Origin of the sequence: Bacillus sp. ILBB4 (assembly GCF_035064545.1) — a bacterium.
In the GTDB taxonomy this organism is placed as follows: Bacteria; Bacillota; Bacilli; order Bacillales; family Bacillaceae_H; genus Priestia.
In genome coordinates this window covers 230,687-288,357 of sequence record NZ_JAIQVD010000002.1, presented here as the reverse complement: position 1 = coordinate 288,357, position 57,671 = coordinate 230,687, and the positions used below count along the sequence as shown (strand labels likewise).

Annotated in this window: 57 protein-coding genes, 1 other RNA gene and 1 riboswitch (1 of these 59 cut by a window edge); of the genes, 45 read left to right on the top strand and 13 right to left on the bottom strand. The window is 38.0% G+C overall.

Annotated elements, in window-relative coordinates; translation table 11 throughout:
• Window positions 1-4: 4 nt before the first annotated feature.
• The 8 genes from rnpB to LAV82_RS07655 all read left to right on the top strand — a co-directional run bounded on the left by rnpB (window position 5) and on the right by LAV82_RS07655 (window position 7,331).
• Window positions 5-393: RNase P RNA component class B (gene rnpB / locus LAV82_RS07690), an RNA gene on the top strand.
• 247 nt (window positions 394-640) lie between these two features.
• The gene (locus LAV82_RS07685; protein ID WP_013056141.1) at window positions 641-985 is read left to right on the top strand and encodes a lmo0954 family membrane protein; all 345 of its coding nucleotides are present in this window, start codon (window positions 641-643) and stop codon (window positions 983-985) included.
• A 36-nt stretch (window positions 986-1,021) separates the two neighbouring features.
• Window positions 1,022-1,648 carry a PspA/IM30 family protein gene (locus LAV82_RS07680; RefSeq protein ID WP_013056142.1) on the top strand — a complete coding sequence of 209 codons (627 nt, stop codon included), beginning with the start codon at window positions 1,022-1,024 and terminating at the stop codon, window positions 1,646-1,648.
• Between the two features lie 137 nt (window positions 1,649-1,785).
• A complete protein-coding gene (liaF, locus tag LAV82_RS07675; RefSeq protein WP_013056143.1) occupies window positions 1,786-2,514 on the top strand; it encodes a cell wall-active antibiotics response protein LiaF in 729 nt (242 codons plus the stop codon).
• Window positions 2,511-3,557 carry a sensor histidine kinase gene (locus tag LAV82_RS07670; protein ID WP_013056144.1) on the top strand — a complete coding sequence of 349 codons (1,047 nt, stop codon included), beginning with the start codon at window positions 2,511-2,513 and terminating at the stop codon, window positions 3,555-3,557. The genes liaF and LAV82_RS07670 overlap by 4 nt, the downstream gene beginning before the upstream one ends.
• Window positions 3,550-4,176, top strand: a complete 627-nt coding sequence (locus LAV82_RS07665; protein ID WP_029325141.1) for a response regulator — start codon at window positions 3,550-3,552, stop codon at window positions 4,174-4,176. The genes LAV82_RS07670 and LAV82_RS07665 overlap by 8 nt, the downstream gene beginning before the upstream one ends.
• Before the next feature lie 132 nt (window positions 4,177-4,308).
• On the top strand, window positions 4,309-5,976 hold the full coding sequence (locus LAV82_RS07660) for a glycoside hydrolase family 13 protein (RefSeq protein ID WP_499715838.1): 1,668 nt from the start codon (window positions 4,309-4,311) through the stop codon (window positions 5,974-5,976).
• 209 nt (window positions 5,977-6,185) lie between these two features.
• Complete coding sequence (locus LAV82_RS07655) at window positions 6,186-7,331, top strand: THUMP domain-containing class I SAM-dependent RNA methyltransferase (protein ID WP_013056147.1); 1,146 nt, start codon at window positions 6,186-6,188, stop codon at window positions 7,329-7,331.
• 44 nt (window positions 7,332-7,375) lie between these two features.
• Here the strand turns inward: LAV82_RS07655 and LAV82_RS07650 are convergent, their stop codons facing one another.
• Window positions 7,376-7,504 carry a hypothetical protein gene (locus LAV82_RS07650; protein WP_013056148.1) on the bottom strand — a complete coding sequence of 43 codons (129 nt, stop codon included), beginning with the start codon at window positions 7,502-7,504 and terminating at the stop codon, window positions 7,376-7,378.
• 158 nt (window positions 7,505-7,662) lie between these two features.
• On the opposite strand from LAV82_RS07650, the gene LAV82_RS07645 reads away from it, so the two are divergent.
• On the top strand, window positions 7,663-8,157 hold the full coding sequence (locus tag LAV82_RS07645; RefSeq protein ID WP_029325143.1) for a hypothetical protein: 495 nt from the start codon (window positions 7,663-7,665) through the stop codon (window positions 8,155-8,157).
• A 34-nt stretch (window positions 8,158-8,191) separates the two neighbouring features.
• Here the strand turns inward: LAV82_RS07645 and LAV82_RS07640 are convergent, their stop codons facing one another.
• The 4 genes from LAV82_RS07640 to LAV82_RS07625 are packed head-to-tail and all read right to left on the bottom strand — an operon-like array spanning window position 8,192 to window position 12,331.
• The gene (locus tag LAV82_RS07640; protein ID WP_013056150.1) at window positions 8,192-9,004 is read right to left on the bottom strand and encodes a carbohydrate ABC transporter permease; all 813 of its coding nucleotides are present in this window, start codon (window positions 9,002-9,004) and stop codon (window positions 8,192-8,194) included.
• A 14-nt stretch (window positions 9,005-9,018) separates the two neighbouring features.
• Window positions 9,019-9,972, bottom strand: a complete 954-nt coding sequence (locus LAV82_RS07635; RefSeq protein ID WP_499715837.1) for a carbohydrate ABC transporter permease — start codon at window positions 9,970-9,972, stop codon at window positions 9,019-9,021.
• The gene (locus tag LAV82_RS07630; protein ID WP_499715836.1) at window positions 9,956-11,203 is read right to left on the bottom strand and encodes an ABC transporter substrate-binding protein; all 1,248 of its coding nucleotides are present in this window, start codon (window positions 11,201-11,203) and stop codon (window positions 9,956-9,958) included. Before LAV82_RS07630 ends, LAV82_RS07635 begins: the two co-directional genes overlap by 17 nt.
• A gap of 36 nt (window positions 11,204-11,239) precedes the next feature.
• The gene (locus LAV82_RS07625) at window positions 11,240-12,331 is read right to left on the bottom strand and encodes an ABC transporter ATP-binding protein (protein ID WP_211078128.1); all 1,092 of its coding nucleotides are present in this window, start codon (window positions 12,329-12,331) and stop codon (window positions 11,240-11,242) included.
• A gap of 333 nt (window positions 12,332-12,664) precedes the next feature.
• On the opposite strand from LAV82_RS07625, the gene LAV82_RS07620 reads away from it, so the two are divergent.
• The 5 genes from LAV82_RS07620 to LAV82_RS07600 all read left to right on the top strand — a co-directional run bounded on the left by LAV82_RS07620 (window position 12,665) and on the right by LAV82_RS07600 (window position 18,856).
• Window positions 12,665-12,844: a hypothetical protein gene (locus LAV82_RS07620; protein ID WP_013056154.1), complete on the top strand. Its 180-nt coding sequence runs from the start codon at window positions 12,665-12,667 to the stop codon at window positions 12,842-12,844.
• A gap of 224 nt (window positions 12,845-13,068) precedes the next feature.
• Window positions 13,069-15,006: an ATP-dependent DNA helicase gene (locus LAV82_RS07615; protein WP_013056155.1), complete on the top strand. Its 1,938-nt coding sequence runs from the start codon at window positions 13,069-13,071 to the stop codon at window positions 15,004-15,006.
• 124 nt (window positions 15,007-15,130) lie between these two features.
• The gene (locus LAV82_RS07610) at window positions 15,131-16,648 is read left to right on the top strand and encodes a carboxypeptidase M32 (RefSeq protein ID WP_211078126.1); all 1,518 of its coding nucleotides are present in this window, start codon (window positions 15,131-15,133) and stop codon (window positions 16,646-16,648) included.
• A gap of 97 nt (window positions 16,649-16,745) precedes the next feature.
• Window positions 16,746-16,847: riboswitch (purine riboswitch) on the top strand.
• A 103-nt stretch (window positions 16,848-16,950) separates the two neighbouring features.
• Window positions 16,951-17,544, top strand: coding sequence for a xanthine phosphoribosyltransferase (locus tag LAV82_RS07605; RefSeq protein ID WP_013056157.1), 594 nt, complete (start codon window positions 16,951-16,953; stop codon window positions 17,542-17,544).
• A gap of 1 nt (window position 17,545) precedes the next feature.
• Window positions 17,546-18,856, top strand: coding sequence for a nucleobase:cation symporter-2 family protein (locus LAV82_RS07600; protein ID WP_013056158.1), 1,311 nt, complete (start codon window positions 17,546-17,548; stop codon window positions 18,854-18,856).
• Between the two features lie 127 nt (window positions 18,857-18,983).
• Here LAV82_RS07600 and LAV82_RS07595 read toward each other — a convergent pair whose 3' ends face one another.
• The gene (locus LAV82_RS07595) at window positions 18,984-19,844 is read right to left on the bottom strand and encodes a LysR family transcriptional regulator (RefSeq protein ID WP_055988981.1); all 861 of its coding nucleotides are present in this window, start codon (window positions 19,842-19,844) and stop codon (window positions 18,984-18,986) included.
• Window positions 19,845-19,974: 130 nt separating this feature from the next.
• Between LAV82_RS07595 and LAV82_RS07590 the strand changes: the two genes are divergently transcribed.
• The 10 genes from LAV82_RS07590 (at window position 19,975) to LAV82_RS07545 (ending at window position 30,595) form a co-directional block, all read left to right on the top strand.
• Complete coding sequence (locus tag LAV82_RS07590; protein WP_499715835.1) at window positions 19,975-21,399, top strand: NAD-dependent succinate-semialdehyde dehydrogenase; 1,425 nt, start codon at window positions 19,975-19,977, stop codon at window positions 21,397-21,399.
• 396 nt (window positions 21,400-21,795) lie between these two features.
• A complete protein-coding gene (locus LAV82_RS07585) occupies window positions 21,796-22,338 on the top strand; it encodes a GNAT family N-acetyltransferase (protein ID WP_013056162.1) in 543 nt (180 codons plus the stop codon).
• A gap of 224 nt (window positions 22,339-22,562) precedes the next feature.
• A complete protein-coding gene (locus tag LAV82_RS07580; RefSeq protein ID WP_013056163.1) occupies window positions 22,563-23,648 on the top strand; it encodes a type III polyketide synthase in 1,086 nt (361 codons plus the stop codon).
• Window positions 23,649-23,653: 5 nt separating this feature from the next.
• On the top strand, window positions 23,654-24,211 hold the full coding sequence (locus LAV82_RS07575) for an isoprenylcysteine carboxyl methyltransferase family protein (protein WP_013056164.1): 558 nt from the start codon (window positions 23,654-23,656) through the stop codon (window positions 24,209-24,211).
• A gap of 384 nt (window positions 24,212-24,595) precedes the next feature.
• Window positions 24,596-28,213, top strand: a complete 3,618-nt coding sequence (locus LAV82_RS07570; RefSeq protein WP_499715834.1) for a dynamin family protein — start codon at window positions 24,596-24,598, stop codon at window positions 28,211-28,213.
• Window positions 28,214-28,218: 5 nt separating this feature from the next.
• Window positions 28,219-28,992 carry a nucleotidyltransferase domain-containing protein gene (locus LAV82_RS07565; RefSeq protein ID WP_211078123.1) on the top strand — a complete coding sequence of 258 codons (774 nt, stop codon included), beginning with the start codon at window positions 28,219-28,221 and terminating at the stop codon, window positions 28,990-28,992.
• Complete coding sequence (locus tag LAV82_RS07560) at window positions 28,989-29,246, top strand: DUF2533 family protein (RefSeq protein ID WP_013056167.1); 258 nt, start codon at window positions 28,989-28,991, stop codon at window positions 29,244-29,246. The genes LAV82_RS07565 and LAV82_RS07560 overlap by 4 nt, the downstream gene beginning before the upstream one ends.
• 105 nt (window positions 29,247-29,351) lie before the next feature.
• On the top strand, window positions 29,352-29,666 hold the full coding sequence (locus LAV82_RS07555) for a hypothetical protein (RefSeq protein WP_013056168.1): 315 nt from the start codon (window positions 29,352-29,354) through the stop codon (window positions 29,664-29,666).
• Between the two features lie 130 nt (window positions 29,667-29,796).
• A complete protein-coding gene (locus LAV82_RS07550) occupies window positions 29,797-30,258 on the top strand; it encodes a divergent PAP2 family protein (RefSeq protein WP_013056169.1) in 462 nt (153 codons plus the stop codon).
• 61 nt (window positions 30,259-30,319) lie between these two features.
• Complete coding sequence (locus tag LAV82_RS07545; protein ID WP_211078122.1) at window positions 30,320-30,595, top strand: DUF6123 family protein; 276 nt, start codon at window positions 30,320-30,322, stop codon at window positions 30,593-30,595.
• A gap of 6 nt (window positions 30,596-30,601) precedes the next feature.
• Here the strand turns inward: LAV82_RS07545 and LAV82_RS07540 are convergent, their stop codons facing one another.
• Window positions 30,602-31,000, bottom strand: a complete 399-nt coding sequence (locus LAV82_RS07540) for a reverse transcriptase-like protein (RefSeq protein WP_013056171.1) — start codon at window positions 30,998-31,000, stop codon at window positions 30,602-30,604.
• A 219-nt stretch (window positions 31,001-31,219) separates the two neighbouring features.
• Here LAV82_RS07540 and LAV82_RS07535 point away from each other — a divergent pair, with 219 nt between their 5' ends.
• From LAV82_RS07535 to LAV82_RS07525, 3 genes are read left to right on the top strand one after another with little or no spacing between them, the layout of a single operon-like run.
• Window positions 31,220-31,873 (top strand): ribonuclease H family protein, encoded by a 654-nt coding sequence (locus tag LAV82_RS07535; RefSeq protein WP_041816515.1) that lies wholly within the window; start codon window positions 31,220-31,222, stop codon window positions 31,871-31,873.
• Window positions 31,874-31,902: 29 nt separating this feature from the next.
• Entirely contained in the window at window positions 31,903-32,085 is a 183-nt protein-coding gene (locus tag LAV82_RS07530) for a zinc-finger domain-containing protein (RefSeq protein WP_013056173.1), read from the top strand.
• Window positions 32,086-32,141: 56 nt separating this feature from the next.
• Window positions 32,142-32,414 carry a DUF2564 family protein gene (locus LAV82_RS07525; RefSeq protein ID WP_029324153.1) on the top strand — a complete coding sequence of 91 codons (273 nt, stop codon included), beginning with the start codon at window positions 32,142-32,144 and terminating at the stop codon, window positions 32,412-32,414.
• Window positions 32,415-32,473: 59 nt separating this feature from the next.
• Here the strand turns inward: LAV82_RS07525 and cspD are convergent, their stop codons facing one another.
• Window positions 32,474-32,677, bottom strand: a complete 204-nt coding sequence (gene cspD / locus LAV82_RS07520) for a cold-shock protein CspD (protein ID WP_013056175.1) — start codon at window positions 32,675-32,677, stop codon at window positions 32,474-32,476.
• Between the two features lie 277 nt (window positions 32,678-32,954).
• On the opposite strand from cspD, the gene LAV82_RS07515 reads away from it, so the two are divergent.
• The 3 genes from LAV82_RS07515 to LAV82_RS07505 all read left to right on the top strand — a co-directional run bounded on the left by LAV82_RS07515 (window position 32,955) and on the right by LAV82_RS07505 (window position 39,159).
• Window positions 32,955-33,242, top strand: coding sequence for a hypothetical protein (locus LAV82_RS07515; RefSeq protein WP_013056176.1), 288 nt, complete (start codon window positions 32,955-32,957; stop codon window positions 33,240-33,242).
• Between the two features lie 302 nt (window positions 33,243-33,544).
• On the top strand, window positions 33,545-34,786 hold the full coding sequence (gene bcbE, locus LAV82_RS07510; RefSeq protein ID WP_013056177.1) for a bacillibactin exporter BcbE: 1,242 nt from the start codon (window positions 33,545-33,547) through the stop codon (window positions 34,784-34,786).
• Between the two features lie 167 nt (window positions 34,787-34,953).
• Window positions 34,954-39,159 carry a tetratricopeptide repeat protein gene (locus LAV82_RS07505; RefSeq protein WP_499715832.1) on the top strand — a complete coding sequence of 1,402 codons (4,206 nt, stop codon included), beginning with the start codon at window positions 34,954-34,956 and terminating at the stop codon, window positions 39,157-39,159.
• A 30-nt stretch (window positions 39,160-39,189) separates the two neighbouring features.
• On the opposite strand, the gene LAV82_RS07500 is transcribed toward LAV82_RS07505, so the two are convergent.
• Window positions 39,190-40,485, bottom strand: coding sequence for a purine/pyrimidine permease (locus tag LAV82_RS07500; protein WP_499715831.1), 1,296 nt, complete (start codon window positions 40,483-40,485; stop codon window positions 39,190-39,192).
• A 252-nt stretch (window positions 40,486-40,737) separates the two neighbouring features.
• On the opposite strand from LAV82_RS07500, the gene dppA reads away from it, so the two are divergent.
• The 12 genes from dppA to LAV82_RS07440 all read left to right on the top strand — a co-directional run bounded on the left by dppA (window position 40,738) and on the right by LAV82_RS07440 (window position 54,278).
• Window positions 40,738-41,562 (top strand): D-aminopeptidase DppA, encoded by an 825-nt coding sequence (gene dppA / locus LAV82_RS07495; RefSeq protein ID WP_029324155.1) that lies wholly within the window; start codon window positions 40,738-40,740, stop codon window positions 41,560-41,562.
• Between the two features lie 14 nt (window positions 41,563-41,576).
• Window positions 41,577-42,506 (top strand): ABC transporter permease, encoded by a 930-nt coding sequence (locus tag LAV82_RS07490; protein WP_499715830.1) that lies wholly within the window; start codon window positions 41,577-41,579, stop codon window positions 42,504-42,506.
• Between the two features lies 1 nt (window position 42,507).
• Complete coding sequence (locus tag LAV82_RS07485; RefSeq protein ID WP_013056183.1) at window positions 42,508-43,446, top strand: ABC transporter permease; 939 nt, start codon at window positions 42,508-42,510, stop codon at window positions 43,444-43,446.
• Between the two features lie 4 nt (window positions 43,447-43,450).
• Entirely contained in the window at window positions 43,451-44,449 is a 999-nt protein-coding gene (locus tag LAV82_RS07480; RefSeq protein ID WP_499715829.1) for an ABC transporter ATP-binding protein, read from the top strand.
• 23 nt (window positions 44,450-44,472) lie between these two features.
• The gene (locus LAV82_RS07475) at window positions 44,473-46,116 is read left to right on the top strand and encodes a peptide ABC transporter substrate-binding protein (RefSeq protein WP_499716129.1); all 1,644 of its coding nucleotides are present in this window, start codon (window positions 44,473-44,475) and stop codon (window positions 46,114-46,116) included.
• Window positions 46,117-46,204: 88 nt separating this feature from the next.
• Complete coding sequence (locus LAV82_RS07470; RefSeq protein WP_013056186.1) at window positions 46,205-47,149, top strand: S66 peptidase family protein; 945 nt, start codon at window positions 46,205-46,207, stop codon at window positions 47,147-47,149.
• Between the two features lie 31 nt (window positions 47,150-47,180).
• A complete protein-coding gene (locus LAV82_RS07465; RefSeq protein WP_013056187.1) occupies window positions 47,181-48,086 on the top strand; it encodes a C40 family peptidase in 906 nt (301 codons plus the stop codon).
• A gap of 12 nt (window positions 48,087-48,098) precedes the next feature.
• Entirely contained in the window at window positions 48,099-49,106 is a 1,008-nt protein-coding gene (locus LAV82_RS07460; protein WP_211078116.1) for an ABC transporter ATP-binding protein, read from the top strand.
• Window positions 49,107-49,120: 14 nt separating this feature from the next.
• Window positions 49,121-49,882 (top strand): serine hydrolase, encoded by a 762-nt coding sequence (locus LAV82_RS07455; protein ID WP_499715828.1) that lies wholly within the window; start codon window positions 49,121-49,123, stop codon window positions 49,880-49,882.
• A gap of 341 nt (window positions 49,883-50,223) precedes the next feature.
• Window positions 50,224-50,775, top strand: a complete 552-nt coding sequence (locus LAV82_RS07450) for a hypothetical protein (RefSeq protein WP_013056190.1) — start codon at window positions 50,224-50,226, stop codon at window positions 50,773-50,775.
• A 109-nt stretch (window positions 50,776-50,884) separates the two neighbouring features.
• The gene (locus LAV82_RS07445) at window positions 50,885-51,412 is read left to right on the top strand and encodes a GNAT family N-acetyltransferase (protein WP_013056191.1); all 528 of its coding nucleotides are present in this window, start codon (window positions 50,885-50,887) and stop codon (window positions 51,410-51,412) included.
• 97 nt (window positions 51,413-51,509) lie between these two features.
• Window positions 51,510-54,278 carry a bifunctional diguanylate cyclase/phosphodiesterase gene (locus LAV82_RS07440; protein ID WP_055988974.1) on the top strand — a complete coding sequence of 923 codons (2,769 nt, stop codon included), beginning with the start codon at window positions 51,510-51,512 and terminating at the stop codon, window positions 54,276-54,278.
• A gap of 15 nt (window positions 54,279-54,293) precedes the next feature.
• On the opposite strand, the gene LAV82_RS07435 is transcribed toward LAV82_RS07440, so the two are convergent.
• Entirely contained in the window at window positions 54,294-54,596 is a 303-nt protein-coding gene (locus tag LAV82_RS07435) for a hypothetical protein (RefSeq protein WP_029324163.1), read from the bottom strand.
• Between the two features lie 88 nt (window positions 54,597-54,684).
• A complete protein-coding gene (locus tag LAV82_RS07430) occupies window positions 54,685-55,236 on the bottom strand; it encodes a TVP38/TMEM64 family protein (protein WP_211078111.1) in 552 nt (183 codons plus the stop codon).
• Between the two features lie 494 nt (window positions 55,237-55,730).
• Here LAV82_RS07430 and LAV82_RS07425 point away from each other — a divergent pair, with 494 nt between their 5' ends.
• The 3 genes from LAV82_RS07425 (at window position 55,731) to LAV82_RS07415 (ending at window position 56,912) form a co-directional block, all read left to right on the top strand.
• Complete coding sequence (locus LAV82_RS07425) at window positions 55,731-56,048, top strand: hypothetical protein (RefSeq protein WP_013056195.1); 318 nt, start codon at window positions 55,731-55,733, stop codon at window positions 56,046-56,048.
• Window positions 56,049-56,077: 29 nt separating this feature from the next.
• On the top strand, window positions 56,078-56,260 hold the full coding sequence (locus LAV82_RS07420) for a hypothetical protein (protein WP_029324165.1): 183 nt from the start codon (window positions 56,078-56,080) through the stop codon (window positions 56,258-56,260).
• Window positions 56,261-56,387: 127 nt separating this feature from the next.
• Entirely contained in the window at window positions 56,388-56,912 is a 525-nt protein-coding gene (locus tag LAV82_RS07415) for a cupin domain-containing protein (RefSeq protein ID WP_013056196.1), read from the top strand.
• A 33-nt stretch (window positions 56,913-56,945) separates the two neighbouring features.
• On the opposite strand, the gene LAV82_RS07410 is transcribed toward LAV82_RS07415, so the two are convergent.
• Both LAV82_RS07410 and LAV82_RS07405 read right to left on the bottom strand, forming a co-directional pair.
• On the bottom strand, window positions 56,946-57,548 hold the full coding sequence (locus LAV82_RS07410; protein WP_013056197.1) for a response regulator transcription factor: 603 nt from the start codon (window positions 57,546-57,548) through the stop codon (window positions 56,946-56,948).
• Window positions 57,545-57,671: the 3' end of a sensor histidine kinase gene (locus LAV82_RS07405; protein ID WP_013056198.1), read on the bottom strand. It continues 1,016 nt past the right edge of the window; 127 of the gene's 1,143 nt are visible here — the last part of the coding sequence; the start codon falls outside the window, past its right edge; its stop codon occupies window positions 57,545-57,547. The genes LAV82_RS07410 and LAV82_RS07405 overlap by 4 nt, the downstream gene beginning before the upstream one ends.

The following is a 57,671-nucleotide window of genomic DNA, read 5'->3' as shown; positions in this document are numbered from 1 at the left end:
AATAACGTTCGGGTAATTGCTGCATCACATATGAGGATGTAGAGGAAAGTCCATGCTCGCACAGACTGCGATGTCTGTAGTGTTCGTGCCTAGCGAAGTCATAAGCTAGGGTAGCTGTTAAAAGCTAACGGCGGGGAAAAAGCCTAAGTCTTTTTAAGATATGGCTTGACTACTCTGAAAGTGCCACAGTGACGAAGTCTTATCAGAAATGGTAAGAGTGGAACGAGGTAAACCCCTCGAGCGAGAAACCCAAATAATGGTAGGGGAACTTTCTGGAAGGAACTGAACGGAAGGAAGGACAAAATGGTTACATTTTGTAGATAGATAATTGCCACCGGAGTACGAGGTAGCTAGCCGCTTGCAGTACAATGGTACAAAACATGGCTTACAGAACGTTATTGAAAAGCAATCGACACTTGTTGTTATACACTATATTTTAATCCAACCCAGCTCTTCGTATAACGGAAGAGCTTTTTTTATGTCAAAATGACAGCTTATCATAAGCTGTCATTTTTTTGTACAATCAGACTGAGCTTGTTGTCAGCCTCAGGTCTTAGGAGAAAATAAAGCTCTAGCTCGTTTTGAAAAAACGTCATAATCCTTAAACTAAGTATATAGATAAGCGAAAGGAGGAGACAAAATGAAAAAAGTTGGTTTGTTTTTGATTGGAGCGGTAGCTGCTATCGTTCTTCTTGCAAATGCTGGTCCGATGGTAGGACTTGCACTTGGCTTGGTTATTTTGTACGTAGCATTTAAAGGGTTTGTTAAAGCAGAGGCCCCCTTTAAAAAATGGCTCTGGGGGTTTATTGGTGTTGTCGTACTCTTAACAACTGTTTCAAACCTCCCGGCCCTTGCTGGTATCATCGCAGCAGTAGTACTTTACATTGTATATAAAAAGTGGAACAGCAGCAGCCCTATAAAAACGGAAAAAGAAGATCCGTTTAAGCATTTTGAACGTCAGTGGGCTGACTTAAATCAAAAATAATAAAAGTTTACTTTATTATCTAAGGAGATGAACAAAATGAGAAACTTATTTACTCGAATGAAAGAAACGATTTCTGCAGACCTTCATCAATTGCTTGATCACAAAGAACAAAAAAATCCAATTGCTGCACTAAACCACTATTTGCGTCAATGCGAGCAGGAGACCGAAAAGGTAAGGCAGCTTGTTGAGCGACAGCACACGTTAAAAGAACAGTTTAATCGCGAATACCATCTGGCCCTTGACATGATGAAAAAACGTCATGAGCAAGCACAAGTAGCACAAGCAGCTGAAGAAGCGGAATTACATGAATTTATTTTAAAAGAACATGCTCACTACGAAGAGAGAGCAAAGCGTGTAAAAGAATCTTATGAAGATGCATCGAAGCAGTTAGAAGAGCTTGAACAAAAGTATGAAGAAATGAAGCATAAGGTAAAAGATATGCATATTCGCCGTATGGAACTAATGGGGCGCGAAAATATTGCTCGTGCGCATCATCGTATGAATTCAGTAATGAAAACAGAAGCATCTTATACGTCCTACAGCCAGTTTGACGAAATGGAAACCTATATTGACCAGCTTGAAAATCAAATTAATACAAATTACTATAGACAAACGGTAGACAGCAAAATTGCTGAATTAGAAAAAAGAGTAAAATCATCGTAAAAAATCAGTGTTTCTGCATAAAACATGGTATTCTAAAAAAGGCGTAGGTTTCTGCGTCTTTTTAAGGTGAGAGAATAGATACCTGCAGAGCATCCAAAGAACGCTATGTCATCTACGAGGAGAAAGGAGAGAGAGCTGTGCAAAGCGTAAACAAAACAGAATCTCTTATGTTCATTTTTATTTGCAGTTTATTTGTCCTGTTTATTGAAATTATGTTTTTTCACAGCGGCTTGATCTTTTCTGTATTAATTGCCGGTGCGTTCATGTATATTGGGCGAAAAAAAATGAGAAGAAAACTAGGGCGCATTTTATTTTGGATTGGCGTTATTGGGCTTGTATTGAATATATTTAATACGGTTGCCTTTAAGTTTTTAGTTATTGCTCTTTTTCTGTATTTTTTACTTAGATTTATTCAATCAAGAAAGCATCCCGTTGAATTCAGACCGACTGACGAATTTACCCAGCAGCCAAACCAAAGTTTGGTGCAGGTCCGGCCGGTTTTGACGAATAAACTTCTTGGTAGTCAAAGAACCGAAGACTCCGTATACGAATGGGATGATATTAATATTCAAAGCGTATGGGGAGACATTGTGGTTGATTTAAGCAATACCGTTCTGCCAAAAGGCGATGCGGTTATTTTTATTCGTCAAGCGTTTGGAAATATTAAAGTGCTCATTCCTTACGAAACGGAAGTATCTGTGAATCATTCTAAACTAGCAGGAAACGTAACGGTTTTTGGACATCAGCGCGGCTTTTCGTTCAATGAAAATTTGTCTATCAAAACAGAGGAATTTGATCAATCTGCTCATAGGGTGAAGATTGTTACAACTGTTGTGATTGGAGATTTAGAGGTGCAAAGGATATGAGTATTCTTCAACGGCAGTTATTATGGGGGATTTTCTTAAGTTTTTTTGTATTTGTATCCGTGCTCCTTACCGTGTTTTTTGCATATCCTGTTTTTCAACTTAGCGACTTATGGAAAACAAGCGTATTTGGCATGCCTTTTGTGCTGTTTTCCTTCAGTTTAAGCCTTACGATTGGAAGCGTGATTGGAGGAATCATGGGGTTTATGTGGAGACAGCAGTGGACATATGTTGAAAACCGATTATATGAAATAGAAAATGGCCACCGGCATATGTCGGCAAATGAACCGCTTATTCAAGAAACGTCTCGAATTATAAGCCGTTTAAATAAAGTAGATCATAAAATGATTCTTCAAGCACAGCAATCTCAAAAGATGGCAACGGAAAAAGTGGAAAATCAGCAAAAGCAAGTGCAAGAAATTGTTTCTCAGGAACGAAATCGGCTTGCTAGAGAACTGCATGACTCCGTTAGTCAGCAGCTATTTGCCGCTTCGATGCTTATGTCTGCTATTACGGAATCCAATCTTACGCTACAAGACTCTGAAGCTAAGCAATTAAAGATGGTTGAAAAAATGATTAATCAATCACAGCTTGAAATGAGGGCTTTGCTTCTTCATCTTCGTCCTGCAGCATTAAAAGGAAAATCGCTACAGGCTGGAATGAAAGAACTGATGAATGAGCTTGCTCAAAAAGTACCGCTTGAATTAAATTGGAAAATAGAAGGATTTGAACTTGATAAAGGCATTGAAGACCACTTGTTTAGAATTTTGCAAGAATCCGTATCAAATACGCTGCGTCATGCCAATGCAACAGCTTTAGATGTGCTGCTGATTAAACGTGACTTTTCCATTATTTTACGTATTGTTGATAACGGAGTTGGTTTTGATGTAGAAAAGGAAAAAGTCGGATCGTACGGCCTGCAAAATATGTACGAACGCGCAGTTGAAATTGGAGGCCTATTAAAAATTATTAGCTTGCCCGACAAAGGAACAAAGCTAGAAGTGAAAGTACCGTTAGTAGAAAGAGAGGAGAAGCAAAATGATTAATGTACTGTTAGTAGATGATCATGAAATGGTTCGTATTGGCGTAGGAGCGTATTTGTCGGCTCAAGCAGATATTCATGTGATAGCTGAAGCAGCAAATGGCCAACAGGCCGTTGAATTAGGGCTTCAGCTGCGCCCGGATATTATTTTAATGGATTTAGTCATGGAAGAAATGGACGGGATTGAAGCAACGAAACAACTGATTAAGCAGTGGCCAGAAGCGAAAGTGATCATTGTCACTAGCTTTCTAGATGATGAAAAAGTATATCCCGCTCTAGAGGCAGGGGCAACAAGCTATTTATTAAAAACGTCTAAAGCAGGAGAAATTGCAGCTGCTATTCGCCGTACATATGAGGGGCAATCTGTATTAGAGCCCGAAGTAACCGGTAAAATGATGTCTAAAATGAGAAAACCGTCTTTACCTCATGAAGAACTGACAGCTCGTGAAATGGAAATTTTATTGCTAATGACGCAAGGCAAAACAAATCAAGAGATTGCAGACGAATTATTTATTGCGCTAAAGACTGTAAAAACACATGTGAGCAATTTATTAAGTAAGCTGGATGTACAGGACCGGACTCAAGCAGTCATCTATGCCTTTAAACACAAATTAGTGCAGTGAGAATCGTTATTCAAAAGAGAATAACGATTTTTTTTGTGAAAAACCTATTTTTTTGCATGTATTCATTATAAAATAGCGATATGCGTAAAGGCGAACGCTTACGTAAAAGCACTATTTTGAGGGGTTGAGCACATGGAAAAGAAATGGTGGAAAGAAGCTGTTGCGTATCAAATCTACCCGCGAAGCTTTATGGATTCAAACGGCGACGGAATTGGTGACATTCAAGGGGTTATTTCAAAATTAGACTACTTATCTGATCTTGGAATTGATGTCATTTGGATTTGCCCGATTTATCAGTCTCCTAACGACGATAATGGCTACGATATCAGTGATTATAAAGATATTATGAAAGATTTCGGAACAATGGAAGACTTTGATGAGCTGCTAGATGAAGTTCACCATCGCGGAATGAAGCTGATTATGGATTTAGTTATTAATCATACTTCAGATGAACACCCTTGGTTTTTAGAATCCAGGTCTTCTAAAGAGAATCCATATCGTGATTATTATATTTGGCACGAAGGTAAAGATGGAAAAGAGCCAAACAACTGGGAATCTATTTTTAGCGGATCAGCTTGGGAGTTCGACGAAAAGACAAAAGAATATTACATGCACGTATTTTCTAAAAAACAGCCTGATTTAAACTGGGAAAACGAAAAAGTACGTCATGAGCTTTATGAAATGGTTAACTGGTGGTTAGATAAAGGAATTGACGGCTTTCGTGTAGATGCTATTTCGCATATTAAGAAAGTGGCCGGCTTCCCAGATCTACCGAACCCTGAAAAGCTAGATTATGTGCCATCGTTTGAAGGGCATATGAATCGACCGGGAATTCAAGAACATTTAAAAGAGCTAAAAGAAAATACGTTTGCCAAATATGATATTATGACGGTTGGAGAGGCAAATGGTGTAACATCGGACAGCGCAGATGAGTGGGTAGCTGAAGATGGGGGAAACTTCAATATGATTTTTCAGTTCGAGCATATGGGACTGTGGGATAAAGGAGAAGAAAAACCGCTTGATTTAATCGAGTTAAAAACGATTTTAACTAATTGGCAAAATGGTTTAGAAAAAATTAACGGCTGGAATGCTTTATATTTAGAAAATCATGACCAAATTCGTTCTGTAAATAAATTCGGCAGCTTAGCTTACCGAGTGGAAAGTGCAAAGTGCTTAGCTGCACTATACTTTTTAATGAAAGGAACACCGTTTATTTATCAAGGACAAGAACTTGGAATGACCAATGTTAAGTTTGATTCTATTGACGATTATGATGATGTTGGTATGATTAACTACTACCGTATTCAGCGTGAAAAAGGCGATACACATGACGAGATTATGAAAGTGATTTGGGAAACAGGCCGCGATAATTCAAGAACGCCAATGCAGTGGAATACAGAAAGAAATGCAGGATTTTCTACTGGTATCCCTTGGATGAAGGTGAATCCAAATTACGTAGATATTAACGTAGAAGAGCAGAAAAGTGATAAAAATTCGGTACTGAATTTTTACAAACAGCTCATTAAAATTAGAAAACAGCATGATGTGCTGGTGTATGGAACTTATAAGCTATTGGCAGAAGAAGATTCCGCTATTTACGCGTATACGCGAACATTAGAAGGTAAAACCGCTGTTGTTATTTGTAATGTGTCACCGAAAAATCAAACGTTCGAGTTTCCTTCAGAGAGCTCATTTGTAAACAGAGAAGTGCTGATTCATAATTATCCGTTGGATAAAAACGAAACGCTTGAAAAATGTACGCTGCATCCATATGAAACACGTGTATACTTACTTTCATAAACAAATTGAGCAACCGATTGCGCAATTTTAAAGTGGAAAGCTTTTAAAAACACATTTATATGCGACATAGGTGAAGAAACTGCTGGCTCTATCAAGAGCGAGCAGTTTTTGCATTTTAATAAAAAGACGGAGAAAGCTTTGACTACGGCGCATGTATATGGTACTTTTACACTTAGTGTAGATAATTAGAAACAAAATGAGGTTGAAAAATGGCGAAATATAAAATTATTGCAACAGCAGCAATGGGAATTGAAGCACTGGTCGCTAAAGAAGTGCGTGCTTTAGGATATGACTGTGAAGTAGATAATGGCAAGGTTATCTTTGAAGGAGACGAGCTCGCAATTGCTCGCTGCAATTTATGGCTTCGTACAGCAGATCGAATTAAAGTGCAGGTTGGACAGTTCAAAGCTCGTACGTTTGATGAGCTTTTTGAACAAACAAAAGCATTAAATTGGGGAGATTATTTGCCCGTAGATGCACAGTTTCCTGTATCGGGAAAATCAGTTAAATCTAAATTGTTCAGCGTATCAGATTGTCAAAGCATTGTGAAAAAAGCAATTGTTGACAGCATGAAAAAACATTATAACAAAACAACAGGCTGGCTCGAAGAAACAGGGTCAACGTTTAAAATTGAAGTAGCGCTATTAAAAGATGTTGCTACATTAACAATTGACGCAAGCGGTGCAGGACTTCATAAGCGCGGTTACCGCGTCGGACAAGGAGAAGCTCCTTTAAAAGAAACGCTGGCAGCGGCTCTAATTATGCTAACGCCGTGGAATGCGAATCGTCCGTTTGTCGATGTTTTTTGCGGCTCTGGTACAATTGCTATCGAAGCAGCGCTTATCGGTCAAAATATTGCACCAGGATTTAACCGTGACTTCTTATCAGAAGAATGGCCATGGATGTCAGCAAGCATTTGGGACAAAGCGCGCGAAGAAGCAGAAGACTTAGCGAACTACGACCAAGTGCTAGATATTGCTGGTCATGATATTGATCATCGTATGGTAAAAGTAGCGGAGCAAAATGCATTTGAAGCTGGACTTGGAGATTTAATTCAATTTAAGCAAATGCAAGTGCGCGATTTTACGACGCCGAAAGAATATGGAATCATTATTGGTAACCCTCCGTACGGCGAACGTTTAAGCGATCGTCCTTCTGTTGAAAAAATGTACGCTGAAATGGGCGAAGCGTTTTCTAAGCTTGATACGTGGTCGATTTATATGCTGACATCTCATGAACAATTTGAACAATACTACGGTAAAAAAGCAACGAAAAAACGCAAATTGTTTAACGGGTTTATTAAGACAGACTACTATCAATACTGGGGACCTCGTCCTCCACGCAACGATCAATAAATACAAAAGCCAAGCGGTGTAAAAACCAGCTTGGCTTTTGTACGTTATTTTTTTTTCAAACCTCGATAAGCTAGCATTCCAAACATGCCTATACCGAGCACGACAATTAATAAAATAAACCAAAATGTAGCATTAAGCAGGTATTTATATAGTCCGTCATAATAATCATGCATATACTCACCCCATTATGTTTTTTATAGTATGGGCGAGTAGCAGGGCAATATATGTATTCATTTCTTTTCAATAGCAGGCTTAAAACGAGAAATGATTAGCTTATTTCTAACATATTTACGAAAGGGAAATCTCATACTAAAACCTAAGAGGTGATAAAATGAGAAAAAACCGATCAGCACGGATTTTTGGGGGGATGATGCTTCTTTCATGGTTAACCATCCCTTTTATAGGACGACAGCATATTAAGCGCTATTTATCATCTACTATGTTTATTTCCTTTTTAATTATGGTTGAAAGCTATATTGCTGAAAAAAAGAAGTGGTGGATATTCCCTAATCCTCCTCATCCATATCTAACAGGTGAAGCTGCTTTACTTTTAGGTCCATTTTTAGCAGGTTCTTTATGGATTAAAAAGTTCACATACGGCCATTTTGGAAGGTATATGTTATTAAATGCAATCGTAGATACATTTTTTGTTTATCCTTTTCAACGAGCTATGAGCCGTGCAAAGCTTTTTAGCGTAGGCACATTTAAAGAGTACCATTTGCTAGGTATCTTTCTGTTGAAAGCTGCTTTAATGTACGTTTACCAACATCTAGTAGTAGAGAAACCGAAACCTCAGCGTGCTTTAAAAAATAATCCTATAGAATAAAGGGGCAGGCAGGGAAGCTTGATTTTCTTGCCTGCTATTTTAATGCCCCAGATGTCATTCCTGAAATGAAATGCTTTTGCAAAAACACGTACGCAATCAATAGTGGGATAGAAGAAAGAACGACTGCTGAAAACAGCATAGGATAATTAGTCAGAAATTCCCCTTGAAAGTCCAATAGTGCAATAGGCAGCGTTTTTACTTCTTTAGATTTTAACAATAGCAAAGGGAATAACAGATCATTCCACACAATCACAAACGAAAAAATTCCCACTGTAGCCATTGATGGTATTGAGAGTCGAAGAGCGATTTTTGAATATATTTTCCACTCTGACGCTCCGTCCATGCGAGCAGCTTCGAATAGTTCCCTTGGCAAAGTTTTCATAAACCCCGTGATAATAAACACACCGATGGGAAGCAAAAAGCTTATGGAGACGATAATGACGCCTGTTAGCGTATTGACGAGCCCAAGCTTATTCATCAGCAAAAAGACAGGAATCATATTGACTTGAGTAGGGACAATCATTCCGCAAACAAAAAAGCCGTATACAATCCATCCAAGCTTTTGAGGTAGCTGAATAATAGCATAAGCAATCATGCTTGAAAACCATAGAATAAAAAACGTGCTAAAGACGGTAACAATCACGCTGTTTTTAATATAGCCAAAGATGGGTTCATTGACGAGCAGCTGTTTATAATTTTCAATATTCCAGCCTGCTGGTAATCCGATTGGGTTGCTGTAAAGTTCAGGCGTTGTTTTAAAGGTTGTTAATAAAACCAAGCTTAAGGGCAACAGAATGATTAAACCGTATATCCCTAAAATCAGTTGTCTGAATGGGTTTTGTTTCATAAAAGAATCTCCTTTTACATTTTGGTCAAGCGAAGTACGCGAAATTGAAGAAACGTTAAAAGAGCAATCACAATCATAAATACAACTGAAATGGCAGAGGCATAGCCGAAACGAAAATTAATAAAAGCTTCGTGATAAAGAAGCGTCGAAAGAATTTCAGTTGAATTGGAGGGACCTCCATTTGTCATTGCAATGATTAAATCAAATGCTTTAAAACTTTGTATGGTCGTATAAGCTACAACTATTGTCGTAGCTGGAGCTAAAAGAGGCCACGTAATGCGCTTGAATTTTTGCCATCTTGTTGCTCCATCAATACTAGCAGCTTCATATAACTCACTGGGAATAGCATGAATTCCAGCTACAAAAATAATAAGCATTTGACCAGTATGTGCCCAAAATTGTACAAAAGCCAAGCTGTAAATTGCGATATGCCCATTTCCAATCCAAGACTGGGTCCAATGCTCAAGGCCTATTTTACTTAAAAATAGGTTAACTCCTCCAATGTTGGGGTCATACATAAAGTTCCACGTGAAAGCAATCGACACAGACGAAATAATCGTCGGTACAAAAAAGAGTGAGCGATAAAATGTATTCCATGCAGAATTTTTATAAAGTAAGAGTGCAAAGCCTAAGCTCAATAACGTTTGAAAGATCAGCACGTCAATTGTGAACTTTAAGTTGTTTGTAAGAGACTGTGTAAAAATAGCATCGTTTGTTAAAATTTCTTTGAAGTTTTGAAACCCTACAAATGAGAACTGAGAAGATAATCCATTCCAATCAGTTGTGCTTAAAAATAAAGCAAAAAGCGTTGGCAATGCAAAGAAAACAGTATATATGACAAAACCGGGAAGTAAAAACAACCATAGATGTCTGCTTTTAGAGATACTTTTAAATGAAAAGAGAGGAAAAGAGAACGAAGGGGTTCTCTTTTCTTCTTCTTGAATAGACGTATTAGTTTTTAGCGACACGTTCTACCTCTCCTTGTGCTTTTTCAGCAGCTTTTTTCGCTGACATACCGGATAGTACGTCCTGTACAGATGTTTCAACAGCTTTTGATACGCGCTCATTTAAAATTGTAAATCGAGGTTGGAAGACCGTTTTTTTGTCTTTCCATTTTGCGCTTTCTTTGAGTTCAGGTGAATCATATTTCACGCCTTTGACCGTTAATAACTGGCCAGTAGCATTCGCATACTCAGAAGAAATCTTTGGATCTGCAAGGAAAGTTAAAAATTTCTTAGCAGCTTCTTTGTGTTTTGATTTTTCAGCAACACCTAATAAGAATGTCGTGGTATGAACACCTTCGTATTTTGCTTTATCTTGATCCACTGTAATCGGTGCAAGCAAACCTTGATCAATCTTCGGATTTTGCTGTTTGACTGTAGCCATCATATAAGAACCTTGAGCAAGCATTGCGCCTTTTTCCTGAGCAAAAAGTGCTGCAGCACTTTCTTTTTTCGTACCAAGAGCATCTTTTTGGAAGTAACCTTTGTCATTTAATTCTTTAATTTGAGATAGGGTTTTGATAAACCATTCATCAGTTAGCTTGCGCTTGCCCGTTTCTACTTCGTGAAGGGCGTTGTTTGTAGGTTCGTTATTCATAATCATTGGATTAATAAATTGAGAAGGACTTACGTCTACTGAAAATAAAATCGGCGTGTATCCATTTTTCTTTAATGTTTCAGATGTTTTTAAAAAGCTATTCCAATCTTTAGGAATATCTAAATTTAGTTTTTCAAAAATGCCTTTGTTATAGACAGGGATGTTATAGACTAGCTGATAAGGAAGAGCATATTGCGTATTATCCGATTTACCCGCTTGGATTAGCTTTTCGTCAAATTTGCTGAGTAAGTTTTGGTCGTCCAGCTTTGCAAAACCATTTGCTTTGCGAATCGTTTCAAATTGACTTCCTGGAAAACTAGCAAATACATCGATACCTTCTCCAGATAGTAGAGATCCTTGAATTTGTGATTGATATGAATCAGAAGGAAAGACGGTCATTTCTACATGAATATTTGGATTTTTCTTTTCAAATTGCTCAATGATAGAATCAAAAGCTTTCGAATCTTCTCCTCGCCAATGCGTAAAGTTAATGGTTACTTTTTTAGAAGAGTCGCTGCTGTCGCCGCTTGTTGAACTGTTTTTGCCGCAGCCCGCGATGATCACGGTGAGCATTGCTAACAGAATTAATAATTTTTTCATTTTAGTTCCCTCACTTATAGAATTCTTTTTAGATAGTTATTGGTCAATTTTGATACGGTTGGTAGATGCTTGGTCAAAGAAATGAGCATGATTCATTTGAAAATGAAATGGAAAGTACTGATGAACTTGAATATGTTCATCCCCAGGGATTTTAGCCACAAAGAGCTGGTCTCCTAAACTACTGTATAGTATGTACTCGGCTCCTAATAACTCAGACACATCTACCAGTAATGAAATATGAGGAGCATCAGAAGAGGCGCGCGTAACATGCTCAGGTCGAATTCCTACAGTAATAAACTGATTGTTGTAGCCTTTTTCATGTAACAAATGCATTTGATTTTCTGTCAGTTGAAACTCATGTTCACTGATGTGCAGTTTGCTGTTCACTACTTTTCCTGTGAAAAAGTTCATTCCCGGTGATCCTATAAAACTGGCTACAAACGTATTCTCTGGAGCATTATACACTTGCATAGGTGAACCTATTTGCTGAATTTTTCCGTCTTTCATAACTACGATTCTGCTTGCCATCGTCATCGCTTCTGTTTGATCGTGGGTTACATAAATAATGGTCGTCTGCAGCCTCTGATGAAGCTTACTGATTTCAGCACGCATTTGTACGCGAAGCTTCGCATCAAGATTAGATAAAGGCTCATCCATTAAAAAAATTTGGGCATTCCGTACAATGGCTCTTCCTAAAGCCACCCGCTGACGCTGCCCTCCTGATAACGCTTTTGGCTTGCGTTTTAAATAGGGTTCTAGGTCCAAAATACGAGCCGCTTCACGAACGCGCTCATCAATTTCTTGTTTTGGGACTTTGCGGAGCTGCAAGCCAAATGCCATGTTGTCGTAAACTGTTAAATGAGGGTAAAGCGCGTAGTTTTGAAACACCATTGCAATATCTCGGTCCTTAGAAGGCAAATCGTTTGCACGATCTCCATTAATAAGCAATTCTCCTTCTGTTATCGATTCAAGGCCGGCGATCATTCGAAGGGTAGTGGATTTGCCGCACCCTGAAGGTCCTACAAATACAATAAATTCTTTGTCTTGAATATGAAGATTGAAATTATCAACTGCAAGACTATCTTTTCCGTATTTTTTATACACATGCTGTAACTGCAGTTCTGCCATTTTTTCTCCTTTCAGCAGGCTTTTTAAAAAATAAAAGCCTCTAATTGCACAGACGGATTGTACGTGTATCTGGCAATTAGAGGCTATCGGTTGACCGGTAAGCCTGTATTATGTAGTTTTGAGTGTATTGAATATGTAAGTAATTTTAAAATATATTATTCCTATAAGTCAAGTGAGAATTAAAATATTTTAATAAATTAGATTATTTTTTTAAATGAAAGAATCCATTTATTAAGCCAGAGATGCTGGTTTTGAGAATAAAATAAACAGCTGGTGTATAGAATGATAGTATTCACTTTTATAGTAAGCATTACAGAGAGAGGATGTTTATAAATGGATAGAAACACGCAGTTCACTATGATTCGTCAAGCGTTGGAAAACAGCTATCATTTAATGCAGCAGGGAATAGAAGTGAGCGGAGAGACGCTTACTCAGCTGGAACAAGCAAAAGCCGAGTATGAAGCGGCCTTTTTATTGTCTCAGTCCACAGACTCAAAATTCCGCTGTAATTAATTTTTTAATAGCACTTATTCCGTTTGCGTTCTATACACTCAGCTTTTATATAAAAAGGTTCTGTCCTTACAGGCAGAACTTTTTTATGTTCAGCTCTTTTTATTGACATTTTAGATAAAGTAGTCAATAATTAAGTTTTGCTTACATGAGAAATTTACTAGATAAAAAGAAGTGAAGCTAATTTTTATTGATAGATATTTACATAAATAAAGGAGTCAGTATCGATGATGAGAGAGCGGTTGCCTTTTACAATTGAGCGGGATGAAAACTTTTTTGACAAATTAAATGAATGGATAGGTGATGTTTTTTATGATCATCTTCCAGACGCAGGGTTAGAACTTCGGGATGAACAAATTTTTATGGCTTTTCAAATCGAACGAGCTTTTAAAGAAAAAAATGTAATATTTGCAGAAGCAGGTGTAGGAACAGGGAAAACCATTGTGTATTTGCTGTACGCTATTTGTTATGCAAGGTATATTGGCAAGCCAGCTATTATTGCCTGTGCGGATGAAACATTAATTGAACAGTTAGTAAAAGCCGAAGGAGACATTGCAAAGCTCTCTGGTATTTTAGATATTAACATGGATGTTCGCCTAGCAAAATCTCAAGATCAGTATCTGTGTTTAAAGAAATTAGATGCTGTGACAGCACGAACAGATAATGAAAACATTGAAGAAATTTACGATACGCTTCCTGATTTTGTTCATGATCATAGCGGTATGCAGTCGTTCTATCACTACGGAGACCGTAAAGAATATCCTCATTTAACGGATGAGGAATGGAATCAAATTAACTGGGATACGTTTCAAGACTGCTCTTCCTGTGAGCAGCGTCATAGATGCGGCTTAACGCTTTCACGTGAGCACTATAGAAAAGCACATGACTTAATTATTTGCTCTCACGATTTTTACATGGAGCACATTTGGACATATGAAGCCCGCAAGCGTGAAGGACAGCTTCCCCTTCTTCCTGAAAGCAGCTGTGTTGTATTTGATGAAGGTCACCTGCTGGAATTTGCTGCACAAAAGGCTTTAACATATCGCATTCAAGAAGATACGTTAGAAAACTTGTTAACGCGTCTATTAGAAAATGACGTGCGAGAAGAATTTGCTGTGAAGATCGAGCACGCTATCGATGTATATGCAATGTTCTTTGACCGTTTAAGTGAAGCAAGCACAGAAATCGTTGGTTCTAGCCGTAAAGAAGTAGCCCGCACAAACGGATTACAAAGTGTAGGAAAAGAACTTTTATCGCTGCTTGAGCATATCGGAAACGAGCTTGTGTTTGAGAGTGAGACCTATACAGTAGACGAATATACGCTGCGAATTGTAGATGAGTACCTAGATCAAATTGATTATTCGCTGCGCTTATTTATGGACAACGAAAATGCCATCTACTGGGTAGAAGAAAATAACTGGCAGCTGACGTTGGTTATTATGCCGCAAGCAGTAAAAGACGTCTTAAAAGAACGAGTATTTGCGAAGAAAATACCATATATTTTCACTTCTGCGACTCTTTCAGATAACCAATCGTTCGATTATTTAGCATATAGCTTAGGAATTGCAAAGCCGCTTTCTTTTTCTGTTGAATCGCCATTTGATTATGATGAGCAAATGAAAATTGCGGTAAAAAATGTTTCGGATGATCAAGAAGAAGCGTTTGCTGAAAAATTCGCCTTTGCTGTTGCTCAGCTCGAAAAAACGAACGGACGAGCACTTTTATTGTTTAATAGCAAAGAAGAACTAGAGATGTTCAAAGAAGTTTCCAAAGAGTTAAATCAGTACACATTTTTATTTGAAGGCGATCAAGAAATCAGTAAATTAGTATCTCAGTTCCAAAGGGAAGAAGAAACGATTTTATGCGCTGTTCATTTGTGGGAAGGATTGGATATTCCTGGACCTTCGCTATCTAATGTAATTATTTGGTCTCTGCCCTATCCGCCAAATGATCCGGTCTTTGAAGCAAAGCGCAATCAAGTAGTCGATCCATTTTGGGATGCAGATATGCCGTATATGCTTCTTCGCTTAAAGCAAGGAGTTGGAAGACTGATTCGCTCTCATAACGATAAGGGTCTAATCACGATCTTTATGCCAAAAAGCACAGATTCAAAAGTGCGTTCAATCATTGAACAAAATGTCCCAACAAAAATAGAAAACGTATAAAAAAGCGCGGTTGTAGCCGCGCTTTTTTATATGCATAATAGATTGAATATTCAGTTATATACACACCGTTACTATTATGATAAAATAATTTATGGTGAAATAAGGAAAGTAAGGAGGAAAAACAATGAGAGAAGACATACAGAAAATTGAGAAACAGTTTTATGAATACATGAATAAAATCAAAAGTTATCACGAGGCAATCGGAGTGATGTACTGGGATTTGAGGACGGGTGCTCCAAAAAAAGGGGCGGATCAGCGTTCTGAAGTTATTGGCATGATGTCATCAGAAGCGTTCAATCTTTCTGTTTCTGATGAAATGGCAGGTTTTATTGAGAAATTAACGACCCCTGAGTCACAGCCTTACATAAACGATATTACGAAAAAAGCAGTGGAAGAATGTAAAAAAGAATATGACTTAAATAAAAAGATTCCTCCGCATGAATATAAAGAATACGTTACATTAACTTCAAAAGCTGAGTCGGTTTGGGAAGACGCAAAAGAAAAAGCAGATTTTGCTTTATTTCAACCGTACCTCGAAAAAATTGTAGCTTTCAATCAGAAGTTTGTGGAGTATTGGGGGTATGAAGGAAACAAATATAACCGTTTATTAGACCTTTTTGAACCGGGGATGACGGTTGAAATCTTAGACGAGGTATTTGGAAAGCTACGGGAGCATATTGTGCCTCTTGTTCAGCGAATCGCCGGGTCGAATACAAAGCCAAATACGGAATTTTTATTCCGTACTTTCCCAAAAGAAGCGCAAAAGCAATTTAGTCTAGACGTGTTAAAAACGCTTGGCTACGATTTTGAAGCGGGGCGACTTGATGAAACAGTCCATCCTTTTGCTACTGGCTTAAACCCGGGAGATGTGCGCATCACGACTAAGTATGCTGAAAACGATTTCCGAACGGCTATTTTTGGAACGATTCACGAATGCGGCCATGCTTTATATGAGCAGAATATTTCAAAGGATCTTGTCGGTACGGTTCTATGTGAAGGTACTTCAATGGGAATTCATGAATCACAGTCGCTGTTTTTTGAGCAGTTTGTCGGGAAAAATAAAGCATTTTGGCAGCATCATTACGACGTACTAAAAAAGCATGCGCCGGGACAATTTGACGATGTAGATTTAGAAGATTTTTACCGAGGAGTAAATGAGGCGAAACCGTCGCTTATTCGTATTGAAGCAGATGAGTTAACGTATCCTCTTCATATTATGATTCGCTATGAGATTGAAAAAGGATTAATAAACGGAGAATATAAAGTTGCAGATTTACCGGAAATTTGGAATGAGAAATACGAAGAATATTTAGGAGTTCGTCCAAGTCACGATGGAGAAGGCGTGCTTCAGGATGTACACTGGGCCGGAGGAAGCTTTGGGTACTTCCCTTCCTACGCTCTTGGCTATATGTACGCAGCGCAGTTTAAGCATACCATGTTAAAAGACTTGCCCAATTATGATGAACTCCTCGAAAAAGGAGAAATTTCGCCGATCACAAATTGGCTAACAGAACATATTCATCAATACGGAAAAATGAAAAAGCCTCTTGAAATTTTAAACGATGTAACGGGAGAAGGCTTAAATGTAGATTATTTAATTCAGTATCTAGAAAAGAAATATGGAGAAATTTATCACGTATAAAAGGCGCTATAAACGAATATTATGTTTTGTATCACAAGTAAATGTTCGAAAATATCGTTTTTAGATATTTTCAAATAAAAGATTTGCTGATATAATACAATTAACTCAATAACGCACTCATATAATGACGAGAATAAGGCTCGTAAGTATCTACCAAACTACCGTAAATAGTTTGACTATGGGTGAGCGATGAAGTTTGTTTTTCACTTTTGTGCGTAAAAGCTCAAAGACATTGCTCTACTCATATACGAGTGCAGCTATGTTTTTGAGCTTTTTTAATACAAACGTTGGAGGAACGAACTATGAAAGCTTTGCAAAACAAAATTTTAACAGATGGTATCGTATTATCGGACACGGTTTTAAAAGTAGACACATTTTTAAACCACCAAATGGATCCTGTATTAATGAAAGAAATTGGAGAAGAATTCGCTTCGCGTTTTGAAGATGCAGGAATTACGAAGATTTTAACGATTGAATCATCAGGAATTGCTCCAGCGATTATGACCGCATTGAAGCTAAATGTTGAGATGGTGTTTGCTAGAAAAAGAAAATCTTTAACACTTCAAGACGGACTCATTACATCAAAAGTATACTCATTTACAAAAAAAGAAGAAAATGAAATTTCAGTTGCTGATAAATTTATTCAAGAAGATGACGTGATTTTAATTATTGATGACTTTTTAGCAAACGGCCAAGCTGCATTCGGCTTGATGGATATCGTGCAAAAAGCAGGTGCTAAAGTAGGCGGCATTGGTATTGTTATTGAAAAAGCGTTCCAAGATGGAGGAAAACAAATTCGTCAATCAGGCGTTAAAGTAGAATCATTAGCACGCATTCAGTCTTTATCAAATGGTAAAGTGACATTTGTTGAAGATAAACCAACAGTGGAGGTTTAATATGAATAAAGGAAAAGTCTTTTCACTTGGTTTACAGCATGTTTTAGCTATGTACGGAGGTGCGATTGTTGTTCCGCTTATTGTTGGAGGAGCCATTGGCTTGACTCAGCAGCAGCTTACGTATTTAGTGGCGATTGACTTATTTATGTGCGGTGTGGCAACGCTACTGCAAGTATGGAAAAATCGTTTTTTTGGAATTGGTCTTCCAGTTGTATTAGGGTGTACGTTTACTGCCGTAGGACCTATGATTTCAATTGGAGGTTCTTACGGCGTTTCCTCCATATATGGTTCTATTATCGTCGCTGGTTTACTCATCGTCCTTCTTTCTGCTTTTTTAGGTAAATTAGTTAAGTTTTTCCCTCCTTTAGTTACAGGTTCGGTTGTAACGATTATTGGAATTACGTTAATTCCCGTAGCGATAAAAGATTTAGCCGGAGGAGAAGGAAGTAAAGATTTTGGGAGCTTGAGCAATTTAGGTTTAGGTTTTGGCGTTTTACTATTGATTATTGTTCTGTATCGATTTACAAAAGGGTTTATGCGATCGGTCTCTGTCTTATTAGGATTAGTTGTTGGAACAATTGCTGCGTCTTTTATGGGGAAAGTTGATTTTTCCGGCGTAAAAGAAGAAGCGTGGGTTCATATGCCACATGTGCTGTACTTTGGGATGCCAACTTTTAATATTATGGCCATTCTGACAATGTTCCTTGTTTTACTTGTTGGCATTGTCGAGTCAACAGGCGTTTATTTTGCCGTTAGTGATATTTGTAAAAAAGAAGTGGATGAAAAAGATTTATCTAAAGGCTATCGTGCAGAAGGATTGGCGATTTTATTAGGCGGATTTTTTAACGCATTTCCTTATACAGCGTATTCTCAAAATGTAGGCCTTTTACAGTTGTCAGGTGTTCGCACAAGAAATGTTGTATTTGCAGCGAGTGGAATTTTAATCATTTTGGGTTTCCTACCTAAAATCGCAGCCGTGACGACAGTTATCCCGAGCTCTGTACTTGGAGGAGCAATGGTAGCTATGTTTGGAATGGTAATCTCTTCAGGTATTAAAATCCTTAGTCAAGTTGATTTAGCAAAACAAGAAAACCTTCTTGTGATTGCATGTTCGGTTGGTATGGGTCTAGGGGTGACGGTTGTACCTGAACTCTTCAAAAACTTACCAGAGAGTCTTCAAGTTCTTACTGGAAGCGGTATTGTAATGGGGAGTTTTACAGCAATCTTTTTAAACATTGTCTTTAATATGATGAAATCACCACGTACGCAAGTTGCAGAAACAAAGTTAACAAATGAAGTAGTATCGAAATAAAAAGAGGCTAAAACAAAAGTATTTTAGTTGAAAAGATCCGAACGATTAATCGTTCGGATCTTTTCATTGTCATGGTGCAACAAGCGATCCATAGTAGATCATTCATCTAATTTGTTTCTCTTTCCTATTAAGATCGTGTTTTGAAAAACAGCGTATAAAGCATTTTTCCCACGTCAGGGTTTTTTGCCACTAATGAAATTTCTCTTTTGAATTTGAAGTCTGTGATGGGTAAAGCTTTAATGTTTGAGCTTTGTAAATGGCGCATAAAAATTTCAGGTAGAATTGAAATACCTAAATTAGCTGAAATAAATCCCATAATGCTTTGAGCAAATTCAATTTCATTGGCAATGGGAATCTTTAAGTTATGACGATTGTACGCTTTTTCTACTAGTGTCCGAACATCGCACCCTGGGGGGAGAACTACAATGGGTTCTTCTTTGAAATCTTCAAATGATACGCTTTCTTTTTCGGCTAACGGGTGCTGATCATTCACAAATAAATAAAAGTCTTCTTTGAACAATAGTTTTGACCAGTAAGTATGTTGAATCTCTCGATCATCAAATAAAGCCCCGTCAATTTTATTGCTTTCTAACTGCTCTAACAAATCATAATAGTGATGCGAGGTTTTTATATCAATATGGCGATTGTGGTCTTCAGCAGAAGCCAGCTGATAAGGTAAGTAAAAAGCAGCCATACTCTGCCACGTTCCGATAGTTAAATCACAAGCTTCTTGCGTAGACACTAATTTTTTTTGAAGAGCATGAACGCTTGATAGTATGGATTCACCTTCCTGTAAAAGAATTTCACCTGCTGAGGTTAATTCTACTCCTGTAGCGGAGCGAATAAATAATGTTACTCCTAAATCTTCTTCTAGTTTTCTCATTTGCTTACTAAGTGCAGGCTGCGTCATATGCAGCTGTTCGCTTGCTTTGCTTAAGCTTTTTGTTTTGGCTGTTTCAATAAAAGACTTAAGCCATTCTGTTTTCATATTTATCACCTATAACCTTTTGTTATACCCATAGTATAGAAGGGAAGTTCTCATAAATCAATGAAGATGCTAGTGTATATAGTGTAGTTAACACAGCACAAAGAAATTCACACAACTAGGAGGATGAATGATGTATCCAAACAAACTATATATTAACGGTGAATGGACAACAACTGAAGAGAAAATTGATGTGATTAATCCAGCAACAAAAGAAGTTATAGGACAAATTCCAAAGGCAGGCGCAAAGGAAGCAGCACTTGCCGCTGATGCAGCGGCTGCAGCTTTTAAAACATGGTCGAAAAGAACCGCTCAAGAGCGCAGTGCTATTTTAATGAGATGGCATCAACTAATTGAAAATCATAAAGATGGACTAGCAGAAATTATGACAACGGAACAAGGCAAACCATTTGCAGAAGCAAAAGGTGAAGTGCAGTATGGGAATGATTATATTGCTTGGTTTGCTGAAGAAGGAAAGCGTGTATACGGTGAAACGATTCCAGCTCATCATACGCATAAACGTATTACGGTTAAAAAACAGCCTGTCGGCGTTGTAGCAGCTATTACACCATGGAACTTCCCTGCAGCAATGATTACGCGTAAAGTGGGCCCAGCTCTTGCAGCAGGATGTACAATTGTTCTCAAACCATCTGAAGAAACACCATTTACAGCATTTCGTTTAGTAGAGCTCGCAGAAGAAGCGGGAGTTCCAAAAGGTGTGATCAATGTTGTTACTGGAGATGCAGCAGCTATTGGCGACACATGGCAAAAAGACGGACGCATCCGAAAATTAACATTTACTGGTTCAACAGCGGTTGGTAAACATTTAATGCGCGGTGCTGCGGATACTGTGAAAAAATTATCGCTGGAATTAGGCGGTCACGCACCGTTTATCGTAACAGAAAATGCAGATTTAGACGCTGCTGTAAACGGCGTAATTGCTTCTAAGTTTGTCAACGCAGGTCAAACGTGCATCTGCACAAACCGCGTATATGTACAAGAATCCATTGCAGATGCTTTTGTTGAAAAATTTGCAGCAAAAACGGCGGAATTAACAGTAGGAAATGGATTAGAAGAAGGTACACAAGTTGGACCGTTAATTAACGACAAAGCGGTTGAGAAAGTAAAAGCACAAATTGCGGATGCAAAAAGCAAAGGAGCTAAAGTTGTGGTTGGCGGACAAGCTATAACAACTAAAAACGGTTTCTTTATGGAGCCGACAATTATTACAAATGTAACTGATGACATGAATTGCATGTTTGAAGAAACGTTTGGACCATTGGCACCTGTAGCAACATTCAAAACAGTAGAAGAAGCCGTAGAACGAGCAAACAATAGCCCTTATGGTTTAGCCGCTTACGTATTTACAGAAAACATTAAAGAAGCAACGTTTGTATCTGAAGAGTTAGAATACGGCATTGTAGGAGTAAATGACGCCTCCCCATCTGCAGCTCAAGCTCCATTCGGCGGCTTTAAAGAAAGTGGTCTTGGACGTGAAGGAAGTCATTACGGCATTGAAGATTATTTAGAAGTAAAATATATCTCAATGGGACTTTAATAAAAAGTAGAGGCTGGGACAAAAATATTTTATTCGAAGTGAAATACGAACTAGCAACTAATAATCAAAATTATTGGTTGTTAGTTCGTATTTTTTTGTTGTTAAGATGGACGTAGCTTTCATGTGTTTCGTTGTGTCCCAGCTTTTTTTATGAACTTTTGTAAAGAAAATTTGGAATAATAGTTCTTTAACGCAATTAATTGCATTTCTAGGATGTCTGTGCAAGAATAAATATTTCAAAAATGGTTTAGCTTTGTTTAAAGCATGGGTAATACAACAAATGCACATGATTGCTTGTTAGATGAAATGAAAAGCAGAACTTTACCACTGATAAATTACGCAAGCTAGAACCAAAATAGTAGTAATGAATAGTGAAAAATATAGGAGTTGATATAGATGATTACAGCAGAGAAAAACATAGTGAAATTTAAAGCAAAAGACGGACGTGAAGTCACTATTCGCCCCGCACAGGCAAGTGATGCGGAGCATATTACAACAGCGGTAAGAGAAATTATTGAGGCTGGGGAATTTATTCAAAAAGATGAGCCGCGCACAGTCCAAGAAGAGCAAGATTTTATTGCATCAGTAGAAAAGAACAATCACATGTACGTTGTAGCTGAAGTCGAAGGTGAAGTGCTTGGAATTGCACGTGTTCTTAGAGGCGAAATTAAAATGAAGCGCCACACGGGGCTCTTCCGTACATGGCTTATTTCAAAAGCACAGGGAATGGGGATAGGAAAACAATTTATGAATTATACGCTAAACTGGTGCAAAGAAAATAATCTTCATAAACTTTCTTTAACTGTGTTTGCTTCGAATAAAGTGGCATACGAATTGTATAAAAAGGTAGGATTTGAACAAGAAGGCGTTATGAAAGAACAAGCTTATTTCAACAATGAATATGTAGATGAAATCTATATGTCCATTTTCTTTTCATAAAAAATAAGCACTTATTTTCGTCAATCCATAAATTGTATCTGTACATTCAGATTATTTGCGCTATAATAAAAGTGCACAACAAACATACACTTCTTCAAAACGTAGACTTTCCTGAGTTACAGGAAAGTTTTTTTGTGTTTCGCCTCCATTCCACTAAAAAAGAATTGAATAAATCCCCAGCTATTACAAATATTAAATGTAACGCAATTAAAGAGGTGAAGTGTATGCCAAAGATTATCTCAGTTGGATTTGGAGTTCCCCCTTATGAATTAACCCAGCAAGACACGCTGCTATTTGCAAAAGAACTTTTTTCCGAATCGTTTAAAGATATTAATCGTCTGCTAACCGTTTTTCAAAATGGCCAAATTGAGAAACGTAATTTTGCCAAAGACTTATCTTGGTTTCAAGAAGATCATACATTCGAAGAAAAGAATGATGCTTTTATAGAATCTGCTGTTGAATTAGGTACAAAAGCAATTGAAGACTGCTTAACAAATAAGAACTATGTAAGTACCCCTTTGCCGTGTGGAGAAATTGAGGCTATTTTTTATGTTTCAACAAGCGGCTTAGCTACGCCTAGCATTGAAGCGCGAATTATGAATAAGCTTGCGTTCTCAGACCATACAAAAAGAATTCCTATTTGGGGATTAGGGTGTGCTGGAGGAGCGTCTGGGCTTTCAAGAGCTTATGAGTATTGCAAAGCCTTTCCGCGTGCCAAAGTCCTTGTTTTATCCATTGAGCTTTGCAGTTTAACTTTTCAGCGAAATGATCGTTCAAAAAGCAACTTAATCGGTACATCTTTATTTGCTGATGGAGTAGCGGCTGCTTTAGTCGCAGGTGACGAAGCTGACACCACTTTTGCCCTTGCAAAAAGCTATCCTTACATTTTACATACACAATCGACGCTCATGCCCAATTCAGAAGATGTAATGGGGTGGGAGATTAAAAATGATGGACTATTTGTTGTCTTTTCAAAAGATATTCCCACGATTATCGATTCGTGGTTAGGCGGAGAAGTTGAGTCATTTTTACAAACACAGCATTTGACCAGTCGGGATTTGAAGCATTTTGTTGCTCATCCTGGAGGAAAAAAAGTGCTTGAAGCATATGTATCAACGCTGTCGTTAAACGAAAATATGATTGCTGATTCCCTAGATGTACTTAAAAACCATGGAAACATGTCTTCGGCAACCGTTTTGTATGTGCTAGACCGCTTCATGAAGAAAGAAATTTCGAGTAAAGAATACGGTTTATTAACAGCTCTTGGCCCTGGATTTAGTTCTGAAATGCTTCTATTAGAGTGGAGGTAAAGCGATTGTTTTTTTATAGCTTTTTTGTATTTATTATCTTACAGCGTCTATGTGAATTGGTTATTGCCAAAAGAAATGAAGCTTGGATGAAGAAGCAGGGAGCATACGAAGCTGGTCAAAGTCACTACAAATGGATGGTAAGCATGCATGCCGCTTTTTTTGCTGCTCTTTTTACGGAAGTGTATGTGTTAAACGATGGAATGTATCACTTTTCTTTTTTGTTGTTTAGCTTTTTTGTGCTTGTGCAACTTGCAAGAATATGGGCTATTTCTTCGTTAGGAAAGTATTGGAATACAAAAATTATCGTTTTGCCTAATGCGAAGGTTGTGCTAAGAGGTCCTTATCGTTTTATGAAGCACCCTAACTATGCAGTAGTAGCGGCAGAATTGGTGTTAGTTCCGCTTATGTTTCAGGCATACTGGACGTTAGCTATTTTTTCTGTTTTCAATTTGTGTATATTAGCCGTCAGAATTCCCTTAGAAGAGCAAGCGTTAACGAATGAAACAAATTACGGCGAAGTGATGCAAAACAGGGGACGTTTCTTTCCTGTAAAAAAATCTTAAAACTAATTGAAAATGATTATCTTTCATGATAAGATAAAACAAATGATAAAGATTATCAATTTCATCAAGTAGAAACGGTGGTGGACGTAATGGTTAGTCTTTTTGTGATCGGAGCACTTGCTACATATGTTGGCGTCACAACGTATGTAATGAAAAATATTGAAAAAGCCCAAAAGGCGTAACATACATGCGATGAATAAAAAGTACGATGCAAAGCTGTCAAATTATTGACAGCTTTTTTTATTATTTTTGTAACTAAAAATTCAGTTTTTTATGGGAAAACGCATGCGAATCAAGTAAAATAGAGAAAGAATAAGCAGAAATGAAGATGGATAGAGAACATTTAAATACAGTCTTGAATGAGGCAAAAGGGGTAGAGTAATAATGGGTAAAGTGAGTGTGAAACATCAAGAAAATCTCCGATTGGAAGCATCTCTTTTTCATTTACATAAGCAATTTCAAGCAGCTGGAGATGAACAGCAGGCAGCAAAAGCAATACAGCTGTTAAAAAAGTGGGTGAACGGCGAATTTGTTGTAGCATTTTGCGGACATTTTTCGGCTGGAAAATCGAGCATGATTAACGAATTAATGGGGCAAGCAATTTTGCCTGCAAGTCCTATTCCAACAAGTGCAAACTTAGTATCAGTAAAAGCTGGGGATGAGCATGCAACCGTTTATTACCGCAAACAGCGGCCGGTGCGTTATGAAGCGCCTTATGAGTATGAGCAAATTAAGCAGTTTGCTGTGGATGGAGATGAAGTAGAGTCCATTCATTTATCGATAGATACAGATGCTATTCCTAAAAGTGTTGTGGTGATGGACACACCGGGAATTGATTCAACAGATGATGCGCATCGTGTATCGACCGAGTCAGCTCTTCACTTAGCGGACGTTATTTTCTACGTGATGGATTATAATCATGTGCAGGCAGAATTAAATCTTCAATTTGCAAAACAGCTGCAAGAAGCTAATAAAACGCTTTATTTAATTGTAAATCAAATCGATAAACACCAAGAAGATCAGCTAACATTTCAAGCATTTAAAGAATCTGTAGAAACGTCATTTTTAAAGTGGAATGTGAGACCAGAAGGAATCTTCTATACGTCGTTAAAAGAGCCAACCAACCGTCATAATGACCTTTCGTACGTAAAATCTCTATTACTTGCTATGATGACGGAAAAAGAAAACCGACATCAGCATATTCAACATGCGATGCAAATGTTAATTGACGATCACCTTGCCTTTATTGAGGACCAAGAAGAAGAAAAGTTAACGATTCATGACGAGCTGCGCCATAAGCTGACGCTTGAGAACCATGAAATGAATAAGCAGCAAAAAGAGCGGCTTCTCGAAAAAGAAGCGGAAATGAGGCGTGCTGAAAAGCAGCTAGCAGAAACGTACCAACAAGAAACAGGTAAGATACTAAGCAACGCCAATTTAACACCATATGAAATGAGAGAAAAAGCTAGGCTGTTTTTAGAAACGACAAAGCCTGATTTTAAAGTAGGTCTTTTATTTGCTAAGAAAAAGACCGAGGAAGTAAAAAAAGAGCGGCTGACGTTATTTTTTGATGATATGAAAGAACGAGCAGCCTCTCAGCTGCAGTGGCACTTGCAGCAATATGTGCAAGAGCTGGTGAAAAATCAAAATCTTACCGACCCGGATCTTATACGCCAGGTTCAGCAGTTTGAAATCCCGTTAGAGCCGCATGATTTAATTGAAACGGTAAAGGCAGGAGCTACGATTAATGGTGATTATGTTTTAACGTACGCAAAAGATGTAGCCGATCATATTAAGAAAAAAGCGACGCGATTATTATACGAGCTTTATGCGCAAATCGAACAGAGCAAAATCGAGCAAGATGAAGTAATGCGTGAAAAAATTTATCAACACTTGCAGGAATGTGAAGTATTTGAAGAAGCGTATACATCTCTTCAGGAAATGAAAGCAAAATTGGCACGTACAAAAGCTTTGCTTCAATCTTTACAGCAAACTGATGACGACCTAACGGCAGAAGATACAAACGAGTTGTCATATATGTTACAAGAAGAATATGAAACGGGCATCATGAAAGCTGAAGAAAAGCAAGAAGCTGTAAGTGAGCAGCAGTTAGTTTCACAGTCTCAGGAAGCTGTGCATAAAACAGGAACAGAAAAGGTTCTTCAAGATGTATCAGCTGTTCTCGAACAGCTCCGTTCATTTGGAAAGCTAGACCGCTTTATTAACAGGCTTCAAGAAAAGCGTAAAAAGCTATCAAATCAAACGTTTACCGTAGCTTTATTCGGAGCATTCAGTGCCGGTAAGTCATCTTTTGCTAATGCGTTGATTGGAGAAAGATTACTTCCAGTATCTCCGAATCCAACAACAGCAACCATCAATAAAATTATGCCTCCAACAGAAAAACGGCCGCATAAAACAGCTGTTGTGCAAATGAAAACAAACGAGCAGATGATCCAAGATTTAAATGGTGCACTTAAGCTGTTTCATCATGAAGTAGAATCAATTGACGAAGCGCTAACAATTATTCCAACCCTGCAGGCAACAGAAGAGCTGCAGCTGCATTTGTCGTTTTTACAGGCAGTAGAAAAAGGCTACGGCGAAGTCAAGCAGCATATCGGTTCAGAAGTAGTAGTGGATACAGAAGGATTTCATGATTATGTAGCCAAAGAAGAAAAAGCGTGTTTTGTTCAATTTATTAACCTGTATTATGACTGTGAATTTACTCGCTTAGGCATTACGCTCGTTGATACACCCGGAGCTGATTCAATCAATGCGAGACACACGGGAGTAGCGTTTGAGTATATCAAAAATGCAGATGCCATTTTATTTGTAACGTATTATAATCATGCGTTTTCAAAAGCTGACCGCGAATTTCTTATTCAGCTTGGCCGTGTAAAAGATGTATTTGCGCTTGATAAAATGTTTTTCTTAGTAAATGCAGCGGACCTAGCCAGTTCGGATACAGAGCTGCAGTTAGTTCAAACGTACGTAAAAGAGCAGCTTGAACAGTACGGTATACGCTTTCCGCGCTTATACCCGGTATCAAGCTTGCAGGCTTTGCAAAACCACGAGGATAAAATGTTTCTGCCATTCAAAAATGCGTTTTACCGCTTCATAAATTATGAATTACCAGAGCTGGCTATCCAAAGTGTTTATGCAGATTTCGAACAAATTTTAGCAGTTGCCAATGAAATGAAACAGGTGCAAACAAAATCAGAAGTGGATAAAAAGCGATACATTCAATCTCTTCACATAAAAAATGAGCAGGTAGCAGCAAAACTGCATGAAATTCATTTTGAATATGAACAACAGCAGTTTGACCGAGAATTAGAAGAGCTTTTATTTTATGTAAAAAAACGTCTGTTTGTGAGGTACGATGACTTCTTTAAAGAAGCCTTCAGTCCGGCAAACTTAAGGGATGATCGAGGTGAAAAGCAAAAGCAACTGCGCCTGTGTTTGCAGGAGCTGTTAACGTCTATTTCCTTCGACGCAACGCAAGAAGTGCGTGCGACCACTTTGCGAATCGAAAAATACATCGTAAAATTAATCGAAGACTGGCATCGAATGATCATTACAAAGCTACAGCGCTATGAACCGACGTTTACTCCAACGTTGAACTCGTTAGAGCCTCCAAATGGCAGTGAAGTTGTGACAAGTCATCAATTTGATGAGAATGAATCGTATCAAAAAGAGCTTTCACTGTATAAAAACAATAAAAGCTTTTTTGAAAAAAATGAGAAAGTAAAGCTTCACGCTGCTTTACTAGAACGTATTAAGCCGGATGTTAATCACTACATTGCGAAAGAAGAAGCCGCTCTTCATTCACACTATACCCATTTAGTGAATCAGTACGCTTTAGCGCATAAACAGTCTGTATCTGAAGAATGGTATGATTATTACAAACAGCTGCAAGCGGCCGTGTCTGAAGAATTTCCAATTCAAGAGTTGGTAAGTACAATGACGGTGCTAGAACATGTATTGGAGGAAAGAAAGGGTCATTAATTTTTATGTCTACACACATAAATAAACGTTTACAGGAAATTGAAAAAGAATATAATGTAGAAATTTTGTTTGCATGTGAATCAGGCAGCCGTGCTTATGGACTCGACACGTCAGCGAGTGATTTTGACGTCCGCTTTATATACAAGTATAAAGCATCATGCTATCTTCATCTCAATAGACCTCAAGAGGTCATTAATGTAGCAGAAGGCAATTATGATATGCAAGGGTGGGATTTGTACAAAACCGTTTATTTGTTTACAAAATCAAACCCTTCGCTTTATGAGTGGCTATGGTCGCCTTTTGTTTATTATCAGAAGCCATCGTTTGCTGAGCCACTGCGGCAAATGATGGCTCAATCATATTCCTTAAAAGCACTGGGGTATCATTATTTTAAAATTTTAACGATAAATAGTAAAAGAAATCTGACATCTTCTGTTACAATAGAGGATATAAAAGTGATGCTTCAACTGATTCGTGCATTTTTATCACTGAAAGTAGTAGTAAAGCAGCGCAGTTTCCCTGTCATTTTATTTGCCGATTTATGTAAGCAGGCAAATCTCGACGATAGGCAGCAATCCATCATTGAGCAATTTGTACAGTGCAAGATAAGCGGGAAAGTTGCTTTTAATGAAAAGATGAAAAACTTTTTGGACAGCATTAAGAAAGAAACTGCAGCGATAGAAAAAAGCTTAAAAGAATTACCGGAAAAGCAAATCAGTTATGAGGACATTAACTTATTTTTACTAACTCAGCATAATATAATGGAGGAACGAACATGAGTGTACATAAAGAAATTTCAGCACATTCTAAAAAACAACACGAATTAGTACGTACTTTTGCCAGTTTAGAAGCTCGACGCGAGCAAGCTATTGAAGCAGCTGTGCTTCTTTGCAAAGAAGGGAAACCCTTTTCTGTAGACGGTATTAATGCTGTAACAGCAGAAATTAATGAGCTGTCTCAAAAATATACCATCATTCCAGGCCGTAAAGTAGTGACAGAAGAAATGGTTAAAGAGTACGTAGCAAGAATATAAACGTGCTAAGCTCTGGTGTTTTTACCTTAATTTGAACAGGATATGACGTGCCGCTTGATCCATACTAATAGTGTACCAACGAGGTACAAATAGGGGGAGATAGCGATGGGTCGTCAAAAATTAGGTAATAAAAATGCGCAAGCGAATAACAATGCAAAGCATAATTATAACCAAGAGTTCTCTTCTGAGTTTAAAGCAAATCAGGCTCAAAAAGCAAAGCGTGCAAAAAGTGCAAATGACACTTATGCTGGGGAGTTTGCTTCTGAGTTCAACGTGCAACAAAACCAAAACAATTCTGTTAACAAGAAGTTAGAAGCTAATAAAAGTGCAAATAATCAATATGGCCAAGAATTCGGCTCTTATGCTGAAGTTGAATCTGCCAAAATGAATAATGCTGCACAAAAAAAGCGTAAAAAATAACAGAACTGTTTCCAAAAGCGCCGGGATTAGTCTGCTCTGTCAGCAGATTAGCCCGGCGTTTTTTGTTGGGCAATATTTGCTTGGGTACGAGATGTCAATCCATCGCAAACTATAGATGAGGTGAAGCAATATGAATAAAGGAATTGTCATTGCTCTTTCATCAATCGGTTTAGCCCAAGCCTTAAAAATCCCAATTAAAAAGTATCAAACAGGAAAATGGGATATGCGGATGATTGCTGCGTCGGGTGGAATGCCCAGCTCTCATTCAGCCGGCGTATCTTCTTTGGCTACCTATGTAGCGTTAAAAAGAGGTGTTTCTACGATTGACTTTGCGTTAGCATCTGTTTTTGGAATTATTGTGATGTACGATGCACAAGGAATTCGAAGGCAGACTGGCGAAATTACTATTAAAGTGAATACGTTAGATGAAGAAATTGAAAAGCTTGCGGGTCTTCCAGACGGAGGCTTTCACGATTTGACGGAACAGCGCTTGAAAGAAATGCTTGGGCATCAGCCCGAAGAAGTGATTGGCGGAGCCATTTTAGGAGTAGCACTTGGAGCAATTGGCTATTTTTTAGAAGGGAAATCATAGTCAAATAGCCAAAAGTAAGCTAAGATAAAGAAGAACCTTTGCAAAAGGATGGGACGAAAAAGTGACAAAAACAGTTCAAACCGTTGAAGAGTATCTTCTTTATCTTGGAGAAAAAGGCTTTCATTTAGCAGAAGATGCACGTGGATTTATTTCATTTGGTCAGCAGTATACGCGTGCAGCTGACGAGATGGTCATATTTACAATTGAATGGACACTAAAAGTACAAAAAGAATTTGACGGCAGTTTTTTTGTATCGCTCCTCGAGAATTTGACATCAAATCGTATTAGCAATCAAAAACAAGCCATTCAATATTTAAAGTCATCAGGTATGATTTAAGCAGGATTACATTCCTGCTTCTTTTTGATTAATGGCTTGTCTGGCCAGCTGATCAGCACCTGCATTTTGAGAGCTAGGGACCCACTTTATAAAAAATAACTCAAATTGACTGGACAATTTGAGGGCTTCTTCCAGTAAAGGAGCAAACGCTTTATTTTTAACGTATTCTTGGTTCATTGCGCGGTCTACTAGCTGAGAGTCCGTTCGAAAAGATACGCTCGTATACTTTTTTTCTAAACAAATTTTTAATGCATGAAGAAGTGCATGGTACTCTGCTTCATGATTCGTCATTATCCCAAGAGCAATAGCGTAACGATGATGTTCACCATTTCCTTTAATTAAAATACCAGCTCCAGAAGGACCAGGGTTGCCAGCAGTGGCTCCGTCTATATAAACTTCAATCATCATACAGCCTCCTTGTTAAAACAATATAAGCTTAAACCATGTTTTTTCATCAATAGTATTGTATCATAAGTACTTCAGCTATTTTATATTAGCACGTATAAACGCTAAAATCCGCTTATTAGGTAAGAAAACTGTCATGAAAAGACATAATAGAAGATAAAATACAAAAAAGCAGAAAAAGTGTTGAATTCAAAATTGCTGATGAAAGGAATGCTCGTTATGAATTTCCAAATTGAATGGCATTATAAATCCTCGAAACATAAACAGTTAATTTTCACATCCGATTTCACAGATGCGAATGAGGCGCTAATGATTGTGGGTGATTTAGAAAAAACAGGTCGAACGAAGGAAATTTTTCTACTTGATGAGCAACAGCAAAAATGGACTGTAAAAGAAGCGAAAAAGCTCTTACAGGAAGTACAGACAGAGCCTCACGATATTGTTGCATATTTTGACGGAGGCTATGAGCATGATACGCTCTTAGCGGGGCTTGGGGTTGTGATTTATTTTAAACAGAACAACAACTCTTACCGAATACGACGCAACTCAAGGTTGCAAGAGATTGAATCAAATAATGAGGCAGAGTATGCTGCTTTTTATTATTTAATACAAGTGCTTGAGGAACTTGGTGTTCATCATATACCTGTAACGTTTAGAGGTGACTCTCAGGTTGTATTAAATCAGCTGGCTGGGGAGTGGCCCTGTTTCGAAGAAGAGTTTAATCGGTACTTAGATCGAATAGAAGATAAAATGCAGGAACTTGGTATCCGACCTGTATATGAGCCTATTTCAAGGAAGGAAAATGAAGAGGCTGACCAGCTTGCTACTCAAGCTCTTCAAGGGATACCAATTGCTAGCAGGAAGCAAGTGTAACACACAGAACGAAATGGAGATGAACGAGAGTGGAACGTAAACAATTATTAGAAGAAGTAACGGAGTTATTGGATTACTACTGTAGTGATTGTTTTGTAAAAAAAACGTTTAATAAAGAAAAGGGCAAAACATACGCTCAGACGTTTTGTATTAAAGAGTGTACCGTAGGAGAAAAAATTAAGCAGTATGGAGATTTGCTGACTAAAAAGTAAGCGTGTATAATTTGCCGGCAGCAGCTTCATTCTATCCATATGGAGGTGTTCTTTCAATGGATAAGTTTTTAAATGAAGAAGTAACAACAGGATATAATGATTTAAAGCAAGTAGAAGTGTCTATTCAATCTGCTCAAAAGATGATTGGGACAGCTACGATGAGTATGAGTCCCCAGCAGCTTGAAGAGGCAACGAATGCGCTTAATGATGCAAAAGCACAGCTTCAATCTGCCAAAGCTCATGGCACAGGAGTAGACGAGCAATTTCTTCAGCAGTGCATGCAGTCTATTCAAACATGTGAACAGCAGCTTACTGAGGCCAAACGCTAGGTATAACAAAAAAGAGACTCGGAAAAGAGTCTCTTTTACTATAAAATAAAAAGATCTATTTATGATAGCTTAGTGACATTAGCGGCTTGCGGGCCTCTATTGCCTTCTACAATTTCAAAAGATACCTCTTGTCCTTCTTCCAAGGATTTATAACCTTCGCTTTGGATGGCAGAAAAATGTACAAACACGTCGCTGCCGCCTTCAACTTCAATAAAGCCATAGCCTTTTTCATTGTTGAACCATTTTACTTTACCATTTTGCATAACTTGAATCCCCCTAGTACTGTGCAGCCTCATGCTGCTGAAACTCGAATTATCATTTCCAATAGAGGTAAATGATTGTTTATATTATATAATAAGAAGAAATAAAATTTCAACATTAAAATTTAACTTTTCTGAAAATTTAATTTTTATTTAACGTGGACATAGTACCAATATAACTAAAAAAATTTCTTATGAGATGAAAAATAACTGAAAATTTAGTTTATAATAAAAGTATAGTCAGCATAATTTTAAAGCGGTGATAAGGAGTGGGTCGTGTATGTATCGTACACAAGTAAATGGAAAAGAAATCATTTTGTTATTTTCAACGCTCGAAGCAGCAAAGAGCCGCAGCAACCTAGAGAAAGAGCAAATTTATAAGCGAGTATTGCATTTAAATGAGCAGCTGCTAATGTTTCAAAATGGAACAAGCTTCACCATTGGCGATCCGTTAGGATTAATTGTAGCTCAAGTGAAAAAAAGTGATTTGACAACCATATATATCGAACATATCATTGATAAACAGTTTATGTATGATGGAGATGGTCATCGAGGTGAAGTAGTGTAACAAGATAACACCTATATATGAAGAAGCGTACGGAGATACTCGTACGCTTCTTCATATATAGGATTAAAAATATGCGATTTTACAAGTATTAACAGGGATAAATAACAAAGTTCAATAAATTAAAGAAGAACAGTGAAACCATGAATAGCAATCACCTTTTTAGCTAAAAAATATAGATACACATCATCTTATGTAATGAGATAGTTAAGCTTTAAAATCAATGAACACGAGAGGTGTTATAAAGCTTAAATTGAAAAACGTGTGATTGTGACGTTAATTAGAAGTAAGGTTTGGAGGACGCTATGGAAAGTAGAAAAAAATTGGATTTACTTGCTCTTGCTTCTGTGCCACTTATCATGACCCTCGGAAATTCAATGTTAATTCCGGTATTGCCGGTGATTGAAAAACGTCTACAGATAAGCTCGCTGCAGGTATCCATGATTATCACGGTCTACTCAATTTTCGCTATTTTTTTAATCCCGATTGCTGGTTATTTATCAGATCGATTTGGCCGCAAGAAAATTATTATTCCCAGTTTGCTGCTTGCTGCAGCAGGAGGGGCTTTAACAGGCTGGGCTTCATGGCAAATGGCCAATCCTTTCTGGGTTATTTTAATTGGCCGCGCGATTCAAGGAATAGGTTCAGCAGGAGCTATGCCTGTTGTGATGCCTTGTGTAGGAGATATGTTCAAAGACGAGCAAGAAATTACAAAAGGACTAGGTTTAATTGAAACAGCTAATACGTTTGGGAAAGTACTAAGCCCAATACTGGGAGCTTTTTTAGCGGCTATGATTTGGTTTCTTCCTTTTTGGTTCATTCCTATTCTTTGCCTTATTTCGATTCTTTTGGTTATCTTTTTAGTAAAAGTTCCGAAAAATGATAGTTCTTCTGAATCTGAACAAAAAAAGAAAAGTATTACGCAGTTTTTGAAGGATTTGAAGAAAACGCTCAAAGAAAATATTGGATGGCTTATGGCTATTTTTATTTTAGGCGCCATTATTATGCTTGTATTATTCGGTGTTTTATTTTACCTATCGACCATACTAGAGGAGCGTTATCATATTGTGAATACGAAAAAAGGTTTAGTGATGGCTATTCCTTTGCTCGCTTTATCTATTTCTTCTTTTGTGGCGGGGAAAAAAGTTGGAAACAATAAAATCGTTATGAAGTGGTCTGCTTTTTTTGGCTTTTTATTGTTAACGTGTTCTTTCATCATTTTATTTTTTAATACGTCTCTTTTTAGTATTTTACTCACTTTAGTGCTTGGTGGAATTGGAATTGGAGCAGCTCTTCCTAGTCTTGATGCGCTTATTACAGAAGGAATTGAAAAGGAAGAGAGAGGAACCATTACGTCTCTTTACAGTTCGATGCGCTTTGTCGGAGTAGCAGCTGGCCCTCCTCTTTATACATTGCTTATGAAGTGGTCGGACATGGCTGTGTTCCAAACGTCTCTAGGGATTAGTGCAGTAGGTGCCATTTTAGTTTTAAAAGCTATCAAACCAAAACCTGAAGGCGGCGTAAAACTGAAGAAAGCTGAAGTGTGATTTTATGGAGCTGTCTTATGATAAAAGACAGCTCTTTGCTATTTAAAGACCCGTCAATATGCTTAAATTTATATTGTGTCTAGAAAAAATCCTTGAAATTTCTTATACTTCAATTTATAGACAGCAGATGCAATAGTTCTTATTTTATTGAATAAGGTGGTTTTGAATTGAGTATAAATTATCAGAAATTAAAAAGCATGGTGGATCATTATCAAATATTTGATCTTGTAGCGTATATAACAGAAGAAGTACAAAGCCTTCAATCAAAGAGCCTTGCGGGGATTGTGAAAGAATGGTTAACAAACTTACAAACGGAAGAAGAGCTGTACGAGCTTATCCGCTTTTGTGATGAAGCTTTATTAAATCGTTTAAGTCGAATGTTAACGACATATGGCTATCGTCGATTTGGCTCGATTCGAATGGTGACTCTTTATTGTGATGATCTCCTGCGAGAAGGCAAGATACTCGACGCTGATGATAGACTTTCTGTATTAATTTCTCAGCTGGATACGGAATCAGTTAAAGAGGAACAGCTTGAGAAAATCTATTTTTTAAAGGTAAGAATTCTTTTAGAAATGAAACAAGTGGATGAAGCTTCTAAGTGGATGAAACAAGTAACGTCACATAATCAAAAGGGTATGGCTGACAGATGGGGATATTTTTATTTGCAGCTCAACGACAGAATGAAAGCTGAATCCTGCTTAAAAGAAGGAACGACATATAAGGAGAATGGAGATTTTTGCTATGCAATGCTCGCAGATTTATATGCGTATGAGGGGAAGCATAAACAATCGCTTGAAACAATTAACGAGGCTATTGTCCGCTATCCACAGCTTCCGTCTTTATATATGGATAAAGTGATGCGATTAAAAGATTTAAAAGAGTATTCTCTCTTGCTTGAAACCATTGAATTTATCGACTCAAAGTTACCCTATCACGATTATCAAGATTTTTTTACGCTGCTGCGCGCCGACATTTATTTTGAGCAGCAGCAGCAATCTCAGCTTACGCATCTGCTCTCGACTAAGCGATGTTTAAAAGATTCACCTTATCAAAAATTAATTGGAAAGCATACAGACGATAAAATCAGTACAATCAAGCTTCCTATTGTACCAATTGTTCAAAAAGATAATTATTGCGTGCCAGCCAGTATGAGTATGATGTTAAGGCTTTTACATACCGAAAAAACACAGGATGAGATTGGAACGCGTATTTACGGAGGCTTAGGATCCAAACTGTCAACTGCGGTGAGCTACTTTGAATCTCTTGGCTTTGCAGCGATGTTTTTTACAGGCACAGTTGAACAGTTTAAAGAACTATTAGACAAAGGGCTGCCTATTTTGGTCAGTCTGGAATTTGAACAAGCTTCCCACGTTCAAGTTGTATTTGGCTATGATGATGAACTTGAACTTTTTCATGTACAGGATGCTAATTTTCTAAGTCCAACGTATGTAGAATATAAAAATTTTGATCAGCATTACGCTAATTCGGGGTTTTTATCAATTGTTGCTTCTAAAGCGGCAGCGGATCTCGCTTCACTTTCTAAAGAGCAAGATGTGTTTATTCGTCAGCTGTATGACTTAATCGAACTAGTTGAAGCGGATGAAGAGGCACACATTAACGATCTCGTTTCTTTATTAAAAGCAAATGAGCATGTTCCATTTGCCTCTATTTACAGTATGAAGCATTTGTACAGAAAAGAGCATGAAGCCTATATTCGTACGTGTATTAATCATGTATTAGAGAAATATAGCAATCACGATTATCTTAAGCTTCACGCCGCATATGCCTTTTTTAAACTTGACGACAGTAAGGGAGCATCTTCCTTGTTACACCACGTAGATAACAAAAAGCATAGCTCTTTTTATCACTATCTTAAAGGAAGAATTGCGCTGGATGAAGAGAAATATGATGAGGCTGTTGAAGCACTGCGCAGCTCGCTGCAATTAGACGTAGAGCAGCACTTGAACTGGAGCTATTTAGCACTTGCATATATGTACAAAGGAAACCTCGAAAAGGCTTTTGAATGCTCGACTATTTCCTTAAATATGTATGGCGATGAATCTTATACACAAATGAATCACGGACTTATTTTAATGGAGAAAGAAAGATACGCAGAAGCCAGAAATCTTTTCGACGCGTTATTAAAAGAACACCCAAAAGATGCGCACAGCTGGTTTGAAAGAGCCCGTTGTGATGAACATTTAAAAAAGTTTCGTAAAGCTTACCGGGGATTTCAAGTAGCTAAACAGCTTTTGCCGACTGTCCCTTATCCATATCTTTCGATAGCTGATTTGCTACAATATCAACTAGAAAAAACAGACAAAGCTGAAAGCTATCTCAAAGAAGGCATGAAGCATCTCCCGAGCGACATGACAATTCGAGGAAGACTAGGCGATTTATACGTCGCGAATCAAAGGTACGAAGAAGCTATTGCTCTGTATAAAGAAGGCTTAAAAATAGAAGAAGATGCCCTTATGTATTTGGGCTTATCTTATGCGTATCTAGAAACAGATGAACATTTAACGGCCGTTGATACGCTCACGCTTATTGCGCAGAAGTTTTCATCGAACAGCGATGTCATGTTGGATGCAGGCAGCATGCTTTTAGATGCAGCAAAAGAGAAGAAGCTAGACAACCAAACGATAGAGTTTGGATTTGCTCTTTATGAAGAAGGAATTCATTTTGCTCAAACAGCGCTAGATGAAGTGTTAGAAGCATATACGAGTTATTTAGAAGACACGGCTTTACTGACTCGTGGAATTAAGTTCTTAACTGGAGAACATCAAGAGCACCCTAATGAGATTTTGTACATGTGCTATTTAGGTATATTATACGAACAAGCCAAGCAGCTAACAAAAAGTGAGAAACTTTATCAGCAAGCGCTTCATATCAAGCAAGATGCTTTGCCATATTATCGGTTAGGTGAAATATATCAATCAATGAATCGCATCACTGAAGCAAAAGAGGCCTTCCAAAAATGCTTAACTCTTGATAAAACATTTGAAGCCGCTTGTATGAAGCTTGCCGAAATGGCTTGTGAAGAACAAAATCGAACGGCTGAAAGGAATTGGCTGCTTCAATGGATACAGCTGAATCCTATGGAAGTAAACGTTGAGCACGCAGCTTCACTTTGTGAAACAGAGAAAGAGTATGAAGAGCTGTTAGAGGTATTAAAAAGCTTAGAGGAAATTGTGCTGCCCCAATGGCTCGCTGACAGCCAAGCTCATGTGTATCGCCTAAAAGGAGACATTTCACAGGCTGAAACGTATTTAGAGAAGGCGCTTGAACTAGATCCACAGAATCTTGCTATTCGCCATCATCAGGCAAAATGGCTCATCATGGAGCATAGATATGAAGAAGCTAGAACAATTCTTACAGAGCTACTAAGTGAGGATCCGGAAGATTACGCTCTATTTCAAACGTTCATGTCTAGCTTTCCAAATGGAAAAAAACTGTCCGGGCTTACGGCAAATTTAAAAAAGATAAAAATGGAAAAACGAAGCAAAAGCATGCTGTTTAAAAACGCAGCGGAGGCTTTAAATGAGTATGCCGATTCGATCGTAGAAGAGCAGCAAGGATCTATCTTCAAACGAAGCTTAGCAAAGTTCAAAGCAAAAGCAAAAACGGTTACGCTACTTGGCTTAACGATTGAACTGTATGAACTGGCTATAAAAACGGATCGGAATAATAAAGAGGCTGTGCATGCATTTGCGGCTTTTTACGAAGAGAAAGGATTGATTGAAGATAGCATCACCGTGCTGAAAAAATCGCTGCATCAAAGCTGGGATTTTGATGTTGCCTATCATTTAGCCAATATACTCGTTAATATCCATGAAAATGAACAGGCTGCACATGAAGCGCTAAACATAGTTCAAAAACTTCTTGAACAGCAGCCATATCATATAGATTTGCAGATATACCGAGCATTTATTTTGAGTAGCCTTGAAGAGGTAGAAAAATCGGAGGCAGCTTTTCAAGAATTACTTCAGCAGGAGATTTATCAGCCTGACATATATGCAGGATTAGCAAAACTATATAATAAAACGGAACGTTATCATGAAACTGTTCAGCTTCTTCAAAAAGCGATTGAACAGCGTCAAGAGTATGAAGGGATGTATACCGATTTAGGTATCGCGTATCATTTAGAAGGTGAAACGGAAGCAGCAGCTTCGCTTATGATAACCAGAGTAGAAAGTGGAGACGAAGATCTTTTTATTCGCTATAACTTGGCATGCTATCTAGCTGTTCTTGGAAAAACTGCTTCTGCTCAGGAAGAGTTGGATTATGTTTTAGCGCACGATGAAACGGGAGAATTTTATGAAATGGCTATGGAAGACAATGAACTAAAAGGATTAACGGTAAGAAGGTAAAAAAAAGAAGCTGGGTTTCAGCTTCTTTTTTTATCCCTCTTTTGCACCTTGTCTTTTCAAAGAAATGGATTCGGAAATTTCCAGTGTAAGAATGATAATGGTGCCAAGAACTAATCCGTTGCTTAAAAACGTAGTAACTAAAGGAGGCAGTGTTGAAAAAGCTTGAGAAGGCAAAAACATAACCCCTATCCCCGACAGCAACGCAATACCGGCTTTTTTCATTGCTTTTTCGGGCTGTTTGGCATGCTTGAATTCTCCAATTCCAAGAGCCATCATACCTGTAAAAACAGGAAAGATTGCCGCGTATCCGACGGCAGGAGGAAGAGCGGACATAATGGACGTTAAAGGAGTAAAGATACTCAGAAAAAGCAAAAGACACGATGCTACAATAAAAGGAACTCGGCTATAAAGATTTGTAGCTGAAATAAATCCACCGGAACCTGAAATAGGAACGGCACCGACACCTGAAAACAATCCTCCAAGCAGCTGACTTATACCCGAAACCATCCCGGAACGCTTAATATTGTCTTTTTCAATTTTTTCTCCTTTGTGCTTATAAACAGACTCAACAACACGAATAGAAGCGAGCATGTTTGTAATTAAAATGAGCGTCACAAAAAAAGCAGTAACAACCATATTCCATTCAACGCGAGGAGCTCCAAATACGAACACTTTAGGTATGTAAAATAACTGCGCCTGAAACTCGATAGGTTTAGCTAACCCTAGTATTGCAAATAATCCCCAGCCTACACCAATACTAATAATAATGCTAAGCTTATTTAACGTCCCGTGCGATAATAAATAAAAAGTCAGCAGCAAAATCGCAGCTGAAGCCAGCGCAATTGGAAGTTTAATAGCTGAATTCATTTCTGTAATGCCAAACATTCCTTTTAAAAAGGAACCGCTTAGCTGCGTCACTAATAAAATTAAATATGTACCGGTAACTGTCGGGGTAAAGTATTTTGCTAGTTTATCAATGAGACCAAGCAGGCTCATCAAAATAGCAATTATCCCGCTTATAAGGAGGGTGAACTGCAGCACGCGGAGCGTTTCAGAGTGAGAACCAAACAGAACGGTTCCAAGGCTCGCATACAGAGAAAAGACGCCCCACCAAACGCCAGCTGGCCCTTCCATGATTGGGTATTTATGCCCTATAAATACCTGCAAGAGCCCGGATAAAGCTAAAATAAATAACGTTCGCTGTAAAAATTGAATAGAATCCGCTGCGTTTAAATGAAACTGAGAAGCAATTACAATAGGAACAATCATACTATTAGAAATCATAAATAAAAACCATTGTAGTGAAGCAATGGAAACTCGAAACATTCTTAACACCTCAATTAATGCCGACGAGCGGCTGAATGAACCAACAGGCTGCTCTATTATTTTACCATGGGATTTCCAATTTGTAAGCGATATCTTGTTAAAAGGAAGATGAATAAAGTGTCAAAAAATTCAATATATTGTTGTAAAAAGAAGAAAGATAATTTATAATTTTCTTACAATTATAAATTATAAACATAAGAATAATTTATAATGAACTGACTAACAGTCAAGGAAGGAGGAGGAATAAGACAAATGAAACTATACCTGTCGGTTGATATGGAAGGAATTACGGGACTCGTCGATCACACAAATGTTCTGCGACAGAAAGAAAATTATGAAAGAAGCCGCAAAATAATGACGGATGAAGCAAATGCAGTAATTTATGCAGGATTTAGAGAAAAGTGCTCAGAAGTTGTGGTAAATGACAGTCATTCGAGTATGAATAATCTCCTTGTTGAACGGCTTCATCCAGAAACTCAGCTTATTTCAGGGAGCGTAAAACCATATTCAATGGTACAGGGATTAGATCAGACTTTTGATGGTGCTATGTTTCTAGGGTATCATGCTAAAGCATCCATGCCTGGTGTCATGTCTCATTCAATGATATTTGGTGCTCGCAATATGTACATAGACGATACGAATATTGGAGAGTTAGGCTTCAACGCATACGTCGCAGGCTATTACGGCGTGCCAGTTTTAATGGTAGCCGGTGATGACCAAACGGCGCTGGAAGCACAGCAGCTTATTCCAAACGTGACGACCGCTATCGTCAAACAGGCCATTTCACGTTCTGCAGCCAAAACATTAACCCCTAAGAAAGCAGAACAATTACTTCAAGAAAAAACAGCCGCAGCTATTCAACACAAACACCTTGTTAAACCTTTAAATCCACCTAAACATCCAACCTTACGAATAGAATTTGCAAATTATGGTCAAGCAGAGTGGGCGCATTTAATGCCGGGAACAGAAATTGAGCCTGGAACGACGACCGTTCGGTTTCAAGCAAAAGATATTTTAGAAGCTTATCAGGCCATGCTTGTTATGACTGAATTAGCTACGCGCACAACATTCTGTTAGAAGGTGGGATAAAGGTGAAAAGTTATATTTTGAAACGATTTTTATCCATGCTTGTTACGCTGTGGGTAATTGTGACCTTAACCTTCTTTTTAATGCATTCGATTCCTGGATCTCCATTTAATGAAGAACGAGCGACAAGCGATGCAGTTCAAAAAAACCTGGAATCATTTTATCACTTAGATGAGCCGCTAGCTGTGCAATATATTCTTTATTTAAAATCCATTGTTACCTTTGACTTTGGTCCTTCCATTAAACAGCCGTCTCAAACGGTTAACGACCTTTTAGGAAGAGGGTTTCCTGTGTCATTTGAACTTGGAATGGTGACGTTAATTCTTGCGGTGATTTCCGGTATTACACTAGGCATTATCGCTGCTCTTAGAAGGAATGGAATAATTGATTACATGGCGATGAGCATAGCAGTTATCGGATTGTCGGTTCCAAATTTTGTTATGGCCACGTTGTTAATTCAACAGCTTTCTGTCAATTTGAAAATTTTACCTGCCGCTACGTGGACAAGCCCTTTACATATGATTCTTCCGACTCTAGCTCTTGCCACAGGTCCTATGGCTATTATTGCACGTTTGACTCGCTCAAGCATGATAGAAGTACTAACTCAAGATTATATTCGAACAGCGCGTGCAAAAGGGCTTTCGCCAGTAAAAATTGTATTTAAGCATGCGCTTAGAAATGCTTTAATGCCCGTTATAACAGTTCTTGGAACGATTGCAGCCAGCGTATTAACCGGCACATTTGTTATTGAACAAATCTTTGCTATTCCTGGCATGGGAAAATATTTTGTGGACAGTATTAATACGAGAGACTACCCGGTAGTTATGGGCACGACGGTCTTTTACAGTTCGATTCTCATCATTATGCTTTTTTTAGTAGACATTGCTTACGGAATACTTGATCCACGAATCAAACTGTATAAGAAGGAGGGATAACGTGCTGGAAAAACAGGAGTATAAGCAAATTCCTGATGAGTGGTTTGTGCCAAAGAAAAAAAAGAAATCTGAAGCTGAAGCAGTTGTAAGGCCGAGTCTTTCTTATTGGCATGATGCTTGGCGCAGGCTTGTAAAAAACAAGTTGGCCATGCTGGGTCTCTTTTTTTTAGTCATTCTCGTTGTGATGGCTATATTCGGTCCTATGTTTTCACCCTACAGTGTAACGAAAGCTTCTTTTACAGAGCAAAACCTTCCTCCTTCAGCTAGTCATTGGTTTGGAACGGATGACTTAGGCAGAGATATGTACACTCGGACATGGTATGGAGCTAGAATCTCTTTATTTGTAGGACTGATGGCAGCGCTTATTGATTTTATCATCGGTGTCATTTACGGGGGATTCTCAGGCTACAAAGGCGGAAAAACAGATAATGTCATGATGCGCGTAATTGAAATTTTATACGGTCTTCCTTATTTATTAGTGGTGATTTTACTAATGGTAGTCATGGGCCCCGGGCTTTCTACGATTATTGTGGCACTTTCCGTTACAGGTTGGATCGGGATGGCGAGAATTGTACGGGGGCAAGTATTGCAAATAAAAAACTATGAATACGTGCTTGCATCCAAAACGTTTGGAACAAAAACTAGTCGTATCATTAAGCGAAACCTGCTTCCAAATACGATGGGGCCGATTATCGTTCAAATGACACTAACCGTACCAACTGCCATTTTTGCTGAAGCTTTTTTAAGCTTTTTAGGGCTGGGTGTACAGGCTCCTTATGCCAGCTGGGGAGTAATGGCAAACGATGGTTTATCAACGATTCTATCAGGCTATTGGTGGCGTTTGTTTTTTCCCGCTTTTTTTATTTCTCTTACCATGTTTGCTTTTAATGTCCTTGGAGACGGACTGCAAGATGCACTTGATCCGAAATTAAGGAGGTAAGCAAATGGAAAAAAAGATCCAAATCAAAAACTTACACGTACAGTTTTCAACTTACGGAGGGCGAGTTCAAGCTGTAAGAGGCGTTAGTTTTGATTTACATAAAGGAGAAACACTAGCGATTGTCGGAGAGTCAGGGTGCGGAAAAAGCGTAACATCTCAAAGTATTATGAGGTTAATTCCGACACCTCCGGGCAGGATCACAAGCGGATCTATTTTATTTAAAGGCCAGGATTTAACGAAACTATCAGAAAAGAAAATGCGAGACATTCGAGGCGCTGATATTTCGATGATTTTTCAGGATCCTATGACTGCGCTTAACCCAACTCTTCGCGTAGGTGAGCAAATTGCAGAAAATATTATGCAACATGAAAACATTTCAAAAGAAAAAGCCAAAGAAAAAGCATTTGAAATGCTGGAGCTAGTCGGAATTCAAAATCCTAAAGAACGCCTAAAGCAATATCCTCATGAATTTAGCGGGGGAATGAGACAGCGTATTGTCATTGCAATGGCTCTTGTATGCAATCCCGAAGTGCTCATTGCTGATGAACCTACCACAGCTCTTGACGTCACGATACAAGCGCAGATTTTAGAATTGTTTAAGGATATTCAGCAGAAAACGGATGTCTCTATTGTTTTAATTACGCATGATTTAGGTGTAGTTGCTCAGGTAGCTGACCGTGTTGCCGTAATGTATGCAGGAAAGATTGTAGAAATTGGAACAAGAAGAGACATCTTTTATACGCCGCAGCATCCGTATACAAAAGGATTGCTGCGTTCAGTTCCTCGGTTAGATTTATACGAAAATGAACTTGTGCCTATTGCAGGATCACCTCCCGATTTATTTGCACCTCCATCCGGATGTTCGTTCGCACCTCGCTGTCCTTACGTAATGGAAGTGTGTGACCGCATGTATCCTGCGTCGACAAAGCTGAAAGAAAGTCACCAAGTGCACTGCTGGCTTCAAGATGAGAGAGCCCAAAAATTTGTAACAACTATAAGCTAGATTTATAGATGAATAGAGAACTTATGAAAGAGGGGGAAATGATGAAAAAAATAGGGTCTTTACTAATGATGTGTGTACTTATATTTGCACTTGCTGCCTGTACGGCCACAAAAGATTCAGGCGCGGAGCCAGAAAAGAAAAGCAGTACAGCAAAAGAAGACGGTAAGGTCCTTTATATGAATAATGGCGCAGAACCTACGTCTTTTGATCCACCTATTGGATTTGATTCATATTCATGGAATATGCTTAATAACTTAATGGAAGGGCTGACTCGTTTAGGAAAAAGCGATGAGCCTGAAGGAGCAATGGCCGAGAAATGGGATATCTCTGAGGACAAAAAGGTCTATACGTTTCATTTACGAAAAGATGCTAAATGGTCAAATGGAGATGACGTGAAAGCAAGTGATTTCGTATTTGCTTGGAAGAGGCTGTTAGATCCTAAGACGGGTTCTCCAGCGGCATTTTTAGGTTATTTCATCCAAGGTGGAGAAGAATTTAATACGGGTAAAGGTAGTGCTGATCAAGTAGGGGTAAAAGCGCTAGATGACAAAACCTTTGAAGTTACGCTTAAAAGCCCTCAAGCCTATTTCTTAAGCGTAGTTTCCAATCCAGCGTTCTTCCCAATTAATGAAAAAGTAGCAACAAAAAATCCGAAATGGTTTGCAGAAGCAGATTCGTTTGTTGCTAATGGTCCCTTCAAATTAACTCAATGGAAGCATAACAGTAATCTAGTCATGGAAAGAAACGATCAGTATTGGGACGCTGAAAATGTAAAGCTCGACAAGGTAAAATGGGTAATTGTTGAAAATACAAACACAGAATATCAAATGTATCAAAATGGAGAACTAGATGTTTCTGAAATTCCATCGGATTTAAGTGAAAAGCTGCTGAAAGATGGAGATGTTCATATCGAAGACCAAGCGGGAACTTACTTCTATCGCTTTAACTTAGATAAAGAGCCTTTTCAAAACAAAAATATCCGTAAAGCATTTGCAATGGCTGTAGATCAAGATCAAATTGTTAATTTTGTTACAAAGAATAAAGAAAAACCAGCTCATGGGTTCGTATCTTATGGATTTAAAGATGCAGATGGAAAGGATTTCCGCAAAACGGGCGGCGACTTATTAAAAACAGATGGCAAAGAAGCAAAAGCACTTCTGAAAAAAGGAATGAAAGAAGAAGGATATAAAAAGCTGCCAGCTATTACGCTAACATACAGTACAGACGATACGCATAAAAAAATAGCAGAAGCACTGCAGCAAATGTTCAAAGAAAATCTAGGCGTAGATGTGAAGCTTGCCAATATGGAATGGAATGTTTTCCAAGAAGAACAAAAAGCGTTAAAGTTTCAGCTGTCACGAAGTTCATTTTTAGCTGATTACGCAGATCCAATTAACTTTTTAGAGAGCTTCCAGACGGGTCATTCAATGAACCGTACAGCTTGGAGCAATAAAGAATATGATGAGTTAATTAAACAAGCTATGAACGAAACGGATAATAAAAAACGTTTTGAGCTTATGTATAAAGCAGAAGGTATTTTATTTGATGAGATGCCGATCATTCCTATCCATTTCTACAACTATGTGTTTTTAATCAAAGATAACGTATCTGGAATTGTTCGTCATCCTGTTGGCTATTTAGATTTGAAGTGGGCAGATAAACAGTAAAGTGGAACTTTTCGTCAGAGGGGATTTCAATTCCCTTCTGACCCAAGTTTCACTTTCTTCATTTCTTTACACAAAAGGAGTGTAACAAATGATAAAACCAAAACCATTACAAAAAGGTGATACAGTAGCTGTTATTGCACCTGCTAGTCCGCCTAATCAGCACAATCTAAAAAAAGGAATAGAATATTTAAGGGAAATAGGATTAAACGTAGTAACAGGCGCGCATTTATATAAAAAAAACGGGTACTTGGCAGGGACTGATGAACAGCGAGCAGCCGATATACATGCGATGTTTGCCAATAAGGAAGTAAAGGCAATTATCTGTGCATGCGGAGGGTACGGGACTGCTAGGCTTGCCTCGCAATTAAACTACGATTTAATTAAGCGAAACCCAAAGGTTTTTTGGGGGTATAGCGATATTACGTTTTTACATACGGCTATTCATCAGCGCACAGGTTTGGTTACCTTTCACGGGCCAATGCTTTCGTCGGATCTCGGAAAAGAAGATGTTCATATAGAGACGAAGCAAGCTTTTTATCAATTATTTTCTCACCGTTCTTTGTGCTATACGGATCAAATTAGTCCGCTCGACACTATTTGTGAAGGAGAAGCAACTGGTCAGCTGATAGGAGGAAATCTTACTTTGCTGGTAAGCACGCTTGGCACTCCATTTGAACTAGATACAAAAAATCGAATTTTATTTATTGAAGATATTGATGAAGAGCCGTATGAAATTGACCGCATGATGACACAGCTGTATATGGCCAATAAACTGCAGGATGCAGCGGGAATTATTATCGGAGATTTTCATAACTGCTATCCTAAAAAACGTAAGGAGTCGCTTTCATTAGAAGAGGCATTAACAAGTTACCTGACTTCTTTAAAAAAGCCTGTTATGAGAGGGTTTCGCATCGGGCATTGCTCTCCTCAAACAGCTGTGGCGATTGGAAGCTATGCCACGATGTCGACTTATGAACGAATGGTGGAATTTGAATCTGGTATTACATTACCAAAAGATAAAGTCGAACGCTGAAGGTTAAACCTGTGGGGAGGATAAATAAGTGATGGATAAAAAAGCGTATTACGTTTGTGTAGCTGTGGCGACTGTTTGGACTTCCTATGACTCTAGCAGAGAAATAGATGACAATGCAATAAGTTTTCCAGTAAAACTGGATAAATGGCTAGAACAATTAACGTATACACGCCGGTTGGAGCTTTGTGAGAAAAATTTAGTTCAAACGCAGCTGTTACTAGGAGAAGAAGTATATGTAACGGAAATGAAAGGTAAATGGGCAAAAATCGTTATTCCTTCTCAGTTTTCTTCTAAAGATGAAAGAGGATATCCCGGGTGGGTTCCTTTCCACCAACTGATTTCTCAAGCCGAATATTTTCCATTGAATAAACCAACGGCAGTGGTATCAGCAACGATTGCGACCCTGCACCTAGCGGAAGAAGCCTTGCAAATTAGTTATCAAACGCAGCTGCCTCTTTTAAAAGAAGATAAAGAATGGCTACAAGTTCAAACGCCGGTTGGCAGTGGGAGAATAAAACGTCAAGATGCTGTTGTAATAGAGGATAGAAACCGTAAAGTAAAAGGAACTGGGGATATGATTATTGCAGCAGGAGAACAGTTTTTGAATCTTCCATATTTATGGGGTGGCATGAGTGCCTGGGGATATGATTGTTCCGGGTTTGCCTATGCTACTCATAAAGCAAACGGATATCTTATTCCAAGAGATGCAACCGATCAAGCAAGGCAAGGAAAAGAAGTAGGGTTAGCCTCTATTCAACCTGGAGATTTGCTGTTTTTCGCTCATGAAAAAGGTGAAGGGGCTATCCACCATGTTGGTATTTATTATGGTAAAGGAAAAATGCTTCATTCACCTAAAACAGGTAAAACCGTTGAACTGATTGAATTAAAAGGAACGCTTTATGAAGAAGAGCTGTGCGCAGCCCGGCGCTATTATTAGGAGGTGGCAGTTATGACAACGAAACATTTGTTAGAAGTAAAGCAGCTGAGCAAATATTTTCCGATTACGAATAAGCAGGTTTTGAAAGCAGTAGACGGCGTGTCTTTTCATATTTCAAAAGGAGAAACCTTTGGACTTGTTGGTGAATCCGGCTGCGGAAAATCAACTGCCGGGCGAACAATCATTGGATTGTATAACCGTACATCAGGAGAGGTGCTTTATAAAGGGGAAAACGTGCATGAGCTATCAGAGAAAGAAAAATTTGCTTTTCATCGTAATATGCAAATGATTTTTCAAGATCCATATGCTTCACTAAACCCTCGTTCTACCGTGAAGGAGATTATCTCAGAACCAATGGAGGTTCACGGACTTTATTCGAATAAAAAAGAGATGTTGAACCGCGTGTATGAGTTGCTAGAAGATGTCGGGCTAAATCGTGATCATGCCAATCGCTATCCTCATGAATTCAGCGGCGGGCAGCGCCAGCGTATAGGGATTGCAAGAGCTTTAGCACTAAATCCAGAATGCATTATTGCAGACGAACCTATTTCTGCTTTAGATGTGTCTGTACAGGCTCAAGTAGTTAATTTATTAAAAAAACTCCAAAAAGAAAAAGGATTAACTTATTTATTTATTGCACATGACTTGTCGATGGTAAAGCATATAAGCAATCGTATTGGAGTTATGTATTTAGGGCATTTAGTAGAATTAACAACAAGTTCGGAGCTGTATCAAAAACCGCTTCACCCTTACACTCAAGCTCTACTGTCAGCTATTCCTATCCCTGATCCTGACGTTGAGGATAATCGGAAGCGGATTGTTCTTAAAGGAGACTTACCGAGTCCAATTAACCCGCCCTCTGGCTGCGTGTTTAATACGCGCTGTCCTCTTGCAGTAGTAGCCTGTAAGACTCAAAAGCCAGAGTGGCAGGAAGTTGAAGACAATCACTTTGTAGCCTGTCACTTATACAATCAAAAGATAATGAGTAACAACTATATTGAAACAGCTGCGACAAAATGATGGAAAGAGCGAGAATGAAAATAGAAGATGCAGTTACTACATGGAAGCGGAGTAATAATGGACTTATACGTATTCATATTGAAGGAAAAGAATCCATACAGATTAATTCTTTTATCCAACAACGAGCAGCAAGTACAATCAAGCTGCTGCTTGCAATAGAAGCGTTTCGTCAAATTGATGAGGGCATCTTGGCTTTAACATCTGTCATTCAAAGAATGGAAAAAAACACGGTTGGTGGAGCAGGTGTACTTAGAGCTCTTCCGCGGTTAACACATATTAAAGTGGAAGAGCTGCTTACCCTTATGATAATTGTTTCTGACAACACAGCTACAAATGAGCTCATTTCTTTAGTAGGATTTGAAAAAATTAACGAATGCGCTAAAAATCTAGGATTAAAGAAAACTGTTTTAAACCGCTATATGATGGACGAAATCGCTGTTGAAAAAGGGATTGATAATTATACGTGTGCTTCTGACGTAGTAAAGTGTTTAAGGGAAATATATGAAGGAAACCTTTTGCAAAAATCTAGTCGTGAAAAAATAAGGAGAATGTTAGAAATGCAGCAGTTTCAGCATAAGCTTCCAGCACGTATAGGATCAGCGTTTCAAGCTGCGAATAAGACTGGAGAACTACAGGGAGCAGAACATGATAGTGCTATTCTCATGCGAGGTAACGAAACGTATTATGCCGTTGTTTTGATAGATGGACTAAGTGACAATGAACAGGGAAGGAGATTAATTGCTGATATTAGATACCTTCTGTCATCTAACATCTAAAAATCTTTTGACCATATACTTCAATAAGCGAGATTGGTTTGCTCCCTTTTATTTAATGTCTTCTATCAAAGAAAAACTCACATTTACTAATAATAAATGCTTGTCTTCTCAGATTTTGGCGAGACCGTTGTTTGCTGTGCTGGATTTGTGCTAGTAATAGATAAACATGTTCTTTTTCATGAAATTTTATGAAAAAATAATGATAAATCATTCATCCTATACCAACTTATTCATATTTTTTATATAATAGAATAATAGTATATATTTTAAACGAATAGTGAATGTCTATGCAAAGCAGCAAGGAGCATGAAATTATTCGATTCATAAATGGTGGTGTATGTATGGCAAACGAACATGTAATGATAGATATTATAAAAGCATTTAAACGCAATTCAACTGAATCCATTGCCATGGATTTAATTAAGGAAGTGCGAGGGACATTTAGTCCATTACCTAAATATATAGCGGATTTAATTGATGAGCTGAGAAAATTAAATTTAAAAGACGAAGTGATCAGTGTAATCTTGTATCAATCTGTATATGTGGCAGATCATCAATTTAATATTAAAGATACCATTACCAATCGTCAGTTTGTAAAAGATACGATTGAAATGGGCAGAAGATGGGTGCATCAGTACGGCCGAATTGAAACAGTAGAAGAAGCAATTCATATTGCAGAGCAAGTGTCTACAAAAGAGGACTTGCCTCATCATTTGCAAACAGCAACAATTGACGAAAAAATTACGCTTGAGGTGCAGCTTGATCATCAAACGTATGAAATGTTAAAAAATATAGCGGTTTATTATGATCATCATTCCTATGAACAGTCAATGACTGTAGCAATTAATCGTTTATATACGCAGCTGCGCGATGCACAATCAAAGAATAGTTAAATGTCAAATCTCACATGTTCCGTGCACCATGTGAGATTTTTTAAGATGTGAAAGAGGCGCAGATGAAAATGTCTTGCTCCATCATTCACCAAAAGGAGGGAGAACATAGATGAGGGTATATTTATCTCCTCTTCAAAAAAAAGATGCTTCTAAAGTTTTTGCATATTGGTCGGATGAAGAGGTTACTAGATATATGAATATTGAGCCCTTTACGACGCTTTATCAAGCGGAAAGCATGATTGCACTTCTCCAAAGTTTGACGAAAGAAGGGAAAGCAACACGCTATGCTATTCGATTAAAGACTTCCGATGAGATCATTGGAACCTGCGGTCTAAACCGTATTGATTATGTTAAAAAGCAAGCAGAGATTGGGTATGATTTAGGCAAACCTTTTTGGAAAAAAGGCCTCATGACAGAAGCGCTCTGCCTTTTGCTAGAAAAAGCTTTTGAAGAGTTTCATATACAAGAAATTGAAGCAAAAGTTGATCCTAATAATAAAGATTCAATTACTCTTTTAAAAAAATTTTCGTTTCAACTAGAAGAGGCGTATGAGTCAGATGATTGTACTTGTTTATACACCGTCAACAAGGAAAAAGTGAGCGCGATATTGTCAGGACGTTCAAAAGGTAAGAAGTAAATCAAGCATAAGTTCTGCATAAGTTCTTTTGAAATAGTAAATATTTTTAGGCCTTAACCGATAACAAAGAAAAGAACGAATTGAAGGAAGGTCATGAATGAATCATCATACACATTTACTAGAAGGGACGTACAATGAGTTACTCGTTACACTCTCTTTCCTTATCGCTATTACTGCGGCGTACGCTTCTTTTGGGTTAGCTAATCGTGTGAAAATTTCCCGGGCGAAATTTATTCAGTTTTGGTTAATCAGCGGGGCATTTACATTGGGAATAGGCATTTGGTCAATGCATTTTATCGCCATGCTTGCTTTTCACTTGCCCGTAGATGTTTCATATAATTTATGGTTTGTTCTTCTCTCAATTTTGGGGGCGATAACGGGATGTTATATAGGCCTCTACCTCATTCACAAACAAAAGAAAAGTATAAAAGCACTTATCATTGCAGGGAGCTTTATGGGAGCTGGAATTGTTTTTATGCACTATTTGGGCATGATGGCTATGGAGCCAATTATGATTTCATATGATCCATTTATCGTTTTTCTCTCTATTCTTATTGCTGTTGCTGCTTCTAATACAGCTTTGTGGCTTGGTTTTTATTCAAAGCTAAATGAAGGGAAGCTTACCGTTTTTGCTAAGGTTATTTGTTCTACTATTATGGGCATTGCTATTGCAGGTATGCACTATACGGGCATGCAGGCAGCTTCTTTTTCAGGAATGTCAATGTCTGAACACTCAAACGGCTTTGCCTTAAATCCAATATATTTATCCGTCGTTATTGTTTTTTTTATTGTCTGCCTATTTACGGCTGTGTTTTTAACCATTTTTATGGATCGACGCGTACAAAAACAAGAAGTTTTAAAATGGGCTTTTTTTGAATCCGCCCTGGATGCTATTTTGGTAATCGATGAAAAAAGACATGTTTTATCGCTCAATTATGCAGCGGAAACGCTTTTCTCTCTTAAAGCATCAGATGTAATCGGGAGTAATGTTGTTAAGCTGCTGCCCTTCTATGAATTTTCTTCTCTACAAGATGGACGAACTGAGCACTCCCTTTTGATAAGTAATAGAGAAGTTACGGTTGAGATAACGGTGATGGCGGTAGGAATTGAAGAGACGGTTGAGTATATGCTGTATATCCGCAATATGACGCAAGAGCGCGAAGCGGAAAAAACGTTGATTGAAGCAAAAAATCGCTATGAAAACTTGTTTTACTCCTCTCCATTGGCAATTATGGTCCATCGAGAAGAAGAGGTCGTGTCTGTGAATGATGCTATGATTCAGCTTTTAGGAGTAACGGAAGACCAGCTCGTTGGTAAATCGTTATATGATTTCTTTTCATCTGAACAAGTTCCTGATATTAAAAAAGGATTGAAGGCAGTAAAGGATAGAAAAGATGAGCCAAGATCTCCATTAGCTCAGTTGAAAATGTTTAATGCGTTAGGTAAGGAACTCTTCTTAGAAGTAAAATCTACGCTCATTCAAATTAATGGAGAGACGCTTTTTCAGACAGTAACTAGAGATGTAACGGAACAGAAAAAAGCTCAAGAATCGCTTCAATACATGGCTTTTCACGATATGCTAACAGATTTACCAAATCGAAGTATGTTTTCAAGCATTGTAGAGAAATCCATTGATTCAGCAGCTACTTCAGGAAAAAAGCTTCATTTCTTATTTTTAGACCTAGATCGTTTCAAACAGGTAAATGACACGCTTGGTCATCATGCTGGAGATCAGCTTATGCTTCAGGTTGTTGATCGAATGAAGAGCTGCCTAAGAAACCAAGATGTGCTTTCGCGTTTTGGAGGAGATGAGTTTTTAGTTTTACTGCATGATAGGACTGATGAAGAAGTGAAAAAAATCTGTCAATCATTAAATGACTGCTTATCCACTCCTTTTGTAGTGCTATCGAGAGATGTTTATTTAGGGGTAAGCATCGGAGTTAGTTTATTTCCTAAAGATGGAAAGTTGCTTGAAGTGCTAGTTCGCCATGCTGATTTAGCGATGTACGAAGTCAAAAAACAAGGGCGTAATCATTATCTGTTTTATCAAAAAGAAATGCAGGTTCATACTACGCGACGAATGAGAATTGAAGATGGGTTACGCAAGGCTTTTGAGCTGGGCGAAATGGAGCTTCACTATCAGCCGAAAGTCAATATTCAAAGTGGCCATATTGTTGGAGTGGAGGCTTTAATCCGGTGGACTCATGCCGAGATGGGCGTCATTTCTCCCGCAGAATTTATTCCGATTGCTGAAGAAACAGGCGTTATTGTTACACTGACGAAATGGGTATTAAAAAAAGCGTGCCATCAAAATAAGTATTGGCAGCTTCAAGGACTTCCTCCCTTAAAAATGAGTGTGAACATATCAAGCGTTGATTTTGGTACAACTGATTTTGTTGATTATGTGTTAGGTGTCTTGCGTGAAGTAGAGTTAGAATCACGATATTTAGAACTTGAAATTACAGAAAGTGTAACGATGAAGCATGTTGAGCAAACAATCGAAAAGCTACAAATCTTAAAAGATGCAGGAGTATTTATTTCGATTGATGATTTTGGCTCAGGATACTCCTCGTTCAGCTATATTCAGAAGCTACCTATTCATACGCTGAAAATTGACCGGTCTTTTATTAAAGATTTAGATCCTAATACAACGGAAGTATCGATTGTCAGAGCCATCATTACACTAGCCAAAAGTTTGCAGCTATCCGTCGTAGCAGAAGGTGTAGAAGAAGTTGAACAAGTAGAACTTCTTCATAAAGAAAAATGTGATGAGGTGCAGGGATACTATTTCTCCAAACCGATTTCAGCGGAGGAATTTTATGAGAAATTTCATAAAATCGAAGAGAAAATGGAATTTGTTCATTAATGTAAAAAGCCGTTCTTATTTAAAAGAACGGCTTTTTACATTTAAGGTCAGAGCTAACAGTTTATACAATACATAGATTCCAAGGTATGCACCGGTTAATAAAAAAGCTGAATTTAAAAAGATTGCATGAATGCTCGTCATAAAAACAGTATGGTTTTTTAAGATACGATAGATAGAAGCAGCAGCTATATTTCCAAATACTAGCGCTGAAAGAAGGGCTAGCGTATTAAAAACTGGCTCTGCTCCTTTCCATTTGAGTGAGAAAAAGAGCATGATAATAGGAATAATAATACTTCCAGAAACTAACAGAAAAATCAATGGACCATCTCCAATACGTTATCTTATTACAGTTACATACGATAATGTTTTTGCTTATTTTTAGATAGTCTTCCCTTTTTATAGTCTGTTAAGCTTTTTTCTTCCATTTTTTTCTTATATAAAAAAGTAAAATGATGGATAAAACCATTAAAATGATTTTGCCTTGCATAGATCCTTGTGAAATATGATAAACCGAATAAACTTCAATAAAAAGCGCTGGAATTTTTCCAAGTGCGCTAGCAGAAATGAATACAGCAAAGGAGCCTTTTCCTACAGCGCTGAAGAATGTAATGAGGCCTGATGGAACAAAGGGAAGTAAACGCAAAGAAAGAATCAATATAAAACTCTCTTTCCCTTGTACGCGCAGCAGCTTTAGCGACTTGGAGTGAGAAGGTGTTTTTGTATGAACAAGTGTACGGAAACCTTTTCGATACAGCCAAAAAGAGAGGGCTGCACCTAAAACTTCTCCAATAAAAGAAAGTAAAAATCCGTTCCAAAAACCAAATAATTTTACGTTTACGAACGTAAGGGGTGCGCTTGGAAATACGCCCGTAATGCTAATAAGAATGTTCAAGAGAATGCTGATAAACCCAGCTGCTTCTAAATGTTCAAGCAGAAATGTTTGAAGATAGTCAGTCATGGTTATACTCCCATTTATGTTTTACTTGTAGGGCTATTTTAGATGATTTTCTACTATTATATAATTTTTGGCATGAAATAAGTAGGTAAGCAGTTTATAAAAAACAAAACAGGGTAACTACTTACTAATGAAAGATGATTTACTGATTTGAAGGGATGGACAACTCATGTTGAAATTTTTGCTTGTTATTGTAGTTGTATTATTAATTATTATGATTTTTAAACGCTTTATCCGAAAATAAAAATGCTAACTAAGCAGCTCGTGAGATCTTTCTCACGAGCTCTTTTGCGGAGCTATTCAGTAGCTCAACAATACACTTTTTACCTGTGATGAATATCACTGCAGCTAGAGAAATGAAGGGGTAAGATAGAAATGGGAGGGAGGTATATGGAATTATTATTCTATCTCAGCACTTATTTATCAGGGGGAGCTATTGCATTATGGCTAATTAATGCAGCATTTAATGGATTATTAAAATAACAGAGGGAGAGAAAATGAACGATTCTAAAGGTATATTTAACGATAAAGAAAGAAAGCTTGCTCGCTATTTGGAGACGTACACAACTGAGCAGATTTTAACTGAAGCAGGCATGTCTTCGTCTGCTGCGCTATATGAGCTGAAAAAAATAAGATTACCGCGGGCAGTTGCTAATACGATTGTTTATTACGTGCTGGCAACAAATAATCAAAAGCTGGTTATGTACAAACTGCTCATGTTAGCTGGCGTTTGTAAAAAGCTTGGCATTCAAGATGCACAGGCAGCCCTCACTTTTATCAAAAAATATTACGTTTGTCATCAGCATTTACACTAAAAAGTACATCTGTCTGAGGGGGAAAAGAGATGAATATTGTCCCGTTTAAGCAGCGTTCATCTGCAAAAAATGATCAAGGCAGAGAACAGCCGTTTCAATGTTTCATTGAGGGAGATCGATTTCAGTTAGATTTGTATATGACATATTTATTTCATCGCTGCCATTCTAGCAGGTATAGATATAACCGTGCTAACAGAAAGGGTAGGATGTAATGATAAGATACCAGTGGTAAGCGGCTTCATTTTTCCTGATGGAATAATGAGGCCGTTTGTTGTGTTAGAAAGAATGATTTACTATGATGTAGTTAATGATAAAAGAAAAAGGAAGGGAAGGAACGTAATGGATTTACATAAGTGGGAATATTGGATTTCAAAGCTCGAGCTTCAGCCTCATCCAGAAGGAGGGTTTTATAAACAAACCTATCGCTCCAATGATGAAATTTCTGATAAAGAAGTGTCATCGCAGTTTGATGATAAACGATTTCTATACACGAGTATTTACTTTTTATTAAGGTCTCAAGATGTATCGCATTTCCACCGGCTGCAATCAGATGAACTATGGTACTATCATGGCGGAAGCCCTTTAACCATTCATATTATTTACCGCGACGGAACCTATCAAGAAGTAAAACTAGGTACAAACTTAGAAAATGGAGAAGTTCCTCAATTTTTAGTTCCAAGAGATACGATTTTTGGTTCCTCTGTGGCAAATGAGAATACGTTTTCTCTCGTTGGATGTATGGTCGCACCAGGTTTTGATTTCCGTGACTTTGAATTATTCACAAAACAGCAGCTGCTTGATGAATTCCCCGAGCATGTTGTGATCATCGACAAATTAGGGTACGATAAATTGCCAAATGATTAAAAAGCATGCATCTCAGTTTGATGCATGCTTTTTTCATTTGAACCAGCCTTTTTCCTTAAAGCGAGTAATGGCTTCAATGCGGTTCTTTACTTCGAGTTTGTCCAGAATGGTAGAAATATAATTGCGCACCGTTCCAGTCTTAATAGATAGTTCGTCAGCAATTTCTTTTGTGTTTTTTCCATCAGCTACTAGAGCTAATACTTCTTTCTCTCTAGCTGTAAGAGGACTGGTAGATTCACTATATAAGTCATCCACTAATTCTGGAGCATAGAGGCGCCTGCCTGCCATCACGCTTCGAATGGAATTTGCGAGTTCTTCACTTGGACTATCTTTTAGTAAGTATCCGCTTACGCCTGCTTTCAAAGCTCTTTGAAAATAGCCGGAGCGAGCGAACGTTGTCAAAATGATGACTTTGCAGTTTAAATCTTTCAGTTCCTCTGCAGCTTCAAGTCCAGTTTTAAGAGGCATCTCGATATCCATTACGCATATATCTGGCTGGTGCTGCTTAGCAAGTGATACCGCTTGTTCCCCATTTGAAGCTTTTCCGACAACTTCCATGTCATCTTCTAAATTTAACAAAGAGCCTAAAGCCCCTAACATCATTTGCTGATCTTCGGCAATGACAATTCGAATCATAATTGTTCCTCCTTAATATGTTTAACGATGTTTGGAACTGTAATATGAATAATCGTCCCTCCTTGACTGGAGATATCAAGATGGCCGTTTACAAACTCCAGCCGTTCTTTCATTCCTAAAAGA

What these genes read in the sequence shown, in the direction of transcription:
- LAV82_RS07430 (WP_211078111.1), bottom strand. Translation starts at nt 55,236, where the DNA reads ATGACTGACTATCTTCAAACATTTCTGCTTGAACATTTAGAAGCAGCT.
- LAV82_RS07670 (WP_013056144.1), top strand. Translation starts at nt 2,511, where the DNA reads ATGAGTATTCTTCAACGGCAGTTATTATGGGGGATTTTCTTAAGTTTT.
- LAV82_RS07600 (WP_013056158.1), top strand. Translation starts at nt 17,546, where the DNA reads ATGAATAAAGGAAAAGTCTTTTCACTTGGTTTACAGCATGTTTTAGCT.
- LAV82_RS07470 (WP_013056186.1), top strand. Translation starts at nt 46,205, where the DNA reads ATGATAAAACCAAAACCATTACAAAAAGGTGATACAGTAGCTGTTATT.
- LAV82_RS07610 (WP_211078126.1), top strand. Translation starts at nt 15,131, where the DNA reads ATGAGAGAAGACATACAGAAAATTGAGAAACAGTTTTATGAATACATG.
- LAV82_RS07570 (WP_499715834.1), top strand. Translation starts at nt 24,596, where the DNA reads ATGGGTAAAGTGAGTGTGAAACATCAAGAAAATCTCCGATTGGAAGCA.
- LAV82_RS07685 (WP_013056141.1), top strand. Translation starts at nt 641, where the DNA reads ATGAAAAAAGTTGGTTTGTTTTTGATTGGAGCGGTAGCTGCTATCGTT.
- bcbE (WP_013056177.1), top strand. Translation starts at nt 33,545, where the DNA reads ATGGAAAGTAGAAAAAAATTGGATTTACTTGCTCTTGCTTCTGTGCCA.
- LAV82_RS07590 (WP_499715835.1), top strand. Translation starts at nt 19,975, where the DNA reads ATGTATCCAAACAAACTATATATTAACGGTGAATGGACAACAACTGAA.
- LAV82_RS07585 (WP_013056162.1), top strand. Translation starts at nt 21,796, where the DNA reads ATGATTACAGCAGAGAAAAACATAGTGAAATTTAAAGCAAAAGACGGA.
- LAV82_RS07480 (WP_499715829.1), top strand. Translation starts at nt 43,451, where the DNA reads ATGGAAAAAAAGATCCAAATCAAAAACTTACACGTACAGTTTTCAACT.
- LAV82_RS07605 (WP_013056157.1), top strand. Translation starts at nt 16,951, where the DNA reads ATGAAAGCTTTGCAAAACAAAATTTTAACAGATGGTATCGTATTATCG.
- LAV82_RS07460 (WP_211078116.1), top strand. Translation starts at nt 48,099, where the DNA reads ATGACAACGAAACATTTGTTAGAAGTAAAGCAGCTGAGCAAATATTTT.
- LAV82_RS07445 (WP_013056191.1), top strand. Translation starts at nt 50,885, where the DNA reads ATGAGGGTATATTTATCTCCTCTTCAAAAAAAAGATGCTTCTAAAGTT.
- LAV82_RS07680 (WP_013056142.1), top strand. Translation starts at nt 1,022, where the DNA reads ATGAGAAACTTATTTACTCGAATGAAAGAAACGATTTCTGCAGACCTT.
- dppA (WP_029324155.1), top strand. Translation starts at nt 40,738, where the DNA reads ATGAAACTATACCTGTCGGTTGATATGGAAGGAATTACGGGACTCGTC.
- LAV82_RS07410 (WP_013056197.1), bottom strand. Translation starts at nt 57,548, where the DNA reads ATGATTCGAATTGTCATTGCCGAAGATCAGCAAATGATGTTAGGGGCT.
- LAV82_RS07655 (WP_013056147.1), top strand. Translation starts at nt 6,186, where the DNA reads ATGGCGAAATATAAAATTATTGCAACAGCAGCAATGGGAATTGAAGCA.
- LAV82_RS07615 (WP_013056155.1), top strand. Translation starts at nt 13,069, where the DNA reads ATGATGAGAGAGCGGTTGCCTTTTACAATTGAGCGGGATGAAAACTTT.
- LAV82_RS07640 (WP_013056150.1), bottom strand. Translation starts at nt 9,004, where the DNA reads ATGAAACAAAACCCATTCAGACAACTGATTTTAGGGATATACGGTTTA.
- LAV82_RS07535 (WP_041816515.1), top strand. Translation starts at nt 31,220, where the DNA reads ATGAATTTCCAAATTGAATGGCATTATAAATCCTCGAAACATAAACAG.
- LAV82_RS07465 (WP_013056187.1), top strand. Translation starts at nt 47,181, where the DNA reads ATGGATAAAAAAGCGTATTACGTTTGTGTAGCTGTGGCGACTGTTTGG.
- LAV82_RS07450 (WP_013056190.1), top strand. Translation starts at nt 50,224, where the DNA reads ATGGCAAACGAACATGTAATGATAGATATTATAAAAGCATTTAAACGC.
- LAV82_RS07425 (WP_013056195.1), top strand. Translation starts at nt 55,731, where the DNA reads ATGAACGATTCTAAAGGTATATTTAACGATAAAGAAAGAAAGCTTGCT.
- LAV82_RS07455 (WP_499715828.1), top strand. Translation starts at nt 49,121, where the DNA reads ATGAAAATAGAAGATGCAGTTACTACATGGAAGCGGAGTAATAATGGA.
- LAV82_RS07660 (WP_499715838.1), top strand. Translation starts at nt 4,309, where the DNA reads ATGGAAAAGAAATGGTGGAAAGAAGCTGTTGCGTATCAAATCTACCCG.
- LAV82_RS07650 (WP_013056148.1), bottom strand. Translation starts at nt 7,504, where the DNA reads ATGCATGATTATTATGACGGACTATATAAATACCTGCTTAATGCTACA.
- LAV82_RS07415 (WP_013056196.1), top strand. Translation starts at nt 56,388, where the DNA reads ATGGATTTACATAAGTGGGAATATTGGATTTCAAAGCTCGAGCTTCAG.
- LAV82_RS07550 (WP_013056169.1), top strand. Translation starts at nt 29,797, where the DNA reads ATGAATAAAGGAATTGTCATTGCTCTTTCATCAATCGGTTTAGCCCAA.
- LAV82_RS07555 (WP_013056168.1), top strand. Translation starts at nt 29,352, where the DNA reads ATGGGTCGTCAAAAATTAGGTAATAAAAATGCGCAAGCGAATAACAAT.
- LAV82_RS07620 (WP_013056154.1), top strand. Translation starts at nt 12,665, where the DNA reads ATGGATAGAAACACGCAGTTCACTATGATTCGTCAAGCGTTGGAAAAC.
- LAV82_RS07475 (WP_499716129.1), top strand. Translation starts at nt 44,473, where the DNA reads ATGAAAGAGGGGGAAATGATGAAAAAAATAGGGTCTTTACTAATGATG.
- LAV82_RS07540 (WP_013056171.1), bottom strand. Translation starts at nt 31,000, where the DNA reads ATGATTGAAGTTTATATAGACGGAGCCACTGCTGGCAACCCTGGTCCT.
- LAV82_RS07440 (WP_055988974.1), top strand. Translation starts at nt 51,510, where the DNA reads ATGAATCATCATACACATTTACTAGAAGGGACGTACAATGAGTTACTC.
- LAV82_RS07525 (WP_029324153.1), top strand. Translation starts at nt 32,142, where the DNA reads ATGGATAAGTTTTTAAATGAAGAAGTAACAACAGGATATAATGATTTA.
- LAV82_RS07560 (WP_013056167.1), top strand. Translation starts at nt 28,989, where the DNA reads ATGAGTGTACATAAAGAAATTTCAGCACATTCTAAAAAACAACACGAA.
- LAV82_RS07515 (WP_013056176.1), top strand. Translation starts at nt 32,955, where the DNA reads ATGTATCGTACACAAGTAAATGGAAAAGAAATCATTTTGTTATTTTCA.
- LAV82_RS07645 (WP_029325143.1), top strand. Translation starts at nt 7,663, where the DNA reads ATGAGAAAAAACCGATCAGCACGGATTTTTGGGGGGATGATGCTTCTT.
- cspD (WP_013056175.1), bottom strand. Translation starts at nt 32,677, where the DNA reads ATGCAAAATGGTAAAGTAAAATGGTTCAACAATGAAAAAGGCTATGGC.
- LAV82_RS07595 (WP_055988981.1), bottom strand. Translation starts at nt 19,844, where the DNA reads ATGAAAACAGAATGGCTTAAGTCTTTTATTGAAACAGCCAAAACAAAA.
- LAV82_RS07500 (WP_499715831.1), bottom strand. Translation starts at nt 40,485, where the DNA reads ATGTTTCGAGTTTCCATTGCTTCACTACAATGGTTTTTATTTATGATT.
- LAV82_RS07665 (WP_029325141.1), top strand. Translation starts at nt 3,550, where the DNA reads ATGATTAATGTACTGTTAGTAGATGATCATGAAATGGTTCGTATTGGC.
- LAV82_RS07580 (WP_013056163.1), top strand. Translation starts at nt 22,563, where the DNA reads ATGCCAAAGATTATCTCAGTTGGATTTGGAGTTCCCCCTTATGAATTA.
- LAV82_RS07420 (WP_029324165.1), top strand. Translation starts at nt 56,078, where the DNA reads ATGAATATTGTCCCGTTTAAGCAGCGTTCATCTGCAAAAAATGATCAA.
- LAV82_RS07625 (WP_211078128.1), bottom strand. Translation starts at nt 12,331, where the DNA reads ATGGCAGAACTGCAGTTACAGCATGTGTATAAAAAATACGGAAAAGAT.
- LAV82_RS07630 (WP_499715836.1), bottom strand. Translation starts at nt 11,203, where the DNA reads ATGAAAAAATTATTAATTCTGTTAGCAATGCTCACCGTGATCATCGCG.
- LAV82_RS07565 (WP_211078123.1), top strand. Translation starts at nt 28,219, where the DNA reads ATGTCTACACACATAAATAAACGTTTACAGGAAATTGAAAAAGAATAT.